55 protein-coding genes (2 of these 55 only partly in view) are annotated in these 55,898 nt (G+C 64.9%); 27 read left to right on the forward strand and 28 right to left on the reverse strand.

Annotation, left to right across the window (positions count from 1 at the left end; all coding sequences use genetic code 11):
- The 5 genes in view from phnK to JQ586_RS05660 are tightly spaced (at most 23 nt apart) and all read left to right on the forward strand, a layout consistent with a single transcriptional unit that may run on beyond the window.
- On the forward strand, positions 1-630 hold the 3' portion of the coding sequence (gene phnK, locus JQ586_RS05640) for a phosphonate C-P lyase system protein PhnK (RefSeq protein WP_212393491.1). It extends 168 nt beyond the left edge of the window; the window shows 630 of its 798 coding nt (coding positions 169-798); the start codon falls outside the window, past its left edge; its stop codon occupies positions 628-630.
- 8 nt (positions 631-638) lie between these two features.
- Entirely contained in the window at positions 639-1,337 is a 699-nt protein-coding gene (gene phnL, locus JQ586_RS05645) for a phosphonate C-P lyase system protein PhnL (protein ID WP_212393492.1), read from the forward strand.
- Between the two features lie 13 nt (positions 1,338-1,350).
- Entirely contained in the window at positions 1,351-2,505 is a 1,155-nt protein-coding gene (locus JQ586_RS05650; RefSeq protein WP_212393493.1) for an alpha-D-ribose 1-methylphosphonate 5-triphosphate diphosphatase, read from the forward strand.
- On the forward strand, positions 2,502-3,098 hold the full coding sequence (gene phnN / locus JQ586_RS05655; protein WP_212393494.1) for a phosphonate metabolism protein/1,5-bisphosphokinase (PRPP-forming) PhnN: 597 nt from the start codon (positions 2,502-2,504) through the stop codon (positions 3,096-3,098). Before JQ586_RS05650 ends, phnN begins: the two co-directional genes overlap by 4 nt.
- 23 nt (positions 3,099-3,121) lie before the next feature.
- Positions 3,122-3,733 carry a pyridoxamine 5'-phosphate oxidase family protein gene (locus JQ586_RS05660; protein ID WP_212393495.1) on the forward strand — a complete coding sequence of 204 codons (612 nt, stop codon included), beginning with the start codon at positions 3,122-3,124 and terminating at the stop codon, positions 3,731-3,733.
- A 13-nt stretch (positions 3,734-3,746) separates the two neighbouring features.
- Here the strand turns inward: JQ586_RS05660 and JQ586_RS05665 are convergent, their stop codons facing one another.
- Complete coding sequence (locus JQ586_RS05665; protein ID WP_212393496.1) at positions 3,747-4,349, reverse strand: TetR/AcrR family transcriptional regulator; 603 nt, start codon at positions 4,347-4,349, stop codon at positions 3,747-3,749.
- A 202-nt stretch (positions 4,350-4,551) separates the two neighbouring features.
- Here JQ586_RS05665 and JQ586_RS05670 point away from each other — a divergent pair, with 202 nt between their 5' ends.
- Complete coding sequence (locus tag JQ586_RS05670) at positions 4,552-5,796, forward strand: efflux RND transporter periplasmic adaptor subunit (RefSeq protein WP_212393497.1); 1,245 nt, start codon at positions 4,552-4,554, stop codon at positions 5,794-5,796.
- Between the two features lie 27 nt (positions 5,797-5,823).
- Positions 5,824-9,006, forward strand: a complete 3,183-nt coding sequence (locus tag JQ586_RS05675; protein WP_212393498.1) for an efflux RND transporter permease subunit — start codon at positions 5,824-5,826, stop codon at positions 9,004-9,006.
- 90 nt (positions 9,007-9,096) lie between these two features.
- On the opposite strand, the gene JQ586_RS05680 is transcribed toward JQ586_RS05675, so the two are convergent.
- The 4 genes from JQ586_RS05680 to JQ586_RS05695 all read right to left on the reverse strand — a co-directional run bounded on the left by JQ586_RS05680 (position 9,097) and on the right by JQ586_RS05695 (position 11,856).
- Positions 9,097-9,315: a hypothetical protein gene (locus tag JQ586_RS05680; RefSeq protein ID WP_212393499.1), complete on the reverse strand. Its 219-nt coding sequence runs from the start codon at positions 9,313-9,315 to the stop codon at positions 9,097-9,099.
- Between the two features lie 186 nt (positions 9,316-9,501).
- Entirely contained in the window at positions 9,502-10,302 is an 801-nt protein-coding gene (locus JQ586_RS05685; RefSeq protein WP_212393500.1) for an SDR family NAD(P)-dependent oxidoreductase, read from the reverse strand.
- Between the two features lies 1 nt (position 10,303).
- The gene (locus tag JQ586_RS05690; protein WP_212393501.1) at positions 10,304-10,858 is read right to left on the reverse strand and encodes a carboxymuconolactone decarboxylase family protein; all 555 of its coding nucleotides are present in this window, start codon (positions 10,856-10,858) and stop codon (positions 10,304-10,306) included.
- A gap of 47 nt (positions 10,859-10,905) precedes the next feature.
- Positions 10,906-11,856, reverse strand: a complete 951-nt coding sequence (locus JQ586_RS05695; protein WP_212393502.1) for a hypothetical protein — start codon at positions 11,854-11,856, stop codon at positions 10,906-10,908.
- 189 nt (positions 11,857-12,045) lie between these two features.
- Between JQ586_RS05695 and JQ586_RS05700 the strand changes: the two genes are divergently transcribed.
- The 3 genes from JQ586_RS05700 (at position 12,046) to JQ586_RS05710 (ending at position 17,849) form a co-directional block, all read left to right on the forward strand.
- Positions 12,046-15,516, forward strand: a complete 3,471-nt coding sequence (locus tag JQ586_RS05700; protein WP_212393503.1) for an indolepyruvate ferredoxin oxidoreductase family protein — start codon at positions 12,046-12,048, stop codon at positions 15,514-15,516.
- A gap of 149 nt (positions 15,517-15,665) precedes the next feature.
- Positions 15,666-16,112: a hypothetical protein gene (locus JQ586_RS05705; protein WP_212393505.1), complete on the forward strand. Its 447-nt coding sequence runs from the start codon at positions 15,666-15,668 to the stop codon at positions 16,110-16,112.
- A 156-nt stretch (positions 16,113-16,268) separates the two neighbouring features.
- The gene (locus JQ586_RS05710; RefSeq protein WP_212393506.1) at positions 16,269-17,849 is read left to right on the forward strand and encodes an alkaline phosphatase; all 1,581 of its coding nucleotides are present in this window, start codon (positions 16,269-16,271) and stop codon (positions 17,847-17,849) included.
- A gap of 81 nt (positions 17,850-17,930) precedes the next feature.
- Here JQ586_RS05710 and JQ586_RS05715 read toward each other — a convergent pair whose 3' ends face one another.
- From JQ586_RS05715 to JQ586_RS05725, 3 genes are all read right to left on the reverse strand, one after another.
- Positions 17,931-18,113, reverse strand: a complete 183-nt coding sequence (locus JQ586_RS05715) for a hypothetical protein (RefSeq protein ID WP_212393507.1) — start codon at positions 18,111-18,113, stop codon at positions 17,931-17,933.
- A gap of 136 nt (positions 18,114-18,249) precedes the next feature.
- Positions 18,250-19,485 (reverse strand): PLP-dependent aminotransferase family protein, encoded by a 1,236-nt coding sequence (locus JQ586_RS05720; protein ID WP_212393509.1) that lies wholly within the window; start codon positions 19,483-19,485, stop codon positions 18,250-18,252.
- A gap of 56 nt (positions 19,486-19,541) precedes the next feature.
- On the reverse strand, positions 19,542-20,084 hold the full coding sequence (locus JQ586_RS05725; protein WP_212393600.1) for a DUF3124 domain-containing protein: 543 nt from the start codon (positions 20,082-20,084) through the stop codon (positions 19,542-19,544).
- A gap of 58 nt (positions 20,085-20,142) precedes the next feature.
- Between JQ586_RS05725 and JQ586_RS05730 the strand changes: the two genes are divergently transcribed.
- The 4 genes from JQ586_RS05730 (at position 20,143) to JQ586_RS05745 (ending at position 25,509) form a co-directional block, all read left to right on the forward strand.
- Positions 20,143-21,882: a cation:proton antiporter gene (locus JQ586_RS05730; RefSeq protein WP_212393510.1), complete on the forward strand. Its 1,740-nt coding sequence runs from the start codon at positions 20,143-20,145 to the stop codon at positions 21,880-21,882.
- Between the two features lie 162 nt (positions 21,883-22,044).
- Positions 22,045-23,121 carry a 3,4-dihydroxy-2-butanone-4-phosphate synthase gene (gene ribB / locus JQ586_RS05735; protein WP_212393511.1) on the forward strand — a complete coding sequence of 359 codons (1,077 nt, stop codon included), beginning with the start codon at positions 22,045-22,047 and terminating at the stop codon, positions 23,119-23,121.
- A gap of 123 nt (positions 23,122-23,244) precedes the next feature.
- Positions 23,245-24,459, forward strand: a complete 1,215-nt coding sequence (locus JQ586_RS05740) for an acyl-CoA dehydrogenase (protein WP_212393512.1) — start codon at positions 23,245-23,247, stop codon at positions 24,457-24,459.
- A gap of 129 nt (positions 24,460-24,588) precedes the next feature.
- On the forward strand, positions 24,589-25,509 hold the full coding sequence (locus JQ586_RS05745) for an MBL fold metallo-hydrolase (RefSeq protein ID WP_212393514.1): 921 nt from the start codon (positions 24,589-24,591) through the stop codon (positions 25,507-25,509).
- Between the two features lie 173 nt (positions 25,510-25,682).
- Here the strand turns inward: JQ586_RS05745 and JQ586_RS05750 are convergent, their stop codons facing one another.
- Complete coding sequence (locus tag JQ586_RS05750; RefSeq protein WP_212393515.1) at positions 25,683-26,537, reverse strand: DUF1499 domain-containing protein; 855 nt, start codon at positions 26,535-26,537, stop codon at positions 25,683-25,685.
- Between the two features lie 165 nt (positions 26,538-26,702).
- A complete protein-coding gene (locus JQ586_RS05755) occupies positions 26,703-28,331 on the reverse strand; it encodes a fatty-acid--CoA ligase (protein WP_212393516.1) in 1,629 nt (542 codons plus the stop codon).
- Positions 28,332-28,409: 78 nt separating this feature from the next.
- Between JQ586_RS05755 and JQ586_RS05760 the strand changes: the two genes are divergently transcribed.
- Positions 28,410-29,486 carry an extensin family protein gene (locus JQ586_RS05760; protein WP_212393517.1) on the forward strand — a complete coding sequence of 359 codons (1,077 nt, stop codon included), beginning with the start codon at positions 28,410-28,412 and terminating at the stop codon, positions 29,484-29,486.
- Positions 29,487-29,564: 78 nt separating this feature from the next.
- Here JQ586_RS05760 and JQ586_RS05765 read toward each other — a convergent pair whose 3' ends face one another.
- Positions 29,565-30,263, reverse strand: coding sequence for a L,D-transpeptidase (locus JQ586_RS05765; protein ID WP_212393518.1), 699 nt, complete (start codon positions 30,261-30,263; stop codon positions 29,565-29,567).
- A gap of 330 nt (positions 30,264-30,593) precedes the next feature.
- On the opposite strand from JQ586_RS05765, the gene JQ586_RS05770 reads away from it, so the two are divergent.
- Together JQ586_RS05770 and JQ586_RS05775 are read left to right on the forward strand one after the other, a co-directional pair.
- A complete protein-coding gene (locus tag JQ586_RS05770; RefSeq protein ID WP_212393519.1) occupies positions 30,594-31,571 on the forward strand; it encodes a magnesium transporter CorA family protein in 978 nt (325 codons plus the stop codon).
- Between the two features lie 142 nt (positions 31,572-31,713).
- Positions 31,714-31,935: a hypothetical protein gene (locus JQ586_RS05775; protein ID WP_249147293.1), complete on the forward strand. Its 222-nt coding sequence runs from the start codon at positions 31,714-31,716 to the stop codon at positions 31,933-31,935.
- A gap of 149 nt (positions 31,936-32,084) precedes the next feature.
- Here JQ586_RS05775 and JQ586_RS05780 read toward each other — a convergent pair whose 3' ends face one another.
- Positions 32,085-32,837 carry an SDR family NAD(P)-dependent oxidoreductase gene (locus JQ586_RS05780; protein WP_212393520.1) on the reverse strand — a complete coding sequence of 251 codons (753 nt, stop codon included), beginning with the start codon at positions 32,835-32,837 and terminating at the stop codon, positions 32,085-32,087.
- A gap of 79 nt (positions 32,838-32,916) precedes the next feature.
- A complete protein-coding gene (pdxH, locus tag JQ586_RS05785) occupies positions 32,917-33,558 on the reverse strand; it encodes a pyridoxamine 5'-phosphate oxidase (RefSeq protein ID WP_212393521.1) in 642 nt (213 codons plus the stop codon).
- Positions 33,559-33,573: 15 nt separating this feature from the next.
- Between pdxH and JQ586_RS05790 the strand changes: the two genes are divergently transcribed.
- Together JQ586_RS05790 and JQ586_RS05795 are read left to right on the forward strand one after the other, a co-directional pair.
- Positions 33,574-34,074 carry an RT0821/Lpp0805 family surface protein gene (locus JQ586_RS05790; protein ID WP_249147294.1) on the forward strand — a complete coding sequence of 167 codons (501 nt, stop codon included), beginning with the start codon at positions 33,574-33,576 and terminating at the stop codon, positions 34,072-34,074.
- A gap of 133 nt (positions 34,075-34,207) precedes the next feature.
- Complete coding sequence (locus tag JQ586_RS05795) at positions 34,208-35,164, forward strand: DnaJ C-terminal domain-containing protein (RefSeq protein WP_212393523.1); 957 nt, start codon at positions 34,208-34,210, stop codon at positions 35,162-35,164.
- A 365-nt stretch (positions 35,165-35,529) separates the two neighbouring features.
- Here JQ586_RS05795 and JQ586_RS05800 read toward each other — a convergent pair whose 3' ends face one another.
- Entirely contained in the window at positions 35,530-36,294 is a 765-nt protein-coding gene (locus tag JQ586_RS05800; RefSeq protein ID WP_212393524.1) for an anti-sigma factor, read from the reverse strand.
- Between the two features lie 66 nt (positions 36,295-36,360).
- Complete coding sequence (locus JQ586_RS05805) at positions 36,361-36,849, reverse strand: sigma-70 family RNA polymerase sigma factor (protein ID WP_212393525.1); 489 nt, start codon at positions 36,847-36,849, stop codon at positions 36,361-36,363.
- A 215-nt stretch (positions 36,850-37,064) separates the two neighbouring features.
- On the opposite strand from JQ586_RS05805, the gene JQ586_RS05810 reads away from it, so the two are divergent.
- The 4 genes from JQ586_RS05810 to JQ586_RS05825 all read left to right on the forward strand — a co-directional run bounded on the left by JQ586_RS05810 (position 37,065) and on the right by JQ586_RS05825 (position 41,086).
- Entirely contained in the window at positions 37,065-37,664 is a 600-nt protein-coding gene (locus tag JQ586_RS05810; RefSeq protein WP_212393526.1) for a histidine phosphatase family protein, read from the forward strand.
- A gap of 198 nt (positions 37,665-37,862) precedes the next feature.
- On the forward strand, positions 37,863-38,951 hold the full coding sequence (aroC, locus tag JQ586_RS05815; protein WP_212393527.1) for a chorismate synthase: 1,089 nt from the start codon (positions 37,863-37,865) through the stop codon (positions 38,949-38,951).
- 50 nt (positions 38,952-39,001) lie between these two features.
- On the forward strand, positions 39,002-40,192 hold the full coding sequence (locus JQ586_RS05820) for an adenylate/guanylate cyclase domain-containing protein (RefSeq protein WP_212393528.1): 1,191 nt from the start codon (positions 39,002-39,004) through the stop codon (positions 40,190-40,192).
- A 15-nt stretch (positions 40,193-40,207) separates the two neighbouring features.
- The gene (locus tag JQ586_RS05825; protein WP_312016932.1) at positions 40,208-41,086 is read left to right on the forward strand and encodes a DMT family transporter; all 879 of its coding nucleotides are present in this window, start codon (positions 40,208-40,210) and stop codon (positions 41,084-41,086) included.
- 3 nt (positions 41,087-41,089) lie between these two features.
- Here JQ586_RS05825 and clpS read toward each other — a convergent pair whose 3' ends face one another.
- A complete protein-coding gene (gene clpS / locus JQ586_RS05830; protein ID WP_212393530.1) occupies positions 41,090-41,395 on the reverse strand; it encodes an ATP-dependent Clp protease adapter ClpS in 306 nt (101 codons plus the stop codon).
- A gap of 229 nt (positions 41,396-41,624) precedes the next feature.
- Between clpS and JQ586_RS05835 the strand changes: the two genes are divergently transcribed.
- Complete coding sequence (locus tag JQ586_RS05835) at positions 41,625-42,476, forward strand: DUF1194 domain-containing protein (RefSeq protein ID WP_212393531.1); 852 nt, start codon at positions 41,625-41,627, stop codon at positions 42,474-42,476.
- Positions 42,477-42,498: 22 nt separating this feature from the next.
- Here the strand turns inward: JQ586_RS05835 and JQ586_RS05840 are convergent, their stop codons facing one another.
- The 9 genes from JQ586_RS05840 to JQ586_RS05880 form a co-directional block, all read right to left on the reverse strand.
- The gene (locus JQ586_RS05840; protein ID WP_212393532.1) at positions 42,499-43,335 is read right to left on the reverse strand and encodes a nucleotidyltransferase domain-containing protein; all 837 of its coding nucleotides are present in this window, start codon (positions 43,333-43,335) and stop codon (positions 42,499-42,501) included.
- Between the two features lie 48 nt (positions 43,336-43,383).
- Positions 43,384-44,622 (reverse strand): methyltransferase, encoded by a 1,239-nt coding sequence (locus tag JQ586_RS05845; protein ID WP_212393533.1) that lies wholly within the window; start codon positions 44,620-44,622, stop codon positions 43,384-43,386.
- Entirely contained in the window at positions 44,615-45,370 is a 756-nt protein-coding gene (locus tag JQ586_RS05850) for a TlyA family RNA methyltransferase (RefSeq protein ID WP_212393534.1), read from the reverse strand. The genes JQ586_RS05845 and JQ586_RS05850 overlap by 8 nt, the downstream gene beginning before the upstream one ends.
- On the reverse strand, positions 45,367-45,936 hold the full coding sequence (locus tag JQ586_RS05855) for a nucleoside 2-deoxyribosyltransferase (RefSeq protein WP_212393535.1): 570 nt from the start codon (positions 45,934-45,936) through the stop codon (positions 45,367-45,369). The genes JQ586_RS05850 and JQ586_RS05855 overlap by 4 nt, the downstream gene beginning before the upstream one ends.
- Before the next feature lie 36 nt (positions 45,937-45,972).
- A complete protein-coding gene (dxs, locus tag JQ586_RS05860) occupies positions 45,973-47,901 on the reverse strand; it encodes a 1-deoxy-D-xylulose-5-phosphate synthase (protein WP_212393536.1) in 1,929 nt (642 codons plus the stop codon).
- 559 nt (positions 47,902-48,460) lie between these two features.
- Positions 48,461-48,712, reverse strand: coding sequence for an exodeoxyribonuclease VII small subunit (locus tag JQ586_RS05865; protein ID WP_212393537.1), 252 nt, complete (start codon positions 48,710-48,712; stop codon positions 48,461-48,463).
- Positions 48,713-48,865: 153 nt separating this feature from the next.
- Positions 48,866-49,792, reverse strand: coding sequence for a histone deacetylase family protein (locus tag JQ586_RS05870; RefSeq protein WP_212393538.1), 927 nt, complete (start codon positions 49,790-49,792; stop codon positions 48,866-48,868).
- A gap of 223 nt (positions 49,793-50,015) precedes the next feature.
- Positions 50,016-51,686 carry a bifunctional UDP-sugar hydrolase/5'-nucleotidase gene (locus JQ586_RS05875; RefSeq protein WP_212393539.1) on the reverse strand — a complete coding sequence of 557 codons (1,671 nt, stop codon included), beginning with the start codon at positions 51,684-51,686 and terminating at the stop codon, positions 50,016-50,018.
- Positions 51,687-51,798: 112 nt separating this feature from the next.
- Complete coding sequence (locus JQ586_RS05880) at positions 51,799-52,191, reverse strand: GFA family protein (RefSeq protein ID WP_212393540.1); 393 nt, start codon at positions 52,189-52,191, stop codon at positions 51,799-51,801.
- A gap of 195 nt (positions 52,192-52,386) precedes the next feature.
- Here JQ586_RS05880 and JQ586_RS05885 point away from each other — a divergent pair, with 195 nt between their 5' ends.
- Positions 52,387-52,524, forward strand: coding sequence for a hypothetical protein (locus JQ586_RS05885; protein WP_212393541.1), 138 nt, complete (start codon positions 52,387-52,389; stop codon positions 52,522-52,524).
- A gap of 32 nt (positions 52,525-52,556) precedes the next feature.
- Here JQ586_RS05885 and JQ586_RS05890 read toward each other — a convergent pair whose 3' ends face one another.
- The 3 genes from JQ586_RS05890 to JQ586_RS05895 all read right to left on the reverse strand — a co-directional run bounded on the left by JQ586_RS05890 (position 52,557) and on the right by JQ586_RS05895 (position 53,904).
- Positions 52,557-53,120: a DinB family protein gene (locus tag JQ586_RS05890; RefSeq protein ID WP_212393542.1), complete on the reverse strand. Its 564-nt coding sequence runs from the start codon at positions 53,118-53,120 to the stop codon at positions 52,557-52,559.
- 352 nt (positions 53,121-53,472) lie between these two features.
- Positions 53,473-53,595 (reverse strand): hypothetical protein, encoded by a 123-nt coding sequence (locus JQ586_RS41060; protein ID WP_283815414.1) that lies wholly within the window; start codon positions 53,593-53,595, stop codon positions 53,473-53,475.
- 51 nt (positions 53,596-53,646) lie between these two features.
- Positions 53,647-53,904, reverse strand: a complete 258-nt coding sequence (locus JQ586_RS05895; protein ID WP_212393601.1) for a DUF3551 domain-containing protein — start codon at positions 53,902-53,904, stop codon at positions 53,647-53,649.
- A gap of 859 nt (positions 53,905-54,763) precedes the next feature.
- Here JQ586_RS05895 and JQ586_RS05900 point away from each other — a divergent pair.
- Positions 54,764-55,129: a hypothetical protein gene (locus JQ586_RS05900; protein ID WP_212393543.1), complete on the forward strand. Its 366-nt coding sequence runs from the start codon at positions 54,764-54,766 to the stop codon at positions 55,127-55,129.
- A gap of 60 nt (positions 55,130-55,189) precedes the next feature.
- Positions 55,190-55,898: the 5' portion of a glycoside hydrolase family 18 protein gene (locus JQ586_RS05905; RefSeq protein WP_212393544.1), read on the forward strand. It continues 191 nt past the right edge of the window; the window shows 709 of its 900 coding nt (coding positions 1-709); its start codon is at positions 55,190-55,192; its stop codon lies off the right edge, out of view.

Below are 55,898 nucleotides of genomic sequence, written 5' to 3' on the forward strand. Positions count from 1 at the left end.
CAGCTGCTGTCGGCCCAGCTGGCGCCGAGCGCGGGGCGGGTGTCATACCGGATGCGCGACGGCGTGCTGCGCGATCTCGCAGAGCTTGGCGAGGCCGAGCGACGCTTCCTGTTCCGTACCGACTGGGGCTTCGTGCACCAGGATCCTGCGCAGGGGTTGCGCATGGCGGTCTCGGCCGGCGCCAATGTCGGCGAGCGGCTGATGGCGGTCGGCTGGAATCACTACGGCCGGATCCGCGACACCGCATCGAACTGGCTCGAACGGGTCGAGATCGACGTCGGCCGGATCGACGATGCGCCGAAAACCTATTCGGGCGGCATGCGGCAGCGGCTGCAGATCGCGCGCAACCTCGTCACCGAGCCGCGGCTGGTGTTCATGGACGAGCCGACCGGCGGCCTCGACGTTTCGGTGCAGGCGCGCCTGCTTGATCTGATGCGCAACCTCGTCAGCGAGCTCGGGCTCGCAGCTATCGTCGTCACTCACGATCTCGCCGTCGCACGGCTCCTGTCCCATCGCGTGATGGTGATGAAGGGCGGCCGCGTCATCGAGACCGGTCTCACCGACCAGGTGCTCGACGATCCGCGCGAGCCCTATACGCAACTGCTCGTCTCCTCGATCCTTCCGCCATGAGGCCAGTGATGACCGCGATGATCGATATCGCCAATGCCGAGAAGACCTTCACCATGCACCTGCAGGGCGGCGTCGAGCTGCCCGTGGTGCGTGGCGTCACGTTTCACGTCAATCCCGGTGAATGCGTCGTGCTGTCGGGTCCCTCGGGCGCCGGCAAATCGTCCATTCTCAAGATGATGTTCGGCAACTATCGCTGCGACGGCGGCCGGATCGGCATCCGTCACCAGGGCACCGTGATCGATCTTGCGACCGCCGAGCCGCGTCAGGTGCTGAGCGTGCGCCGCTCGACGATCGGCTATGTCAGCCAGTTCCTGCGCGCCGTCCCCCGTGTCGCGACGATCGATGTCGTTGCCGAGCCCCTGATTGCCAACGGTGTGGCGCGGGAGGAAGCACGTGACCGCGCCGGCCGCCTGCTGCGCCGACTCAACATCCCCGAGCGGCTGTGGAAGCTGCCGCCGTCGACTTTCTCCGGCGGCGAGCAGCAGCGCGTCAACATCGCGCACGGCTTCATTTCGGACCTGCCGATCCTGCTGCTGGACGAGCCGACCGCCTCGCTCGATGCCGCCAACCGTGCCGTGGTGGTCGAGCTGATCGCCGAGAAGAAGACCAGGGGCGTCGCGATGGTCGCGATCGTCCATGACGACGAGATCCGTCATCTGATCGCCGACCGCATCGTCGATGTGACCTCGTTCGCCGCTGCCGCCTGAAGGATCGTTTGAAATGACTGCCAAGCAAGACACCATCATCGGCAACGCCCGCCTCGTTCTCGCCGATCGCGTGATCGAGCAGGGCTGGCTGGCCATGTCCGATGGCAGGATCGCCGAATTCGGTGAGGGCAGGGCGCCGGGAGCAGCCGACGACGCCGGCGGCGACCTCCTGATGCCCGGGCTGATCGAGCTGCACACCGACCATCTCGAGATGCACTACGTGCCGCGGCCCAAGGTGTTCTGGAATCCGGTCGCCGCCGTGATCTCGTATGACGGTCAGCTTGCCACGTCGGGCATCACCACCGTGCTGGATTCGCTGCGCGTCTGGCGTGAGGACGGCGCCGAGGAGGTCGATGGACGTGCCGGCCTCCTGGCGGAGGCGATCACGGCCGCGCGCGAGGAGAACCTGCTGCGTGCCGACCACTTCCTGCATCTGCGCTGCGAGATACCGATGCCGGACGTGGTGGCGGAGGCCAAGGAGCTGATTGATCGTCCCGACGTGAGGCTGATGTCGCTGATGGACCACACGCCCGGCCAGCGCCAGTTTCGCGACGAGGTCAAGCTGCGCGACTATTACCGCGGCAAGGGCGGCGGCATGACCGACGCCCAGCTCGACGAGCTGTTCGCAAGACGCTTCGCCTATCAGCAGCAATATGCCGAAGCCAACATGCGCGCGATCGTCGCGCTGGCGCATCAGTACGGGATTCCGCTCGCCAGCCACGACGATACCACGGAAGAGAACGTGACCGATGCGATCAAGGACAAGGTCGCGGTCGCGGAATTTCCGACTACGCTGGAGGCCGCGCGCGGGCTGCACGCGGCCGGCATCGACGTCCTGATGGGCGCGCCCAACGTGGTGCGCGGCGGCTCGCATTCCGGCAATATCGCGGCCGTCGACCTTGCCCGCGAGGGCATGCTCGACATCCTGTCGTCGGACTACATCCCCTCGAGCCTGTTGATGGCGGCGCTGCAATTGCCGCAGCATGTGCCGGCGATCGATCTCGCCTCCGCCATCCGCACAGTCACCAAGACGCCGGCAGAAGCCGTCGGGCTGTCGGATCGCGGCGAGATCGCGGTCGGCAAGCGCGCCGACCTGATCCGCGTGCACGTCGCGCGTAACCTTCCGGTGGTGCGCAGCGTCTGGCGCGAAGGAGGAAGGGTCGCATGAGTGATGCTCCCGTGGTCACCAACCGGCGTATCGCCGCAATCGGCCCGGGACGGCTGGTGCTGGTGGTCGGCCCCAGCGGCGCCGGCAAGGATACGCTGCTGGGATTGGCGAGGGCGGCCTGTGCCGATGACCGCAACATCGTGTTTCCGCGCCGCCTGATCACCCGCGAGGCATCGGTATCGGAAGACAATGAGGAGGTCGGCCTCGAGGCCTTCGAGCGCGCGCTCGCCGACGGCGACTATGCCATGCATTGGGAAGCGCACGGGCATCGCTACGCGCTGTCGCAGGCCATCGACGACGAGATCCGCGCCGGCCGCACCGTGATCGCCAATGTCTCGCGCACGGTGATAGCGGCCGCGCGCCGCTACTACGTCAATGTCGTCGTCGTCTCGATCACCGCCCCGCCGGACGTGCTTGCGGCGCGGCTTGCGATGCGCGCGCGCGCCAGCGACGGCCGGATCGAGCGGCGGCTGTCTCGTATCGTCGACGAGACCACCGCGACGCCGGATTTCACCATCGTCAATTCCGGCACCGTCGATTATCACGCGCGGCAACTCGTCCGTATCATCAGGGGCGAGCGCTGGGACGGTTAGTTAACCCAAAGGACAAGGACTGGATGTCGGTGATCTCGACGATTGAGCAGCTCGAGGCGATCTACGGTTTTCCGAACGACGCTTCCACCATGAAAGTCGCCGATCGCGTCACGCCGTCCTACCGGGTGCTGATCGAGAAATCGCCGTTCGTGTCGCTCGCGACCTCCGGTCCCGAGGGGCTCGACTGCTCGCCACGCGGCGATCTGCCCGGCTTCGTCCGCATCCATGACGACAAGACGCTGATGATGCCGGATCGCCGCGGCAACAACCGCTGCGACTCGCTTCGTAACATCGTGCGCGATCCCCGCGTTGCGCTGCTGTTCCTGATTCCGGGCTCCGGCAGCACGCTGCGCGTCAACGGCCGCGCCTATTTGTCGGCCGATCCGGCATTACTCGAATCCTTCAGGATGGAAGGCAAGGCGCCGCGCACGGTGATCGTGATGACCGTCGAGGAGATGTATTTCCAGTGCGCCCGCGCGATCGTGCGCTCCGATCTCTGGAATCCGGCCAAGCACGTCGATCCTGCGACCTTGCCGACGCCGGGCCGGATCCTCGCCGAGATGAGCGCCAACACGGTCGGCGGCGAGACATACGATCGTGAATGGCCCGAGCGTGCCCGGCAAACGATGTGGTGACATCGCCGCGGTCTTATCCGGCCTTCGACTGCTCCTCGAACGCCTTCAATGACACGGCCGCGACCTCGCGCAGCGCATCGCGGTCGGCGCCGGAGGAGGCCATCACGCCCATGCCTGCGATGACGGCGGACAGGTAGCGCGCCAGCGCGGCGGGATCGGCGAGTTCGCCGAGATCGCGCTCTTTCCTGGCGCGGATGAAGCGGTGGCGCAGCTGCTCTTCGGTGTGGGCCCGGCGCGCCGCCAGTTCGAACGGCACGTTCGCCGAGCCGGTGCCGCAGGCGAGGCCGCCCTGGACGAGCAGGCAGCCGGGCGGGTTGGCGGGATCGGTCTGGGCGTCGGCCGTGCCCGTCAGCAGGCGCTCGGCCACCTCGCGGGCGGTCGGTGCGCCGAGCACCTCTTCCATCCAGGCGTCGCGTCTCTCGGTGTAGCGGTCGAGCGCTGCTTTCAGCAGGCCCTCCTTGCTGCCGAAGGCGGCATAGAGACTCGGCGGATTGATGCACATCGCGTCCGTGAGCTGCGCGATGGTCGCGCCCTCATATCCGTGCCGCCAGAACACTTCCATGGCGCGGTCCAGTGCCGCGTCGGCGTCGAAAGCGCGGGGGCGTCCCATGCCCATCTGCGTACCTCCTTCAAAGCGGGTGCCGTTTCTGTGACGGGCTGGCCTCACTCTATCCTGTTGGCGGGTCTTAATTTTCCCTCTGACTTCCAATCTTCGCCGCAATGCGCTAAGAAATTTATAGTGCATGATACATAAGTATCTTGCGGACCGGCGTCCACCTCCACATCTGTAGTGAACACTACACATCTGGAGCGCGCGAATGCCGTCGTCAACCCAAAATCCCCGTTCCGGCCGGTTCCGACGCATCGTCGGCGGACTTGCGATCCTCGGCGCCCTTGCGGTGGCCGGCTCACTCTCGACCGGCCGCTATTTTTATGCCGCCCAGGCGACCGGCAGCGCCACCCCGCCCGAACAGGCCGTGCCGGTGACCGTCGCCGTCGTCCAGCCGCGCCCGACCACGCTGTTCGACGATTTCTCCGGCCGGCTCGAGGCTGTCGACCGGGTCCAGGTCCGGCCCCGGGTGGCGGGCGCGATCCTGGCGACCAACTTCACCGAGGGCGCGCTGGTCAAGGCCGGCGACGTCCTGTTCAAGATCGATCCCGCGCCCTATGCCGCCGAGGTCGACAAGGCCCAGGCGCAGCTCGAGGCCGCGAAAGCCCGCGTCGTCTTCACCACCAGCGAGGTCGAGCGCGGCGCGCAGCTGGTCGGCAACAACGTCGTGACCAGGCGGGATTTCGATCAGCGCGACAACGCCAATCGCGAGGCTATCGCCAACGTCAAGGCGGCCGAGGCGACGCTGCAGACCGCAAGGCTCAACCTCGACTACACCGAGGTCCGCGCGCCGGTCGACGGCCGGGTTGGCCGGATCGAGGTCACGGTCGGCAACCTCGTTGCCGCCGGGACTGCTTCGCCGGTGCTGACCTCGCTGGTCTCGGTCAATCCGATCTATGCGAGCTTCGATGCGGATGAGGAGGTGGTGCTGCGCGCGCTCAACTCGATCGCGGACGCCTCCGGCAAGCGCGGCAATCTCGACCAGATCCCCGTCGAGATGACGACCTCGGGCGGCCTCGGCGCCAAGGGCCACATCCAGCTGATCGACAACCAGGTCAACGGCCAGAGCGGCACCATCCGCGTCCGCGCGGTGTTCCGCAACGAAGACGGCCGGCTGATCCCCGGGCAGTTCGCGCGCGTGCGCATGGGCCAGCCGAGGCAGCAGACGCTGGTCCTGATCGACGAGCGCGCCATCGGCACCGACCAGGACAAGAAGTTCGTGATGCTGGTCGGCGATGACGGCCGCGCGGTCTATCGCCCGATCACGCTCGGCGTTTCGGTCGACGGACTGCGGATCGTGACCGCTGGCCTGAAGTCCGGTGACCGCATCGTCGTCAACGGCCTGCAGCGCGTCCGTCCCGGTGCGCTTCTCAAGATGGAAGTCGCCGAAATGGGTGCGCGCGGCCAGCAGCAGGCATCAAACGAAACCAGCAAGCAGGTCGCGCAGCGCTAGGCATCGCTTGCGCGCGGGGGCGAACCCATGAATCTCTCCAAATTCTTCATCGACCGGCCGATCTTCGCCGGAGTGCTCTCAATCCTGATCTTCCTGGCCGGGCTGATCTCGCTGTTCGCGATGCCGATCTCGGAATATCCCGATGTGGTGCCGCCGTCGGTCGTGGTGCGTGCCACCTATCCCGGCGCCAATCCGAAGGTGATCGCCGAGACGGTTGCGACCCCGATCGAGGAGCAGATCAACGGCGTCGAGGACATGCTCTACATGAGCAGCCAGGCGACCACCGACGGCGCGATGACGCTGACGGTGACCTTCCGGCTCGGCACCGATCCCGACAAGGCGACGCAGCTGGTGCAGAACCGCGTGCAGCAGGCCGAACCGCGGCTGCCGGCCGTGGTGCGCCAGCTCGGCATCATCACCAAGAAGAGCTCGCCCGACCTCACCATGGTCGTGCATCTGCTGTCGCCGAATAACCGCTACGACATGACGTATCTGCGCAACTATGCGGTGCTCAACGTCAAGGACCGGCTGGCGCGGATCGACGGCGTCGGGGACGTGCAGCTTTACGGTGCCGGCGACTATTCGATGCGGATCTGGGTCGATCCGCAGAAGGCTGCCGAGCACTCACTGACCGCGAACGACATCGTGAAGGCGATCCAGGCCCAGAACGTCGAGGCCGCCGCGGGCGTGGTCGGCGCATCGCCGAGCGTCAAGGGCATCGACCTGCAACTCTCGGTCAACGCCGAGGGCCGGCTGTCGAGCGAGGAACAATTCGGCGACATCGTGGTGAAGACCGGCTCGGCGGGCGAGGTGGTGCGGCTGCGCGACGTCGCGCGGATCGAGCTCGGCGCCTCCGAATACGGGCTGCGCTCGCTGCTCGACAACAAGCAGGCGGTGGCGATCCCGATCTTCCAGGCCCCGGGCTCCAACGCGCTGCAGATCTCCGATCATGTCCGCGCCACCATGGCCGAAATCAAGAAGAACATGCCGGAGGGCGTGTCCTACCAGATCGTCTACGACCCCACGCAGTTCGTCCGCTCCTCGATCGAGGCGGTGGTGCACACGCTGCTGGAAGCCATCGTGCTGGTCGTGCTGGTGGTGATCCTGTTCCTGCAGACCTGGCGCGCCTCGATCATCCCGCTGCTGGCGGTGCCGGTCTCGATCGTCGGCACCTTCGCGGTGATGCATGTGTTCGGCTTCTCGATCAATGCGCTCAGCCTGTTCGGCCTGGTGCTGGCGATCGGCATCGTGGTCGACGACGCCATCGTTGTGGTCGAGAACGTCGAGCGCAACATCGAGGCCGGCCTGTCGCCGCGCGAGGCGACCTACCAGGCGATGCGGGAAGTGTCCGGGCCGATCATTGCGATCGCGCTGGTGCTGATCGCGGTGTTCGTGCCGCTGGCTTTCATCTCCGGACTCACCGGGCAGTTCTACAAGCAGTTCGCGCTGACGATCGCGATCTCGACCGTGATCTCCGCCGTCAACTCGCTGACGCTGTCCCCGGCGCTGTCGGCGCTGCTGCTGAAGGGCCACCACGAGCCGAAGGACCGGCTGACGCGCATCCTCGAAACCGGGCTCGGCTGGTTCTTCCGCGGCTTCAACAAGGTGTTCACCCGCTCCTCCGAAAACTATGGCCGCAGCGTCGGCAAGGTGATCACCGGCAAGGCTGCCGTGCTGGGTCTCTATGTGCTCTTGATCGGCGTCACCGGCGTGCTGTTCCGGCAGGTGCCCAGCGGCTTCGTGCCGGGCCAGGACAAGCAGTACCTGGTCGGTTTCGCGCGACTGCCCGACGGAGCCACGCTCGACCGCACCGAGGAAGTGATCCGCAAGATGAGCGACATCGCGCTGACGCAGCCGGGTGTCGAGAGCTCGGTCGCATTCCCGGGCCTGTCGATCTCCGGCTTCACCAACTCCTCCAACGCCGGCATCGTGTTCTCGACGCTGAAGCCGTTCGACGAGCGCAAGGATCCCTCGCTGAGCGGTCCGGCGATCGCGGCCGCGCTCAACAAGAAATATGCCGGCATCCAGGACGCCTTCATCGCCATGTTCCCGCCGCCGCCGGTCAACGGCCTCGGCACCATCGGCGGCTTCAAGCTGCAGATCGAGGACCGTGCAGGCCTCGGCTATGACACGCTGAACGACGCGACCAAGGCGTTCATGGCCGCGATCCAGAAGGCGCCGGAGATCGCCGGTGCGTTCTCGAGCTTCCAGGTCAACGTGCCGCAATTGTTTGCCGACATCGACCGCACCAAGGCGCTGCAGCTCGGCGTGCCCGTGACCGAAGTCTTCAACACGCTGCAGATCTATCTCGGCTCCTACTACGTGAACGACTTCAACAAGTTTGGCCGCACCTACTCGGTCTATGTGCAGGCCGACGCGCCGTTCCGCGCCCGTGCCGACGACATCAGGCAGTTGAAGGTGCGTTCGTCGTCCGGCGACATGGTGCCGCTGTCGGCACTCCTGAAAGTCCGCCAGAGCGCGGGGCCCGAGCGTGCGATCCGCTACAACGGCTTCCTGTCATCCGACATCAATGCCGCTGCGGCACCCGGCTATTCCTCCGGTCAGGCACAGGAGGCGGCGACCCGGATCGCAGCCGAGGTGCTGCCGCCCGGCTTCGCCTTCGAATGGACCGACCTGACCTATCAGGAGTTCATCGCCGGTAATTCCGGAATCTGGGTGTTCCCGCTGGCGATCCTGCTGGTGTTCCTGGTGCTGGCTGCGCTCTATGAGAGCCTGGCGCTGCCGCTCTCGATCATCATGATCGTGCCGATGGGTCTGTTGGCGGCGATGTTCGGCGTCTGGCTGTCGAAGGGCGACAACAACGTGTTTACGCAGATCGGTTTGATCGTGCTGGTGGGATTGTCGGCGAAGAACGCGATCCTGATCGTCGAATTCGCGCGCGAGCTGGAATTTGCCGGCCGCTCGCCGATCCGCGCCGCGATCGAGGCAAGCCGGTTGCGGCTGCGGCCGATCCTGATGACGTCGATGGCGTTCATCATGGGCGTGCTGCCACTGGTGCTGTCGACCGGTGCGGGCTCGGAGATGCGGCGCGCGATGGGTGTTGCAGTGTTTTCCGGCATGATCGGCGTCACAGTCTTCGGCCTGTTCCTGACGCCGGTATTCTATGTGTTGCTCCGCAGCCTCACCGGCATGAAGCCGCTGACGCAGCACGGCGAAGCCACGATCCCCCAGAAAGCGCACGCGGCGTGATGCCGCATGTTGCCGAAGACGCGTCAGAAGAACGAAAGCTCCGGTTCTGGTTCCAGAACCGGAGCTTTCGTTCAAGACATCCTGGAAAGGTCAGGCTGCGATATCGAGCAGCAACTGGGACGAGCCGCGGACCAGCGCCTTGCGGCCAGCGGGCGTCAACGCGAACGCATCACCACGCAACGCAACATAACCGAGCGTAATCAGGCTTTCGACTGCGAACCGGCTGAGTCTCGAGGGATTTGCTGCGGGAGCCCGCAACGCTTTCAGGGCTTCCCACTGATCTGGTCTGAGTTCGAGGTCTTCGTTCATGGTCAACTCCGGCATCCACGGCCTGCCAGATACAGAGCGCAGATGAAAATCGTGCGACCATAACGAGTCCGGATTTCGATTTAAGTGGACCTCGTGTCACATCACCGTGTCATTGGAATACTTCAACTTTCTCGAATCATGCGGCGGGCCGAGGCGTGATCTCGTCACAGAAGTTAATCGCCTTAGTTAACCACGCCGCACGCTCGAACCGCCGTCCACCGGCAACGTGACACCGGTTATGAAATCGGCTTCGTCGGATGCGAGGAACAGCGCCGCATTTGCGACATCCCAGCCGGTGCCCATCTTGTGGCGCAGCGGCACCCTGCTGTCGCGTTCCGCCTCGACCTCGGCACGGCTCTTCTTGAACTCGCGGGCGCGGGTATCGACCGCCATCGGCGTGTTCATCAGGCCCGGCAGGATCACGTTGGCGCGGATGCCATATTGCGCGTTCTGGTAGGCGAGCTGCTCGGTGAAGGCGATCATCGCGGATTTCGTCGCCTTGTAGGCGACATAGGGGTAGGTCGTGATCGCGGCCATCGACGAGATGTTGATGATCGAGCCGCGCTGCTGCTGCCGCATGACCGGGATCACATGCTTGGCGGCAAGGATGCAGCTCTTCAGGTTGATCGCGACGCAGCGGTCGAACGCCTCTTCGGTGATGTCGAGCAGTTCGGCGTCGCCGCCTGACAGGCTGACGCCGACATTGTTGTGCAGGATATCGACGCTGCCCCAGCGTGCATGCGCGTCCGCGACCATCGCCTTGATGTCGGAGTTCCTGGTGACGTCTGCCTTGAAGGCGAGCGCGATGCCGCCTTTGGCCGCGATCAGGTCGACGGTCTCCTGCGCCGATTCCAGATTGTGATCGACGCAGAGGACTTTCGCGCCTTCGCGCGCGAAGGTCAGCGCGGTGGCGCGGCCGTTGCCGATGCCCTCGCCGGGGCTCTGTCCGGCGCCGACCACGATGGCAACGCGATCTCTGAGGCGCATCTCATGTCACTCCCGGTAACGGGTACTGTTGCAGTACCTCTTTGTAGTAGGGTTCGTTGTCGATCTTCATGGTGGCGAGCACGCGGACCACGGCGCAGTAGAACGCGATCGTGAGCACGAGGTCGGTCATGTGTTCGTCGGAGAGCTCTTTTCTGATTTCGGCGAAGGTCGCATCCGACATTGCAAGTTCGCGGACCATCTCGCGGGCGCCCTTGAGGATCGCTCGCGCAAGCGGCTCCAGCTTCGACGGCTTGCCCTCGGTCTCCGCCATCAGGCCCTGGATGTCCGCGTCGGTGACGCCGAACTCCTTGCCGATCTTCACATGATGGGTGAACTCGTATTCCGACTTCTCCAGCCAGCCAACCTGCAGGATGGCAAGCTCGCGCAGCCGCGGATCGAGCTTGCTCTTGAAGCGGATATAGCCGCCGACGCCGTTGAAGGCTCGCGCCATGTCCGGCGAGTTCACCAACAGCTTGTGCAGATTGGTATTGCGCTTGAGCATGTCGCGATATTCAGGGGCGACCTGGTCGGCCTCCAGATAGGGCAGGCGAGCCATTTTTTGTCCTTGGTTGTTGTCCTTGCCTGGCGCGGAAGGCTCCTGGCTTAACCGTAGAGCGCTTTGTGCTCGCTCTGGTAGTTGGCGTAGGAGTCCTTCATGCTGGCGCCGTTGAGCAGCATGGTCGCAACCAGCGTGTTGTCGGCATCGAACACGCTGGTGCGCACCCACATGCTCTCGGTGCGCTTGCTCCCCGAAAGCGCGACCACCTCGCGCTCGGCCCAGTAGGTTTCGCCCGGGAACATCGGCCCGCGCAGCAGGCGGATCTCCTGATCCGCGAACAGCCCGACTGCGGGGCCGCGGACCGGCAGTCGGTCCTCGCGGGCGCGGTACTGCAACAGCACGCTCAGCATCTCCATCGGGATGATCGCGCGCCCCCACGGATTGTGTTCCAGGAAGTAGTAATCCGACGGCTCGGTGATCACTTTCAGCTTGTCCGCCAGCGAGAACGGATAGAGGTCGCCCATGTTCTGGTCGAAATCCATCTTGATCGCCTGCCGCGGCGTTCTCATGCCGACCTTGACATCGGCGAGGATCACGGGATCGGCCAGCGGCTTCAGTTCACCGAGCCTCTGGCTGAGCGCGGTTTCCTTGCCGTCGCCGTCGATCGACGCGGTGCCGCGCAGGATCTCCGTGCCATCGCGCCTGATCATTCCGATCGCGCAAACCGTCTGGCCGGGTTTCGGCTTCTCGATCTGGGCCTGCACCTCTTCGCCCTCGAAGACGGGGTTGCGGTAATGCGCCGACAGGCATCCGGTGATGAACCAGGCGCGGCCCCAGATGCGTTCGCACAGGGGCGCAAACTGGCTGAAATGGGTCGGCCCCTCGATCGTGCCGCCCCGGAAGCCGAGCTTTTGCGCGGTTGCGTCGTCGTGGATCGACGCGTGCGAGTCGTAGGTCTGGGCCTGAAGCATCTGCTTCGGGCTCCGCCATGGCCCGACCAGCAGATTGCCATGTTCCAGAATTTCCGTCCTGAAGGCGGCTTCGACTGTGATCATCCCTAGGGCTCCCTTTGAGCGCCAGCGTTTCAAAGAAGGCCCGGTTCGGCAAGGGCTCGCGGACGCAACATCGAGATATGTGCTGCGGCCATGGAACACGGCTGTCCATGCATAGCAAAATCAGTGCATGCTCGCTGCCAACGAGACCGGTTCGTACCGGCCGCTTCAATGGGACGGGGAGCCTGACGAATGGCCTTGCTGGAAGTTGGACTGGACGACAAGTACCGGTTGGACACGAAACGAATCTTCCTTTCCGGAACTCAGGCGCTGGTCCGATTGCCCATGCTGCAGCGCGAACGCGATCGCGCGCACGGGCTGAACACCGCAGGCTTCATCTCCGGCTACCGCGGCTCGCCGCTCGGCATGTATGACCATGCGCTGTGGCGCGCGAAATCGTTCCTGAAGGAGCATGACATCGCCTTCGTGCCGGGTCTCAACGAAGACCTTGCGGCAACGGCAGTGTGGGGCAGCCAGCAGGTCGGCATGTTTCCGGGCGCCAAGGTCGATGGCGTGTTCGGCATCTGGTACGGCAAGGGGCCCGGCGTCGACCGCTCGCTGGACGCGCTCAAGCACGCCAATTCGGCCGGCACATCGCCCAACGGCGGCGTGATCGCGCTCGCCGGCGATGACCATGGCTGTCAGTCCTCGACCCTGGCGCACCAGAGCGAGCAGGTGTTCGCCTCGGCCCTGATGCCGGTGGTCAATCCGGCGACGCTGCAGGATTATCTCGATCTCGGCATCCTCGGCTTCGCGCTGTCGCGTTATTCAGGCTGCTGGGTCGGCTTCAAGGCGATCTCCGAGACGGTGGAGAGCTCGGCCTCGATCGTCAGCGATCCTGATCGCATCAAGATCGTCACACCCGATGATTTCGAGATGCCGCCCGGCGGGCTCTCGATCCGCTGGCCAGATCCGTCGCTCGAGGCCGAGCGTCGCCTGCACGGGCCAAAGATGGAGGCGGTCGCCGCCTTCACCCGCACCAACCGGTTCGACCGCATCGTGCTGGATTCGAAGCCGGCGCGGCTCGGCATCATGGCGACCGGCAAGGCCTATCTCGATCTGCGCCAGGCGCTCGCCGATCTCGGCATCACCGATGCCGATGCGCAGGCGCTCGGCCTGCGCATCTACAAGGTGGCACTGACCTGGCCGCTCGAGGCGCGCGGCGCGCGCGCCTTCGCCGAGGGCCTTCAGGACGTGCTGGTGGTCGAGGAGAAGCGCGGCTTCATCGAGGACCAGCTCATCCGCATTCTCTACAACATGGATGCATCGAAGCGTCCGTCGGTGGTCGGCAAGCGCGACGAGAGCGGCGCGATCCTGCTGCCGAGCGAGGGCGAACTGACGCCGACGATGGTCGCGGCCGCCGTGGTCGCGCGCCTGCGCAAGCTCGGCCACCGCAGCCCGATGCTGGAGCAGCGCCTTGCCAAGCTGGAGGCGTTCGATCGGCCGGCCGAAGGCACCGGCACGGTCAAGCTGGCGCGCACGCCCTATTTCTGCTCGGGCTGCCCGCACAACACCTCGACGCGGATTCCCGAGGGCAGCCGCGCCATGGCCGGCATCGGCTGCCACGGCATGGCGCTCTCGATCCCCGCCCGGCGTACCGCGACGATCTCGCATATGGGCGCGGAGGGAGTGAACTGGATCGGGCAGGCGCCGTTCACCAGCGAGCAGCACGTGTTCCAGAATCTCGGCGACGGCACCTACACCCATTCGGGCCTGCTGGCGTTGCGTGCCGCGGGAGCGGCCGGCGTCAACATCACCTACAAGATCCTCTACAACGACGCGGTCGCGATGACCGGCGGCCAGCCTGCCGAGGGCAGCTTCACCGTGTCGCAGATCGCCCATCAGGTGGCGGCCGAGGGGACCAAGCGGCTCGCCATCGTATCCGACGATCCGGACAAATATCCCGCGAACTATTTCCCTGCCGGCGCCACCATCCACCATCGCCGCGAGCTCGATGCCGTGCAGCGCGAGCTGCGCGATGTCAAAGGGTTGACGGTCCTGATCTACGACCAGACCTGCGCGGCCGAGAAGCGACGGCGCCGCAAGCGCGGGCTCTATCCCGATCCGCCGAAGCGCATCTTCATCAACGAGCGCGTCTGCGAGGGCTGCGGCGACTGCTCGGCCGCGTCGAACTGCGTCTCGGTGCAGCCGCTCGAGACCGAGCTCGGCCGCAAGCGCCGCATCGACCAGTCGAACTGCAACAAGGATTTCTCCTGCATCGAGGGGTTCTGCCCGAGCTTCGTCACCGTGCATGATCCCAAGCTGCGCAGGGCCGACCGGACCGCGGTCGATCCGAAGGCGCTGTTTGCCGACCTGCCGATCCCGCCTGCCACCGCGCTCGCCGGCCCCTACAACATCCTGATCACCGGCATCGGCGGCACCGGAGTCATCACCATCGGCGCGCTGCTCGGCATGGCCGCGCACGTCCAGGGCATGGCCTGCTCGACGCTCGACTTCACCGGCCTGTCGCAGAAGAACGGCGCCGTCATGAGCCATGTCCGCCTCGCGCCGGCGACCGACATGCTGACCACCGTGCGCATCGCACCCGGCAATGCCAACCTGATCCTGGGCTGTGATCTCGTCGTCGCCACCAGCGTGCCGGCGCTGAGCCGTGCCGAACGTGGCGTCACGCGCGCCGTCGTCAATGCCGATCTGTTGCCGACCGCGAGCTTCGTGATGGATCCCGACCTCGACTTCGAGGCAGGGGCGATGCGCGATGCCCTGAACGGCGCGGTGACGCCTGGTGATCTCGATATCCTCGATGCCACCGGGCTTGCGACTGCGCTGTTGGGCGACAGCATCGCCACCAACGCCTTCATGCTCGGCTTCGCGTTCCAGCGCGGCGCGATCCCGCTGTCGCTCGACGCCATCATCAAGGCGATCGAGCTCAATGGCGCGGCGATCGAGATGAACACGATGGCGTTCTCCTGGGGTCGCCTCGCCGCGCATGATTTGCAGCGCGTGGTCACCGCGGCGCGGTTCAAGGGCGCCGGTCACGCTCCGGCCAAGCGCACGCTCGACGAGACGATCGCCTTCCGGGCCAAATTCCTCACTGATTATCAGGACGAGGCCTACGCCCGGCGCTATCTCGCCGACGTCGCACGGGTGCGCGCGGCCGAGAGTGCCGCGGCACCGGGCTCGCAGGCGCTGACCGAGGCCTTTGCCAAGGGGCTGTTCAAGCTGATGGCCTACAAGGACGAGTACGAGGTCGCGCGGCTCTATTCCGACGGCGAATTCGCGAAAGCGCTGAAGGAGCAATTCGAGGGCGAGCCCGGCCTGAAGGTGCTGCTGGCGCCGCCGCTTCTGGCGCGCCGCGATCCCGTCACCGGGCATCTGCAGAAGCGCGAGTTCGGCCCGTGGGTGTTCAAGGCGTTCGGGGTGCTGGCGCGGCTCAAGGGCCTGCGCGGCACCGCGCTCGACATCTTCGGCTACACGGCGGAACGGAAGATGGAGCGCGCGCTCCCGGTCGAATATGCGGCGATGATCCAGCGTCATCTCGATGGCAAGACGATCGACCTGACGCGGCTCGTGGCGCTGGCGAAGTCGGCCGATCTGGTGCGCGGCTACGGCCACATCAAGGAAGCCAATGTCGCCCGTTACCGCGCCGAGTGTGCGCGGCTGGAAAGCGCGATCGGCCAGCAAGTGGCACAAGCCGCCGAATAGGGCGCCGAACGGAACGCTCGGCCGGCCGCGGAACTTTCCGCTGCCGTCCTGGTTGACCGGTAACCCTGCCGCCCGCAACGGCTGGATTCGCGCGGCCGGACCCCTAAATATCAGATGTTTCCGTTCGAGTGATTTCAGGAGGCCGTTTGATGGTCCTGAAAAACGCTTTCGTTGCAGCCGTTTGTACCGCGTTCCTGGCGATGGGCAGCGTGGCGTCGGCTGACGAGTATCGGCCGGGCGAGTTCTTCGGCCTCGATCTGTCCAAGGCCGTGTTGTCACCGAAGCGGCTCGGCCCACCCACGCAATTCCAGCCGGTCCCGGTCGAGGCGAATTCCGATCACGGCACCGACACCCAGGCCAAGGTCGATGAGCCGAAGATCGAGCCGCAGCGGACCGTGCGGACGACGCGCGCGACGGCGCCGGCCGAGGGGCCGGGTATTGAACGGTCGCGTGCCGAGCGGTCGCGCAAGATCGCTCACGTTCCCGCCCGCGCCAGGCTCGCACGGCGTCACAGCAACCCGCTGGATGCGCAAGCGCGCGACACGCGGATCCAGACCTGGCCCTGCCGATCCGGCGGCATCTGCAAATGGCGGTGAGGTCCATCCGGCCCAACCCGCCTGGAGCGACGCTTCTCGCATGACGCGCGAGTCATCTCACCGTCGCAAAACCGTCTGCTGAGAGTCAAGAAAACGTAAGCCTGGAGTCAAGCAGCGCAGGCACAACCGTCGTCGCGATTCGACGAAGGTTGTGCGATGGCGATTGTGTCCCCCGCAAAGCGAGGCCTGACCCGGCGCCAGCTCCTGGTGCGCTCGGCATCGACGGTCGCGCTGGCGGGGCTCGGCTCGATTGCGAGGCCTTATCTCGGCCGTGCCGCGGATCGTCCGCAGATCGCGGGCGGCATCCAGTCCGGCGACGTCGCGAGCGACTCGGCGGTGATCTGGGCCCGTGCCGACCGCGCGGCACGCATGCAGGTGGAATGTTCCGCGGTCGAGAGCTTTGCGACGATCCTGCGTACGGCGTCGACCGAGGCGCTGCCTGATCGCGACTTCACGGCAAAGCTGCTGCTCGACGGCCTGCCGCCGGGTCAGGACATCTTCTACCGCGTCCGCTTCGATGATCGCGACGGCGTCAGAGGCGAAGACCGCATCGGTCATTTCCGTACCGCGCCGGCAGACCGCCGCTCGGTCTCGTTTGTCTGGTCCGGCGATGTTGCCGGGCAGGGCTGGGGTATCGATCGCGCGCGCGGCGGCATGCGCAGCTATCGCACCATGCTCAACGAGCGGCCCGACTTCTTCATCCATTCCGGCGACCACATCTATGCCGATTGCACGGTGCCGCCGGAGCAGGAGCTTCCGAACGGTGAGGTCTGGCGCAACATCACGACCGAGGAGAAATCCGCCGTCGCGCACAGCCTCGACGAGTTCCGCGGCAACTACAAATACAACTGGCTCGACGACAATTTTCGCGCGTTCCACGCCGAAGTGCCGATGTTCGCGCAGTGGGACGATCACGAGGTGGCCGACGACTGGTCGCCGATCGGCACCGCTGACGCAACCGGCTATGATCCCGACGGCACGTCGCGGCTGGTGGCGCGGGCGCGCCGCGCGTTCCACGAATTCATGCCGATGCGGCTGATGCCGGAGCGCGACGGGCGGGTCTATCGCAAGATCGGTTACGGCCCGCTGCTCGACGTCTTCATCATCGACATGCGCTCGTACCGCGATTCGACCTGGAACAAGCAGGGCGATCCGGACCAGGCCTTCATCCTCGGCCCGGGCCAGCTCGCCTGGCTGAAGCGGGAGCTGGTGGCATCGGATGCGACCTGGAAAGTGATTGCGGCGGATCTGCCGATCGGCCTGGTCAGCCTCGATGCGATTGCGCTCGGCGACGGGCCGCCTGCGCGGCGCGAGCACGAGATCGCGGACCTGTTGTGCTTCATGAAGCGTGCGGGCATCCGCAACACGGTGTGGCTCACCGCCGACATGCACTACACCGCGGCGCATCACTACGATCCGAACCGCGCGGTGTTCCAGGAGTTCGAGCCGTTCTGGGAATTCGTCTCCGGCCCCCTGCATGCCGGCACCTGGTCGCCTGGCGAACTCGACAACACGTTCGGGCCGAAGGCGATGTATCAGAAGGGCTGCAGCGCCGGGCAGGGCGACAACCTCGCGCCATGCTTCGGCCTGCAATTTTTCGGCCGCGTCGATATCGACGGCAAGACGGGTGTGATGACGGTGACGCTGAAAGACGTCGACAACCACGATCTCTGGTCGGTCGACATCGAACCGCGGCCGGACGCGCGGCCCGGCCAGATCATGGCTCAGCATATCTAGGTCATTGCGGACCCCAACGCAGATCAAGAAAATGGCTCCGCAAGGAGCCATTTTCGATTGGGTCAGGCTTATGTGTCGGACCTAGTCGTGATGCCTCCGGATCACCACCCGGTCGTGGTGATGATGGTCCCAGCCATGGTGCCAGCCGTGATCCCAGTGATGATGGTCACCGTGCCTGACCACGACGGTCTCGGCACTTGCGATCGACGGTACTGCGACTGCAAGCGTACCAATCGCTGCAAGAACCAATCCAAGCTTCTTCATTTCATCCTCCTCATTGAGCGAGAATGAAACCGTGCAGCGATCGAAACGTTCCTGGGGAAACCCGAGAGTTTTCTGAACGGTTGTTCAGCAAGCCAGACTCGGCGTCACTCTCTTCCTTCGTCATTGCGAGCGATTGCTAGCTCTTCTCCACGTTGCTGCTGCGCGCGGGCACGCCGAACTCCTTGCGGCAGACCTCGGCGAGCACTGCGACGCCCTCGCGGATCTGCTGGTGCGAGGGGCTGGCGAAACACAGTCGCAGCCGGCTGGCGGAATGGGCCTTGCTGGTCGACCATTCCGGTCCCGGATTGATCGAGACGCCGGCGGCGAGCGCTGCCTGATAGAGTTTCAGCGTATCGACATTGTCGGGCAGCTTGACCCAGAGGAAGATGCCGCCCTTCGGCGCCTCGAACTCGGCCGCGGTGCCGAACTGCTCGTTCAGTGCCTCCATCAGCGTGTCGAGTTTTGCGCGCAGACCGCGCGTCAGCCGCGGCACATGGGTGGCGAAGTGCGGCGCGCAATATTCTGATAACACCATCTGCTCCAGTGCGCCGGAGCCGGCGTCGGTCTTCAGCGCCAGCATCCGCGACATCATCTCCCAGGGCGCGACGATGAAGCCGACGCGGAGCGCAGGGGCGATCGACTTCGAGAACGAGCCGATATGGATCACGCCGCCATGCTTGCTCATGGCGTAGATCGCGGGTGGCCGCTCACCGTTCCAGATCAGGTCGGCATAGCAATCGTCCTCGAAGATCGGCACGCCGTACTCCTGCGACAGCCGGAGCATCTCGGCGCGGCGGCTCTCGGGCAGGATCGAGCCGGTCGGATTTTGCACCGTCGGGATGGTGTAGATGTACTTCGGCGTGATGCCGCGTTCCTTGTGGTCGGCCAGCGCTGCGGCCAGCGCGTCCATCCGCATGCCCTCGCCATCGAGCGGAATGCCGACCGCGTTGACGCCCAGCCGGGTCAGCCGGTTCAGCGCACCCTGATAGGTCTCCTGCTCGATCAGCACGGTGTCGCCCTGGGCGAGCAGCGTGTGGTTGACGAGATCGAGTGCCTGGAGCGAGCCGGAGACGATCATGACCTCGTCGGGCGTGCAGGCGATGCCGGCGTCGCGCTTGAGCTTCCCGGTCAGGAATTGCCGCAGCGGCATGTAGCCCTGCGGCCCGTGGGCGAGATTGTAGGTCGCAAGATATCTGCCTTCGCGCTTCAGCACGGTGTTGACCGCCTCGAGCAGTCCGTCGACCGGAACCTGCTCGGGATCATTATTGCCGCCGACGAAGCTGTACTTTGCGAGCCCGGTCCACCGCGCCGCCGGCGCCGGCAGTCCGGCCGGAAGCAGGGGACCAAAATCGAACTGGGCTGAGGTGGACATGGATGTTTCGCTCCGTTTTTTTCATTGAGAAGGCCGTCGTGCGGCCTTCCCTGGTGTCAGTTCTTGCCGAGCAGCTTCACCGGCCGGCCCTGGCTGATGAAAGCATAGTGTCCGGCGCCGACGCCGCCGACCATCAGCGCCTCCACCACCGGTTCGGCGATCTCGCCGCTGGCCGCCCAATCGACCACGAAATTGGCGCCGGTGCCGCCGCGGGTATCCGTGGTGGCGATGGAGACCTCGACGGTCGAGAACGGTTTTAGCGCGACCGGCGATTTGAGGTAGCTCTCCACCATCTTGCCTGATGTGTCGAAATAGGCGATCCGCTTCAGGATCAGTGGCCTCGTCTCCGAGGCGTTGTGAACGCTCAGCGTGACCGAGAAGTCGGCCCGGAGCTTGCCCTGGCTCATCGACACGCTGGAATAGACCGGCACGTAGAACGCGCCGGAGACGGCGATCGGCTCTGACGGCACCGCGGTGAGCGAATTCGCAAAATTGTGCTCAATATCGCCCGCTGCTTGCGCTGCCGCCTCTCCCATGCGCACGGTGAGCAGACAGGCAAGAATCGCCAGAAAAATGCAGCCTGCGCGAATGTGACACATTGCTCGTTTGATCCTCACGCGCGGTCCTCCAGGTTGCAGCAAAAGGCAGTCTTGACGCATGCACGAACTCATTCGCGATATCACCCTCTGCATCCTGTTTGCCTGGGGGCTCGGCCTGTTGGCCCATTTCTCCCGGCAGCCGCTCATCCTGGCGTACCTTATCGCCGGCTTTTTCATTGGTCCATTCGGCACGGGCTGGGTCAAGTCCCAGGAGTCGATCAGCGTCATCTCCGAGCTCGGCCTGATCTTCATGCTGTTCATGATCGGGTTGGAGATCGATCTGAAAAAGATCGTCCGCGCCGGCAAGGTGATCCTGTTCGCGGCGGGCGGCCAGCTGCTGGGTGGCTGCCTGCTCGGCATCCTGTTCTTTGCCGGAATCGGGCTGGCGATCGGCGACGGCAAGTTCGATGCGCTTTATCTGTGCGTCGCCTGCGCGCTGTCCTCGACCGTCATCATCGTCAAGGTGCTCTACGAGAAGCGCGAGCTCGACACGCTGCCCGGGCGGATCACGCTCGGCGTGCTGGTCCTGCAGGATATCTTCGCGATCCTGTTTCTTGCGGTGCAGCCGAGCCTCGACAATTTGCAGATTGGTGTGGTGCTGCTGTCGGTGGCTCGCGTCGCGGTGCTTGTTGTGACCGCGCTGGCGTTGAGCCGTTACGTGCTGCCGCGGCTGTTTCACCAGATCGCGCGGCGCCCGGAGCTGGTGCTGCTCGGCGCACTCGCCTGGTGCTTTCTGATCGGCGAGATCGCCGAACGGCTGCATCTGTCGCGGGAGATGGGTTCGCTGGTCGCCGGCGTCTCGCTGTCGACCTTTCCCTATGCGCTCGATGTCACCGCGAAAGTCACGACGCTGCGGGATTTTTTCATCACCCTGTTCTTCGTCGCGCTCGGCATGACGATCCCGATTCCGGGCCTCTCGGTGATCGGACTGGCGTTCGTGATCGCGGCATTCACCGTGGCCAGTCGCTTGCTGACGACGTTCACGCCGCTCTACCTGATGAAGCAGGGCCTGCGCGCCAGCCTGCTGCCGGCGATCAACCTGGCGCAGATCTCCGAATTCTCGCTGGTGGTGATCCAGACCGGGGTTGCAGCCAACCATATCGCGACCGAGACGGCGAGCGCCGCCTCCTTTGCCTTCGTGGTGCTGGCGGTGCTCTCGACCTTTGCGATGGGACGCAGCGACCGGATCGTTCGCGGTCTGATCGGTCCGCTGAAGCGGATCGGTCTCCGCGATCTCGACCACGCCCGCGAAGGCGAGGGGACGGATGAGGGCGGGCACGAGGGCGGCCATGGCGAGATCAGGCGCATCGTCCTTCTCGGCTTTTTCCGCTCGGCGAGCGCGCTGCTCAACCAGATCGAGCGGCAGAACCAGTCGCTGCTCGAGCAGATCAGCGTGATCGATTTCAATCCGGTGGTGTTCCGCACCCTGTCCGACCGTGGCCTGCACGTGATCTACGGCGACGTCAGCAATGTCGACACCCTGGTCCATGCCGGTATCGGCAAGGCCGAGATCATCATCCTGAGCGTGCCGGATTTCCTGCTTGTCGGCGTCAGCAACGAGAAACTGGTGCGCCACGTCCGGACCCTGAACCCGACCGCGAGGATCGTGGCCACCGCGGACCTTCTGGCCGACGTCGACGACCTTTATGCCGCCGGTGCCAACTATGTGACGGTGACCCGGATCAGCGACGCCGGCGAGCTCTACGCGGTGATCGAGGCCGCCGACGCCGGCCTGCTCGACGACAAGCGCGCTGCGATGGACGCCCAGCTCAGCGAGCGACGCGAGGTGCTGCCGTAAGGCGGGATATCGGTTGCCTTGCGAGAGCTCGCCTCGCCCAGGCAAGAGGTGAATGCCCCGCCTGGTATGCCTGCCGGACGCATGGCGGGTTGCATAATGATACTGGCGCGCGGTTCGGAACCCGGCTAATCCACTGCCTGCAAAATATGAGATGTCAGGACAATGGCCGATTCAATCCAGGAAGTGCTGCAGGCGTTTGCGAGGGGCGAACTCGTCGTCGTCACCGATGATGACGACCGGGAAGGCGAGGGCGATCTGATCGTCGCGGCGTCGCTTTGCACGGCGGAGAAGATGGCCTTCATCATCCGCCACACCTCGGGCATCGTCTGCGCACCGATCACCACCGAGGACGCGCGCCGGCTGCGGCTCGATCCGATGGTGGCGCACAACGAGTCCAACCACACCACGGCCTTCACGGTCTCGATCGACTACAAGCCCGACGGCGGCACCGGCATTTCGGCCGAGGAACGCGCCTCCTGCTGCCGCGCGCTCGCCAATCCCAACGCCGGCGCCAACGACTTTGCGCGCCCTGGCCACATCTTTCCGCTGATCGCGCGCGACGGCGGTGTGCTGCTGCGCTCCGGCCATACCGAGGCCGCGGTCGATCTTTGCCGGCTCTCCGGCCTGCCGCCGGTCGGCGTCATCAGCGAGCTGATGAACGACGACGGCACCGTGACGAAGGGCGAGCAGGTCGCGAAATTCGCCGCTGCCCACAATCTCAAGCACGTCACGATCGCTGACATGATCGCCTATCGCCAGGCGCGCGAGAAGCTGATCGAGCGCGTTGCGACGTTCACGACCGAAAGCCCGATCGGTCCGCTGCAAGGCTATGCCTACCGCTCGCCGTTCGACGAGATCATGCACGCCGCCTTCGTCTACAACGGCGTCGGTGACGGCAAGGACGTGCTGACCCGGCTGCACAAGCCCAACATCGTGCTGGACCTGTTCACCGGCCAGGCTCGAATGGAAGCGGTGTTGCGCCATTTCAAGACGGCCGGCCGCGGCGTGCTGGTCTATCTGCGCGATGGCGCCGCCGGCGTTCCGGTCGAACCGGTCGGTGAGACGAAGAGCGCGGAGGCCGACCGCAACAGGCAGTGGCGCGAGGTCGGCGTCGGTGCGCAGATCCTGCGCGATCTCGGCATCAGCTCGATCCGGCATCTCACCTCGTCGGTGCACGACTACAAGGGACTGTCCGGTTTCGGCATCGAGATCGTGTCGAACGAGAAGCTCGAGAATTGAACCATTCCGGGTTCGCGCATCGCGTGCCCCTAAATGACGGTGAGCGGATCACCAATTGCGCTTCGCATCATAGCGCTTTAATTTATCCGGCAAATTCCGAACCCAGACGCGAAAGGATGTTTCATGAGCGTGAGCCCCAAGGCCAAGGACAAGCCGGCAGCGGCCAGCTTTCAATGGGATGATCCGTTCCTGCTCGACGACCAGCTTACCGAGGACGAGCGTCTGATCCGCGACACCGCGCGGGCCTATGCGCAGGACAAGCTGTTGCCGCGGGTCACCAAGGCGTATCTGGAAGAGAAGACCGACCGCGAGATCTTCAACGAGATGGGCGAGCTCGGCCTGATCGGCGTCACCCTCCCGGAGGAGTATGGCTGCGCCAACGCCAGCTATGTCGCCTATGGCCTCGTGGCGCGCGAGATCGAGCGCGTCGACAGCGGCTATCGCTCGATGAACTCGGTGCAGACCTCGCTGGTGATGTATCCGATCTACGCCTATGGCGACGAGACCCAGCGCAAGAAGTACCTGCCCAAGCTCGCGACCGGCGAATGGGTCGGCTGCTTCGGCCTGACCGAGCCGGATGCCGGTTCCGATCCCGGCGGCATGAAGACCCGTGCCGAGAAGGTGGCCGACGGCTACAGGCTCAACGGTGCCAAGATGTGGATCTCGAACGCGCCGATCGCCGACGTCTTCGTGGTCTGGGCCAAGTCGGCTGCGCATGACAACCAGATCCGCGGCTTCGTCCTGGAGAAGGGCATGAAGGGCCTGTCGGCGCCGAAGGTCGGTGGAAAGCTGTCGCTGCGGGCCTCGATCACGGGCGAGATCGTGCTCGACAATGTGGTGGTGCCGGAAAGCGCGCTGCTCCCCAACGTCGCCGGCCTGAAGGGCCCGTTCGGCTGCCTCAACCGCGCCCGCTACGGTATCTCCTGGGGCGCAATGGGCGCCGCGGAGGACTGCATGCACCGCGCGCGGCAATACACGCTCGATCGCAAGCAGTTCAACCGGCCGCTCGCCGCAACTCAGCTGGTGCAGAAGAAGCTTGCCGACATGGAGACCGAGATCGCGCTCGGCCTGCAGGCCTCATTGCGCGTCGGCCGCCTGATGGATGAAGGCAAGATGGCGCCGGAGATGATCTCGATCGTCAAGCGCAACAATTGCGGCAAGGCGCTCGACATCGCCCGCATGGCGCGCGACATGCACGGCGGCAACGGCATCCAGATCGAGTATCATGTGATGCGCCACGCCGCGAACCTGGAAACCGTGAACACCTATGAAGGCACGCACGACGTCCACGCCCTGATCCTCGGCCGAGCGATCACCGGCATCCAGGCGTTTTCGTAAGCGACCTCGCGACGATTGGGTGGGATGGGCAGAGCGAAGCGAAACCCATCTTACCGCCCGCCATGCGGCTCGCATGACGGGTTTCGCTGCGCTCTACCCATCCTGCAAGATCGTATCCCGGGCACTCCCATGACCGACAACGACGACATCCCGTTCAACCGTGACTTCCCGCTCAAGCCCGGCGTGGTCGAGGAGGTACGGCCCGGCGTGCGCCGCGTCCTCTGCAACAATCCGAGCCCGTTCACCTTCACCGGCACGGTCAGCTACATCGTCGGTCACGGCAAGGTCGCGATCATCGATCCCGGCCCGGATAACGAGGCGCATGCGAAGGCGCTGCTCGATGCGGTCAGGGGCGAGACGGTGACGCACATCCTGGTCACCCACACCCATCGCGACCATTCGCCGAACACGCCGCGCATCAAGGCCGCGACCGGCGCGCCCGTCTATGCCGAAGGGCCGCACCGCGCCTCGCGTCCGCGCTTCGAGAGCGAGAAGCACAACCCGGAATCCGGTGCCGACCGCGACTTCCGCCCCGACGTGCAGGTGAAGCACGGCGACGTCATCGAGGGCGAAGGCTTTGCCCTGGAGGCGGTCGCCACGCCCGGCCACACCGCCAACCATCTGGCGTTTGCGTGGGCCGAGCGCAGCATCAACTTCGTCGGCGATCACGTGATGGGCTGGTCGACCTCGATCGTGGCCCCGCCCGACGGCTCGATGATCGATTACATGGCCTCGCTGGAGCGTCTGGAGCAGCGGCCGGAGCAACTCTATCTCTCGGGCCATGGCCCGGAGATCCCGGAGGGGCCGCGCTTCGTGCGCTTCCTGGCGCGTCACCGCCGCGCCCGCGAGAGTTCGATCCTGCATCGCCTCGGCAAGGGCGAGACCGACATCCCGACCATGGTGCGCGCGATCTATATCGGACTCGATCCGCGACTCGCCAACGCTGCCGGCTACTCGGTGCTGGCGCATCTGGAGGATCTGGTCGGACGCGGAATGGTGGTGACCGATGGCGATCCGGTGATCGGCGGGAGGTACCGGCTGGCTTCCTAACCTCGCCCCGTCCTTCTCGGGGAGAGGTCGAAATTCGAGCGTAGCTCGAATTTCGGGTGAGGGGCATGCCACAAGCTCAATTTCACCGTTGTGCGCGCGGATGGAAGCCCCTCACCCCGACCCTCTCCCCGCAAAAGCGGGGCGAGGGAGAGCACCAGTGACGCGGCGAGACGTCACTTTTTCACCGTCTTCGCCGGCGGCGCCTTCGGCGCGACGGGCGCCTTCTTCGCCGGCTTGGAATTGTCGTTCTCGACCGCGGTGTTGATGTCTTCGATCAGCCTGGCCACGCGCGCGGCGTTGCTGCCGAGATCGGCGTCGAAATAGCGCGAGGCGGAGCGGATATCGACGCGGGAGTCCTCGCCGTCGGCGGTGACCCGGATCGAGACGTCCTCGCGGAACCCCATGATCGGCGTGCGCGCCACGGCTTCGATCCGGCCGATGTTGCGCGGCGGCTGCGGCGCACGCTCGTCGATCACGAGCCATTTGCGGCGGTTGACCAGCCGCAGCGTCAGATCGAAGGCGCGGGTGACCGGGGCCTCGAGCTCGACCGTCTCGATGTCGGGATAGGCGATGCGCTGCTGTTCGGCCGAATAGAGGCCGGCATAGACCGCCGGATTGGTGCCTTCCCCGGTGCGCAGCCGCGCCAGCGCCTCGAACTTCGGCGGGTCGATCGGGTCGGTGGTGATGTCGTAGATTCGCGGCAGCTTGCGGTACTGATAGGTGAGATAGGCCGGGTAGGCGAGCACGGCGGCGTCGATCAGGAACGCAAGCAGGACCCGACCCATGCCGCGGGTACCGTTCTGCCAGATCGCGGCAAAGGCGGCGAGACCGACCAGGATCGAAAGGCCGGTGCAGCCCAGCGCGCCAAAGAAGGTCGCCAGGGCCGGCTTCACCTCGAGGAAGCCGAAGCGGACGATGAGGATCGAGACCACGACCGCGACGATGGAGAAGACGGCAAGGTTGCGCGACCAGGTGGCGAGACCCGACACGGGCTCCTGCTGGTAGGGAGCGGAAAACCTGCGGGCCATTCTCTCGATATCTGCCTGATAGCGCTCTGCCCGGGGCCATTGGCGCCGGGCTCCAAGGGCGGTGTGAGACCACGGACCTGCGGCGAATTCAAGGGAATTGGGCGTTGAACCGTCCTGGTTGACTGTCATGCCCGGGACAAGCCCGGGCATGGCGCCACCCCTGGTTTATGCAGCGCCGGTCGGCAGCGTGTAGTCCTTGAACTGGTCGCGCAGTGCCGTCTTCAGGATCTTGCCGGTCGCGGTGTGCGGAATGCCCTCGACGAAGGCGACGTCGTCGGGCATCCACCATTTGGCGATCTTGCCGTCCATGTACTTCAGGATGTCTTCGCGCGTCGCGCTCTGGCCCTGCTTGAGTTGCACGATCAAGAGCGGCCGTTCGTCCCATTTCGGATGATGGACGCCGATCACGGCGGCCTCCGCGACTGCGGGGTGGCCGACCGCGAGGTTTTCCAGGTCGATCGACGAGATCCACTCGCCGCCGGACTTGATCACGTCCTTGGAGCGGTCGGTGATCCGCATGTAGCCGTGCTCGTCCATCGTGGAGACGTCGCCGGTGTCGAAATAACCTTCCTCGTCGAGGATGTTGGCGTCGACCCGGAAATAAGCTTTCGCGATCGCGGGGCCGGACACTTTCAGGCGTCCGAAGGTCTTGCCGTCCCACGGCAGTTCCTTGCCGGCGTCGTCGGTGATCTTCATCTGCACGCCGAACGGCGGATAGCCCTGGGTCTGCAGGATGTCGAGCCGCTCCTCGCCGGCGCGTTCGTTGAACGGTGGCTTCAGCGTCGCCAGCGTGCCGAGCGGGCTCATCTCGGTCATGCCCCAGGCGTGGCGCACCTGGCTGCCCATGTCGAGGAAGGTCTTGATCATCGAGCGCGGCATCGCCGATCCGCCGCACACCACCATCTGCAGGTCCGGCAGCTTGAGATTGTTGGCGGCCATGTATTGCAGCAGCATCAGCCACACCGTCGGGACACCCGCAGTGTGGGTGACTTTCTCGGTCGAGAGCAATTCATAGACCGAGGCGCCGTCGAGCTTCGGGCCCGGCATCACGAGCTTGGTGCCCATCGAGGGCGCCGAGAAGGCGATGCCCCAGCTGTTGGCATGGAACAGGGGGACGACGGGAAGCATTGTGTCCGTAGCGGAGGTGCCGAGCGCGTCCTTCGAGTTGGCCATCAGCGCATGCAAGACGTTGGAGCGGTGGGAATAGAGAACGCCCTTGGGATCGCCGGTCGTGCCGGACGTGTAACACATCGCCGCCGCAGTGTTCTCGTCGAAGGTCTTCCACTGGAACTTGCCGTCGGAGGCCGCGATCCAGTCCTCATAGGCGATCGCGTTCTTCAGCGTGGTCTCCGGCATGTGGGCCTTGTCGGTCAGCACCACGTAGCGCTCGACGCTCGGCAGTTGACCGGCGATCTTCTCCAGTACCGGAACGAAGGTGAGGTCGGTGACGACGATCCGGTCCTGGGCGTGGTTGACGATCCAGGCGATCTGTTCCGGGAACAGGCGCGGATTGACGGTATGGCAGATCGCGCCGATCCCCATGATGCCGTACCAGACCTCGAGATGGCGCCAGGTGTTCCACGCGATCGTGGCGACGCGGTCACCGAGCTTGATGCCGTCGCGTTCCAGGCTCTGCGAAACTTTCAGCGCGCGGGCGTGGATTTCGGCGTAATTGGTCCGATGGATCGGGCCTTCGACCGACCGCGTCACGACCTCTTGCGTGCCGTGATATTTCGCGGCGTGCTCGATAATCTTGTGACACAGCAAGGGCCAGTCTTGCATCAAGCCAAGCATACGCAAATCCCTCCTCAAATCCTCGCGCATGATCCCCCGGGCATCTTGGGCGGCCGTTGGTGAGATCACGGAACTGACATGAACTGTAGCGCGGAGAAAGCAAGCCGAAAATGGTCTGATGGCGCGTTTCGTCGCGCCCGCCCGGCAATGGTTACCGTTGCCGTGGCCGCGCTGTGGCTTGGCATGCAAGTCGGATCTGCGGAAGCCGCGCGCCGGCATGCGGTCTTTCCGTGGGACGACCTGTTCGGCGTCCGTCCGCACAGGCCGCATGCCACCGTCCGCCGCGCGGCCGTGCCGCTGCCGAAGCCGCGCCCGGCCGAGGCTCCGGCCGCCGCCGACGCCAAGCAGCCTGCGTCCGAGACGCCAGCTGCGGCCGGCTCGACCAGGCCGGCTGAGGCAGCCAAGCCTGCCGAGGCCAAGCCTGCCGAGGCCAAGCCTGCTGAGACCAAGCCCGCTGAGACCAGGCCGGCCACCACGGCGGCGCCTCAGCTTTCGGCCTGCCGGCAGGCGCTGACCGAGGCGATCGCGATCGCGCCGAGCATTCCGGACATCCACGGCGCCGGCGGCTGCGGCGGCGAGGATCTGGTGCGGCTGGAAGCGATCGTGCTGCCGGACCAGCACAAGGTCACGGTGACGCCGGCGGCGATCCTCCGCTGCAAGATGGCGGCGGCAATCGCCGACTGGGTCCGATCCGACATCGCGCCGCTCGCGCAGGAGTCCGGAAGTGCGATCACCGGTCTCGACAATTTCGATTCGTTCGAGTGCCGCGGCCGCAACCGCGTCGCCGGCGCGCCGCTCTCCGAGCACGGCCGCGCCAACGCGCTCGACGTGCGCGCGTTCAGGCTTGCCAGCGGCAAGTCGATCTCGTTGACCGATCGCAACGTGCCGCGCGCCTTGCGCGAAACCGTGCTGCATTCGGCCTGTGCACGGTTCTCGACAGTGCTCGGCCCAGGCTCGGACTGGTACCACGAGGACCACATCCATCTCGACCTGATGGAGCGGCACAACAACTATCGGATCTGCCAGTGGAACGTGTACGACCCGCTGCCCCAGGTCGCGCCGCTGTTGCCCGCCGAGCGCCCGGAGGAGGCGCCGCCGCGCGAGGTGGCGAAGAAGGACGACGAGGCGAAAGGCAAGAAGGAGAATGGCGAGTAGACGGCAGGGTCACTCTTCGTCACTCGACACCACAAGCAAAAAGCGCCGGCAAAGCCGGCGCCCTCTTTGCGATGCGGATCAGTAGGTCGTGGTTGCGATGCCGGTGTTGTTGCCGCCGCCGCCCTGCAGCGCCATTTGCGAATTGTACGGCGAGTCGCCGTGCTTCGGCTCCAGCACCACCACGATGGTGCCAACCTTGACGCGGTTGTAGAGGTCGATGGCATCCACGTTGGTCATGCGGATGCAGCCGGAGGAGATCGACGCGCCGATATATTCCGGCTGATTGGTGCCGTGGATGCGGAACAGCGTGTCCTTGCCGCCCGCGTACAGGTACATCGCGCGCGACCCCATCGGATTGTCCGGGCCCGGCGCCACGTAGGAGGGAACGCCGAGGCGGGAGATTTCGCCGGGGGTCGGGTGCCATGCCGGCCATTCGGTCATGCTGCCGATCTTGGCGATACCGGACCAGGCCATGGCCTCCTCGCCGACGGTGATGCCGTAACGGATCGCCTTGCCGTCGTTCAGCACGTAGTAAAGGTAGTGATTGTCGGAATCGACCACGATCGAGCCCGGGGCTTCCTTGCGGTGATATTCGACGATGGCGCGGCGGAAGGGCTCGGCAACCGGTGTCTGGGTGAAGCTGGCCTTGGCCAGGAGTTCCTTGTCGTGGGGCTTGAAGTTCGAAGTGTTGGTTGCCTCGTAGGTCGTGGCCTGCATGCAGCCCGACAGCAACAGGCCACCGGCCAGGAATCCCAAGGTAACTTTGAGCGACGACATGATTTACATTCCAATCGAAAATCTGTGTCTCAAAGCGCCAAGATTGCGCCCCAAAACGCCACGATTCCATTGCGTGGCATTATCGCCGAAACCCACGGTTAATCCCAGCGCTTAGATGACTCTGCCGCGTTGCGGGACGCCATCTGTGGCTTTTTTGCCGCAAGATTTCTGGTGTCGGGCCAAATTCTGTGCAAACAGGCAACGGTCGACGAAGCGGAGCGCCGCCTGGCCGCCACAAAGATGGACGTCCAGTTAATTCACCGGTCATGAAGCGCCAGCCAGAATCGCGCTAAGTCCGCCGCGTTGCACGCCCGTGTCCTGGAGTTCTCTATGCTGTCGGTGTTCGTCCCCTCCGATACCTCGCTCAAGAAGTCCACCGCGACCGACCTGACATCGCTGCCGGATGCGGCGGTCTGGATCGATCTTGTGAACCCGACCTTGGAGGAGGACCGGGCGGTCGAGAAGCTGGCCGGGATCGCGGTTCCGACCCGCGAGGACATGCAGGAGATCGAGATCTCCAGCCGCCTCTACCTGGAGAACAGCGCGCGCTACATGACGGCGACGCTGATGTGCCAGTCCGACACCGACATGCCGCGCACCACGGCCGTCACCTTCATCGTGACCGGCCACCGCCTGGTGACGGTGCGCTACGACCTGCCGAAGCCGTTCGCGCTGGTCGAGAACAAGCTGGCGCGCGCCTGCGCCCCCGGCATCACCGGCGAGATGGTGCTGATGGAACTGCTCGACGCGGTGATCGACCGCTGCGCCGACATCCTGGAGCGCTGCGGCGCCGATATCGATCAGGTCTCCCACGACATCTTCGAGCCGGAGAGCGAGCGCCACGGCAACGCCAAGCGGTATTCGCAGATCCTGATCACGATCGGCCGCAAGGGCGACCTGACCTCGAAAGTCCGCGAGAGCCTGGTCTCGATCGGCCGCGTCGTCACCTTCATGTCCGCGGTGGTGGAAGGCGTCAAATGGTCGAAGGACATGCGCGAGCAGCTCAAGACCATGCAGCGCGACGTGGCCTCGCTGACCGACCACGCCTCCTATCTCTCCAACAAGATCACCTTCGTGCTCGATGCCATGCTCGGCGTCGTCAATCTCGAGCAGAACAACATCATCAAGCTGTTCTCGGTGATGGCGGTCGTGTTGATGCCGCCGACGCTGATCGCCTCGATTTACGGCATGAATTTCAAGATCATGCCGGAGCTCGAATGGACGCACGGCTATCCCCTGGCGCTGGTCGCGATGCTCGCAGCCGCGATCGTGCCGTACTGGATCTTCAAGTGGAAGAAGTGGCTGTGAGGCGCCCGTTTCTCCAGCGCCTGCGTCGCATTTTGGGATTGAGGCAGCCGCCTTATTTCCTCCCCTAAAATTTGAGCGTTGCGCTGAACGTTTGGGCGAAACTTGTCTGCGATAACGCGCGTCTCGAAGCCGGAGGACAGCAATGGTTGAGAAACCCATAACGCCACGGCGTAACGTCATCGACTTTGCGCGCTATCAACAGAACCGCGCAGCAGGCAAGGTGCTGGCACTCTCGCCGAAGCTTTGCCGATACTGTGGCGCTGCGTTGATGGATGGCGAGGACGAGGACGAATGCTCCAGCGCGCTCAATACGCTCGCGCTGCAGCCGCTTGAGACGAAGCCGCGCCGGTTCTACGCGGACTAGAAGCCAGCGCTTCAGGAGGCAGAAGCCTCCGAGGCAGAAGCCTCCTTGCGTCGTTGCACCTGCAATCGAAGCAATCCCACAAGTTGAGGCCGCGGCGGCGGCCGGGATCGCCTCGCTCTCCTTCCCCGCAGCGACCGTTCGTCCCGCTCTCAGACGTGCTGACCACCGTTGATGTGGATTTCCGCACCGTTCACGTAAGAGCTGGTCTCCGTACAGAGAACGTAAATGATCTTGGCGACTTCGTCCGGCGTGCCGAGGCGGTGCATCGGGATCTGCTGGTCGACGATCTTCTCGGTGCCCGGCGACAGGATCGAGGTGTCGATCTCGCCCGGCGCGATCGCGTTGACGCGGACGCCGACCCGGCCGAAGTCGGAGGCCATTTCGCGGGTCAGGGCCGCCAGTGCCGCCTTCGAGGTCGCATAGGCCGCGCCCGCGAACGGGTGGACGCGGGAACCCGCGATCGAGGTGACGTTCACCACCGCGCCCTTGGCGTGCTTCAGTTCCTCGAGCAGCCCGCGCGCGATCATGATCGGGGCGAAGAAGTTGACGTGGAAGACGTGGGTCCAGGTCTCGATGTCGGTGTCCATGGTGCCGAGCCGCCCGCCGCCGGTCGCCTTCGGCGAGATCGCGGCGTTGTTGACGAGGGCGTGCAGTTCGTCGTTTTCCAGGCGTCGGCGGATTTCGGAGATCGCACGCACGGTGTCGTCATGGCTGCCGAGGTCGACCTCGATGTGATCCTCGGGTCCGGCGCCCCAGGGGCAGACTTCCGGGAAGGCATGCCTCGAGAGGGTGATGACCCGCCAGCCGGCGGACGAGAAGCGGATGGCGGTGGCATGGCCGATGCCCCGGCTGGCGCCGGTCAGGAGCAGCGTGCGGCGCGGCGCGTTGGATGGGCGTGGCATGTCGATCTTTCAGCGTTGCAGGGCGTCCAGAGCATGATCCGGAAGAGTGGAGGCCGGTTTTCGCTCAAACAAGTTGGCGTCAGGGATAGAGCCGCACCTTGGACCACGCGTGGCCTTCGATCTCGCGGCGGAATTCGATGCGGTCGTGCAGGCGGAACGGGCGGTCGTGCCAGAACTCGAAGCGCTGCGGCGTGATCCGCCAGCCGCTCCAGCCCGGCGGCCGCGGCACCTCGCCGATGACGTATTTGGCGCCGATCCTGGCGATCGCCTGCTCGAAGGCGAAGCGGCTCTCCAGCTGCTGCGACTGCTTGCTGGCCCATGCGCCGATCTGCGCCTGCTTCGGCCGCGTTGCGAAATAGGCGTCGGCCTCGGCATCGCTCACCGGCGTGACCTGGCCTCGGATGCGCACCTGCCTGCGCAGCGATTTCCAGTGGAACAGCAAGGCCGCCTTGGGATTCGCGGCGAGCTCGCGGCCCTTGGCGCTGGCGATGTGGCTGTAGAACACGAAGCCGTCGGCATCAAAACCCTTCATCAGCACCATGCGCACGTCGGGCAGGCCGTCGGCATCGACGGTTGCGAGCGCCATCGCATTCGGGTCGTTCGGCTCTGACTTGGCCGCCTCCGCAAACCATTCTGCGAACAGCGCAAACGGCTCCTCCGCCCCGGTAAAATCACCCGATGTTAACGGTGTCGGGTGTTTGATGGAGGTCGTGTCGGTCATGTCAGGGGTCCCGATTTGCGTCTGCCCGCGTCACAGAACGCGTTATCAGCCCTATATAGGACATGGGCGCGCGTTGGCCTATCGGCGATCCGCCCTGCGGGCGCGGTGGTGACATTGATTCTAATCGGCGTCGGCGCCAGCGGATGCAGCCTGTCGCGCACCGACGCCATGGCCAAACTGGACGACAACGACATGACGGGCTCGATCAGCCCTGTCTCGGCTCACGCACGGGCGCCGACCGAGAGCGATCTTGCCTTCGCCCGCAACGCGGTCTCCGACGTGCTGACCAAGGGCGACAAGGATGCCAGCCAGCCCTGGGAGAATCCCGAGACCGGCGCGCGCGGCTCGGTGACGCCGCTGGCCCAGGCCTATTCGGGCGAGGACGGCCGGACCTGCCGGGACTTCCTCGCCAGCTATGTCAATGGATCGACGGAGAGCTGGTTGCAGGGCGCCGCCTGCAAGGCTGGACAGGGACGGTGGGAAATCCATACCCTCAAGCCTTGGAGAAAGTCCTGAGGGCCACCCGCTTTTCGGGCGGGTTAGGCGCCAGGCTAGTTGCATAAATGCCACTGAACCCCCAGATGAAGGTAAAGTGGGCCCGATTGGGTTCCGGATTCAGGCTGATTTTCCCGTGAAGGAGACGTGACGGATGCGCGACCCCTATGAGGTCTTGGGGGTGCAGCGGAGCGCCAGCGCCGCGACGATCAAGAGCGCCTATCGCAAGCTCGCCAAGAAGCATCATCCAGACAACAACAAGAACGATCCGAGGGCGGCGTCCCGCTTTGCGGAGATCAACACCGCCAACGAGATCATCGGCGACGAGGACAAGCGCAAGCAGTTCGATCGCGGTGAGATCGATGCGGAGGGCAAGCCGCGCTTCCAGGGGTTCCCTGGCGGCGGTGCGGGCGGCCGTGCCGGTCCCGGCGGCTTCGAGTACAGCTTCCGCACCGGACCCGGCGGTGCCGGCATGGGCGGCGGCAGCTTCGAGGACATCCTCAACAGCATGTTCGGCAACGCCACCCGGGGCGGCGCCCGCGCCGGGCGATCAGGCCCGTTCGAATTTGATGGCGGCGGCGTCGGGGTCGACCTCGATCTCTCGGTGGCGATGACGGTCACGCTGGAAGAATCGGTCAAGGGCGGCGAGAAGCGCGTCCGGCTGCCGACCGGCCGCGAACTCAATGTCAGGATTCCCGCCGGCGTCATGAGCGGCCAGCAGATCCGGCTGAAGGGGCAGGGCGAGAGCGCGCCCGGCCATCCGCCCGGCGATCTCCTGATCACCGTGAGCATCGCGGCGCATCCGTTCTTCAAGGTCGACGGCAACGACCTCAGGGTCGATCTGCCTGTGACGCTGTACGAGGCGGTGCTGGGCGGCAAGGTCCGGGTGCCGACGCTCGGCAGCGCGGTCGAACTGTCGATCCCGAAAAATACCTCCAGCGGCCGCACCTTCCGCCTCAAGGGCAAGGGACTGCCGAAGGCGGGGGTCCCGGGCGATCTCTACGTCACCATCCGTATCATCCTTCCCGACGGGAACGATGCCGATCTCGAGGCATTGATGCAGACGTGGCGCGATCGACATCCCTACAATCCGCGCAGCGATCTCGGCTAATCACCGGGTTACGCGCAGAAGATGCGAAACTGACCTGCCCCGCAGTCTTGCGGGGTAGACAACAGCCCTCGTGAACGCGTCAAAAGAAGGCAGACCGCCGGGTCCGCATCTGCAGCTGGCAGGCCGGGACGGCGGAAAAAGGAGTGCGGCCTCGAGAGGGGGACCAGCGCGGTACCAAACCCCAATCGAGGCCGCGTGCGCCGATCGGCGGATCGGGCGCTGATCATCTTCGCGTGAACATCCGGTGCGATATTGAGACGCGCCAATGACGCGATTCGAAATTTTCAATGTCGGAATTGGGACGCCGGGTGAGGCTGGATTCACTCAACGCCGTTGCGGCCGAACTTCCCGTAAAATTACGGGGGTCATCCGCCGCTCTTTTCCATCTGGTCGTAGACCGCCTGCGCGACCTGCGTCAGGCGTCCACGGTCGCTGCCGCCTGAGACCACATAGGCGACGCCGCGATCGGCCCAGTACAGCGCGCCGTCGCCGCCCTGGGCGGAGTAGCGCATCTGGGTCGCCTCGGTTTCAGCCTTCGCGGTGTAGACCGTGAAGCGCTCGCCGGACGCGCTCTCATACATCAGGAACGACGCCGGCCCGCTCGGGCCCGGCAGCAGCCGGCCGCCGACCAGCTTCAGCCCGGCAAGGTCGGGCGCGCGGACGTCCCAGCCGCAGCGCTTGGTCAGCCATTGCTGCAAATGGGCCCGTTCGCTGCCGGGAACCTCGACGGGATGGCGGACCTCGACCACGTAGAGGCGGTGCGCATCCAGGGCATCGAGCGTGAAGCTCTGGAAGGCCGACGGCGCAGCCGTGGCGCCGCGCGCGATCCAGCCGACACCGCCGCCGGCGACGAAGGCGAGCAGCGTGGCCGCCACGGCGGCATAGATCCAGCGCCGCGGCTGGCGCTCCAGCCGCTCGAGCTCGAGCCGCTTCGGCACCGCCTCGTCGAGCACGGAATCATAGCGCGCATGCAGCGCCTCCGCCATCGTGCGCCACGATTGCACCCGTGCCGCGTCGTCGGGATGCGTCGCCAGCCACGCCTCGACGTCACTGCTGCGTTCGGCCGGCAGCTCGTTATCGACATAGGCATGAAGCTCGTCTTCGGTGACGGGAATCTTTGGAGTGGTCATATCGGTCGTCTCTGTCAAATCTCGTTTTGATAATGTTGGGCACGCCGCCCGCCGCCTATGCACTCGTCATTTCACCCGCCTCAGCGCAGGACGCTCGCCGTCGAGCGCCGCCTTCACATGGGCGCGAGCGCGGGCGAGGCGGGACATCACGGTGCCGATCGGCACGCCCTGGATGTCGGCGACCTCGCGGTAGCTCATGCCCTCCAGCATCACCAGCAGCAGCACCGAGCGCTGCTCCTCGACCAGCGTCGACAGCGCGCGTGCGATGTCGCGCCCTTCCGCCTCGGTGCCGCTGGCATCGGCATTGTTGTCGAGCAGCGGCATGAACTGCGGCCGCCGCGCCAACGAGCGCCGGCGGTTCTTGTTCAGATTGGTCAGGATCGTATAGAGCCAGCTCCTGAGGTCGCCGCCGAGGAACAGCCGTTCCGAGCGCAGCGCGCGCACCAGCGTATCCTGCACCAGATCGTCGGCGATATCGGCGTCACGCGCGAGCGCACGCGCATAGCGGCGCAGCGCCGGAATCATGGCCTCGACACTTTGACGAAACGCGCTCATCCCTGCCAGTCTTCAAATGGTCGCGGCGGCAACCGCCTTGTCCAGCATAACACCCGAATCGCGTGACTATTCCTGCGGCATCGGGCTGCGCAGGCCGCATTGACCGGCGACTGATTTGGGCTGTACGCGGCAACTCGATTCCGGCTACCACGTGCTCCGCATGAGGTAGCCTGAAACACGCGGCATCTCGCTCAGCACGGACCAGTCATCAGAGAATGCCGGTGCCCACAATCTACTATATCCGCCACGGCGAGACGTCGTGGAACGCCGAAGCCAGGCTGCAAGGCGTACAGGACATCGCGCTGAACGAGCGGGGCCGCGCGCAGGCGGCGCATGCCGGCCGGATCCTCGCCGGTCTCCTGGTGCGCGACGGCCGTGAGGCGGCCGCGCTGCCGTTTGTCGCAAGCCCGCTCACCCGCGCCCGCGCGACCATGGAGCTGGTGCGCGCCGAGCTTGGCCTTGCGCCCGGCAACTATGCGCGCGACGACCGGCTGCGCGAGATCGGCTACGGCGCCTGGGAGGGCTCGACGCTGGACGAGGCGCAGGCCGCTGATCCCACGATCTATGCGCGGCGCCAGGCCGAAAAATGGACGGTGGCGGCGCCCGGCGGCGAGAGCTATGTCGATGTGCAGAGGCGGATGACCGACTGGTACCATTCGGTGACCTCGGACACCGTCGTGGTCGCCCATGGCGGCACGGCACGGGCGCTGATGGTGGCGCTCGGTTTCGAGACCCCGGCGAGCGCTGCGGACCTCTATATCGAGCAGGGCGCCGTGTATGTGTTCCGGGATGGGGAGTTGCGGAAGTATAGTTAACTTCCTCCGTCATCCCGGGGCGGTCCGCAGGACCGAACCTCAGGGACGCAACCCCGCTCCGGGGAATCTCGAGGTCCCGGTTTCGATGCCTTGCATCGGCGCGGAATGACGAAGCGGCTGTTTGACCGCCGGGCTCCCGCGCGTTACGTGCTATGTTGACATTCAGCATGGACGTTAACTTCCAGCAGGCAGCATCTCGTGTCCTTCAACACCTTCGGCCACATGTTCCGCGTCACGACCTTCGGCGAAAGCCACGGGGTTGCGATCGGCTGCGTGGTCGATGGCTGCCCGCCGCTGATTCCGCTCAACGTGGAGGAGATCCAGCACGATCTCGATCGCCGCCGTCCCGGCCAGTCGCGTTTCACCACCCAGCGCCAGGAGCCGGATGCGGTGAAGATCCTGTCCGGCGTGATGGCGCATCCGGAGACCGGCGTGCAGGTGACGACGGGCACGCCGATCGCGCTGCTGATCGAGAACACCGACCAGCGCTCCAAGGACTATTCCGAGATCAAGGACAAGTTTCGTCCGGGCCATGCCGACTTCACCTATGAGGCGAAGTACGGCCTGCGCGACTATCGCGGCGGCGGCCGCTCCTCGGCGCGCGAGACTGCGACCCGCGTCGCGGCCGGCGCGATCGCGCGAAAGATCCTGCCCGGCGTGAAGGTGCGCGGCGCGCTGGTGCAGATGGGCCCGCACAGGATCGACCGCGAGAAGTGGGACTGGGAGGAGATCGCGAACAACCCGTTCTTCTGCCCCGACAAGGACAAGGCGGCGTTCTTCGAAAGCTATCTCGACGGCATCAGGAAGAGCGGCTCCTCGATCGGCGCGGTCATCGAGGTCACGGCCGAGGGCGTCCCCCCCGGGCTCGGCGCACCGATCTATGCCAAGCTCGACAGCGATCTGGCGTCCGCGATGATGAGCATCAATGCGGTGAAGGGCGTCGAGATCGGTGCAGGATTCGGCGCCGCCGAACTCTCGGGCGAGGAGAACGCCGACGAGATGCGGACCGGCAATGACGGAGCGCGCTTCCTCTCCAACCATGCCGGCGGAATCCTCGGCGGCATCTCGACCGGCCAGCCGGTCGTGGTGCGCTTCGCGGTCAAGCCGACGTCCTCGATCCTGACCCCGCGCAAGACCGTCGATCGCAAGGGCGCCGACACCGACATCCTGACCAAGGGCCGACATGACCCATGCGTCGGCATCCGCGCGGTTCCGGTCGGCGAGGCGATGATGGCCTGCGTGCTGGCCGATCATTTTCTGCGCGATCGCGGGCAGATCGGTCGCTGATCGCCTATATAGTGGCAGCTGCCAGATCGGACGCTCGCCAGGGGACTGCCATGAACGCGTCGGAGCTACAGGACATCATCGCCTGGATGATCGACGGCGCGCGCTCGGCGCCGACGCCCCCGCAGATGATGGCGGAGTGCAGCGAACGTCTGGTCCGTGCCGGCCTTCCGATATGGCGTGTCGGCGTCTTCGTCCGAACGCTGCATCCCGAGATCTACGGCCGCAGTTTCTTCTGGACGCATGGTGGCAGGGTCGAGACCGGCACCGTCGATCACAAGATCCTGGATTCGCCGGAGTTTGCCGTCAGCCCGCTCGCGCCCGTGTTCCGGCAGGGCGTCGAGGTGAGGGCGCGGTTCGATGATCCGGCGAGCGCGCGCTTTCCGATCGTCGAGGATTTGCGCGCGGAAGGCGCCACCGACTATGTCGCCGTGCCACTGATCAATACCGACGGCTTCGTCAATGCGTCGACCTGGACCACCAGGCAGCCGGGCGGCTTCACCGAGGAGCAATTGAGCGCGATCCGGTCGATCGCCGTTCCATTGGCGCGCTATATCGAGATCGTCACCCTGCGCCGCACCGCATCGCTCCTGCTCGACACCTATGTCGGCAACCGCGCCGGCGAGAAGATTCTCGGCGGCCAGATCAGGCGCGGCCATGCCGATACGATGGATGCGGCGATCTGGCTGTCCGACCTGCGTGGCTTCACCGCATTGTCGGATCGCTTGCCGGCCGAGACGGTGGTCGAGATCCTCAACCTTTACTTCGACTGCCAGGTGTCCGCGATCCGCGCCAATGGCGGCGAGGTGCTGAAGTTCATGGGGGACGGCCTGCTTGCGGTGTTTCCGGTCGACGACTATGTCGGCGACGAGGCAGAGGTGTGCTCCCGCGTGCTGGAGGCGGCGCGCGAATCCCGCGCCGGCGTCAAGGCGCTGCAATTTCCCAATGGCGATGATGTCGAGCGCTTCCGCTTCGGCGTCGCGCTGCATCTCGGGCGCGTGCTCTACGGCAATATCGGCGGCGGCGACCGGCTGGACTTCACCTGCATCGGTCCTGCGGTCAATCTCGCCGCCCGGCTGGAGAAGATCGCGAGCCGGCTCGGCCGCACCGTCGTCGCGTCGGAACGCTTCGCCGGCATCTGCGATGGTGGCTGGAGCGATCTCGGCGAATTTCCGGTCGCCGGCTTCTCCAGGGCAGCGCGGGTCTATGGCTTGCATGACGAGATATCAGCCGCGGCGAACTGACCAGAGGCAGTGCAAGTGCCAGACATCGCCGCCCAGCGCCGCACTGGTATTGCGCTGATCGTCGCGGCGGCGGTGGCATGGAGCACGGCGCCGTTCTTTACCCGCCTGCTTCACTTCGACTCCTGGACCATCCTGTTCTGGCGCGGCCTGTTCGGCGGCGGTGCGATCGCGCTGTTCCTGACCGCGACCCAGGGCGGTCGCGGCTTGCGCGATCTCATCGCGATGCGCCCGAGCGGCTGGCTGGTGGCGGTGTTGTCCACGATCGGGATGGTGACGTTCATTCCGGCGTTGCAGCTCACCAGCGTCGCCAATGTCGCTATCATCGTCGCGGTGCAGCCATTCGCCGCGGCTGCGATCGCCTGGATCTGGCTGCGCGAGAAGGCGTTGCCGAGAACGCTGGCGGCGAGCGTCGTCGCATTCGCCGGCGTTGTCGTCACCGTCAGCGGTGCCGTCGCCGACACCGATTATCGGGGCATCGGTCTCGCCTGCGTGATGATGCTGGCGCTGTCGGTGATGACGGTCGCGATCCGCAGGCACAGGGCTAGTTCGATGGTCGCGGCCGCTTCGTTGTCGAATTTCCTCGGCAGCCTGGTCAGCCTTCCCTTCGCGGATGGCATCGGTTCGGTGACGACAGCCGACATCGGCGTGCTCGCGATGTTCGGGTTTTGCCAGGTTGGACTGGGCCTCACACTGTTCACGCTGGGCTCGCGGCTGTTGCCGTCAGGCCAGGCGTCCCTGATCGCCACGCTCGAGACGCCGTTGATGCCGTTCTGGGTGTGGCTGGCGTTTGCCGAGGTGCCGTCGCTGCGCGCGCTGATCGGCGGCGCGCTGGTGATGGGCGCCGTGGTCGCCGACATCGCGGCAGAGCGGCGCGCGCATCCGGCGGAACGGTAAGCGCTATTCTTCCGGCTCGGTGGTGAACAGCAGCGGATAGCCCTTGGCGCGGCCGGCATCGGTCGCGCGCGTCGCCTTCGTCTCGGCGATGTCCCGGGTGAAGACGGCGACCACGCAGACGCCACGCTGATGCGCGGTCAGCATCACCTTGTAGGCCTGGTCGTCGGTCATGCGGAATTCGCCCTTGAGCACGGTGACGACGAACTCGCGCGGCGTATAGTCGTCGTTGATCAGGATCACCTTGTGCAGGCGCGGTCGCTCGACCTTGGTCTTGACCCGCGTTTTCGGCTTGACGACGGTATCGGGCATCGTCCCGCTGCTCCTTCACGGTTGTGTCTGAAGATTACCGCGTTCCGGCCATCGTTGGAACCGGCTGATTTGCACGGGCTCGTTGCGGTGGCGGCGCAGCGCGCAACGCGAGTGTCGCCCGGAACGGGGCGAGCCGCGCTTAAACTGAATGTGAAGAGCAGATGCTGTTCGCACTTTTCGCCGCCCAATTTGCGTGTCACCATGACATTCACACGACGGGAGGGCCGCGATGCGCTGGTATGTCTCGATCGGAGCGGTGCTTGTCGCGGGCATGCTGGCCGGCGGCGATGTGGCGGCTTTGGCCGCGCCGGCTTCGGGGCAGCAGTCCGGTGGAGAGATGGCCGAAAAGGAGTCCACCCCGAGCGTCGATGTCGAATTGATCATCGCAGTCGACGTCTCCTATTCGATGGACATGGACGAACTCGCGGTGCAGCGCGAGGGCTATGCCCAGGCGATCGTCTCCAAGGAGTTCCTGCAGGCGCTGAAGGCCGGGCCGAACGGCAAGATCTCGGTGACCTATTTCGAATGGGCGGCATCCTCCGACCAGAAGATGATCATTCCCTGGCGGGTGATCGACGGACCGGAATCCGCTGATGCCGTCTCCGCCGAGATCATGAAGACGCCCGTGCGCCGCGCCTCGCGCACCTCGATCTCGGGCGCGATTTACTATGCCATTCCCCTGTTCGACGAGAACCCGCATCGCGGCCTGCGGCGGGTGATCGATATTTCCGGCGACGGCCCAAACAACAACGGAACACCGATCACGCCGGCGCGCGATGCGGCGCTGGAGAAGGGCATCGTCATCAACGGCCTGCCGATCATGGTCAAGGAGCCGTCCTACTCGACGATGGATATCGAAAATCTCGACTGGTACTACGAGGACTGCGTGATTGGCGGTCCCGGCTCCTTCGTGGTGGCGATCAAGGACCGCGAGAAGTTCAAGGAAGCGATCCGCACCAAGCTCCTGCTCGAGGTCGCCGGCCGCACGCCGGAGCACCCCGTGATACGCGTCGCCGACAAGGAACCGCGCGTCAGCTGCACGATCGGCGAGAAGATCTGGCAGGACCGCTGGGGGCGGTGAGCGCACGTAGGGTGGGTTACGCTCAGCTACCCGCCCAAGAAATTCCGCGAAGGTCCAGTTCGAGCGTGCGGAGCAATTGCAAGGCGCCCGCGTGCCGATCGGATCCGATCAGTCGCCAGATATCCGCAACGCGCCCGGTCAGATCGTGAACCGTCGCCGGCAACACCGCGGCCGCAGCGAGCGCGCCCTTCTCGTTGATGAGATACTGCCCGTTAAGCGCAAACAGCACCTGGCCCACGCAGGCCAGTGCGCGATAGGCGCAGCCTGCGATATGCGTGGCATCGCCACGCTGCAGCGCGAGCTCCGCATTCTCGATGCCGAACAGGATTTCCCACTGGAAGCGCCGGATGATGGCCTCGCGCAGCGCGCGTGGATAGGGCACGGTTGTGGCCTTCAACGCCGCGATGGCTCCGTCGGGATCATGCAGCGGCTGACAGAGCGCGACCTCGCCCACCCAGATTGCCGAGCAGAACCCGTGCGGATGGCCCGGCTGATAGTGCATGGTGATCTCGCCCTTGCGGCACGCCTCGATCGTCGCAGCGACCTTGTCGATGCTCCGGTAGAGCAGGTCGACCTTGCGGCTGTCGATCCCGAGCCACGCACCGCCGACGATCCACGGTCCCCACTCGCCGACAGGTGTCACGTGGACGGCGCCGGGTTCGTCAACGAGGCCAGTGACCGCCTTGCGCAACCGATCGGTGTCGAGAGCGGCCGCCTCCGCGTAATAGAGGCCGATGTCGTAATCGGAGGCGGCGTGCGCCGTTCCGCGCGCCCGCGAGCCGCCGAGCACGATGGCGGCGACGCCGGGGATGTCGGCGAGCACGGGAATGATGCGCGCAAGCAGCGGATCTTCGGACATGGCGCGACTATAGCGAGGCAACCACGCTGCGATAGCCGTCCTGTCGCGTCAGCGCGCGAACCGTGCCACCAGCTCGACATGTGGGGTGTGGCGGAACTGGTCGACCGGGGTGACGCCCTCGATCTTGTAGCCGCCGTCGATCAGGATCCTTGCATCGCGCGCGAAGGTCGCGACGTTGCAGGAGACCGCGACGACCACAGGCACCTTGCTGGCGGCGAGCTGCGTCGCGACCGCCTGCGCGCCCTGGCGTGGCGGGTCGAACACCACGGCGTCGAAGTCGCGCAACTCCTGCGGCACCAGCGGGCGGCGGAACAGGTCGCGCGCCTCGGCCTTGACCGGCTTCAGCCCTTTCGTCGCCGTCACCGCCTTCTGCAGCGAGGCCGCCGCAGCCGCGTCGCTGTCGAATGCGGCGACGCGCGCACGCGCGGCAAGGCGCAGCGCGAACGGGCCGACGCCGCAGAACAGGTCGGCGATGTGCCTTGCGCGCCTGGTGTGCTCCTGCACCAGCGTGGCCAGCGCCTCTTCGCCGGCCGCCGTCGCCTGCAGGAACGAGCCGGGCGGCAGCGCGACCTGGGCGCTGCCCATCGTCACGACGGGCGTGTTGCGCATCAGCACCAGCTCGCCATGGCGGGTCAGCCGCGCCAGCCGTTGCTTTTCAGCGACCTGCGACAGCACGCCGATCGTCGCCGTCGCGACGGGGCCGGAACCGCGCACGTCGATATCGAGGCCGTTGGCGGTGGCGGTGATCTGGATGTCGAGCGGCTTGTCGGCCGGCTTCAACACCTCGGCGATCGCGCGTGCGGCGTCGAGCGCGCCGCGCAAGGCCGGATCGAGGATCGGGCAATCCGCGATCGCGACGATGGCGTGGCTGCCGGCGCCGGCAAAGCCGGTGCGCAATTCGCCGTCGGCGCCGCGGCGGGCGTGGACGGTGACGCGGCGGCGGCCGGCGCCATGGGCGTCGACGATGTCGGCGACCGCGCTCTCGATGCCGGCCTGCGCCAGCGTGTCGACCACGATCCGCCGCTTCCAGGCGCGATAGGCATCCATCCGCCAGTGCTGGATCGCGCAGCCGCCGCATCGTCCGAAATATTCGCAGAACGGCGCGATCCGCTCCGGGCTCGGCTCGGTGATGCGCAGAAGATGCGGCCGTTCCGGATCGCCGGTCGCCCGATCGACCTCGATCCTCTCGGCGGGCAGCGTGTACGGCACATAGGCCGCGCGACCGCCTTCGAGCGCGACGCCGTCGCCGCGGTGGCCGACATGGTCGATGGTGAGCAACTCAGCCACGGCGCGCGCCGAGGAAGAACTCGATATTGCCGTCGCCGCCTGATATCGAGGACGGGAACACCTGGATGCCGGTGCAGCCGAGCGAGGCGGCAAACGCCGCGATGTCGTCGCAGATTTCCTGATGCACCATCGCGTTGCGGATGATGCCGCGCTTGGAGTGCTTCCGCTGGGCCTCGAATTGCGGCTTGATCAGCGCGAGCAGATGCATCGGAGCGGCCGCGAGCGACAGCGCCACCGGCAGCACCAGCTTCAGCGAGATGAAGCTGACGTCGATCACGACGACGTCGGGCCGCGCCGGCAGGCGCTTGCCCTCGAAGCTCCTGATGTCGGTCTCCTCCATCGAGACGATCTTCGGGTGCCCCTGCAGCGAGGGATGCAGCTGGCCGCGGCCGACATCGATCGAGAACACCATGCTCGCGCCATTGGCGAGCAGCACCTCGGTGAAGCCGCCGGTCGAGGCGCCGACGTCGAGGCAGACATGGTCCTCGATCTCGATCGGATAGTGCTCCAGCGCGCCGGCGAGCTTGACGCCGCCGCGCGAGACGTAGGGATGCGCGGGCTCCGCCGACAGCGCGGCATCCGGCGCGACGATCTCGGAGGCCCTGGCGACCTGCCTGCCGTCGGCAATCACGAGGCCGGCGTCGATCGCCGCGCGCGCCCGAGCCCGGCTCTCGAACAGGCCGCGTTCGACCAGCAGCACGTCGATGCGCTTGCCGGCCTGCCCCTCGCTGTTGTCGGCGCCGCTCAATTGAACCCCAGAGGATTGCGCGCGCGTTCGGCAGCCAGGCGGACGCAGATCTCGAAGCAGGCGAGATCGTGCCAGACGTCCTCGGGCGCGGCGCGCGGCGTCACCAGCGGCGCGCCGTGCAGCTCGAGCGCGTGGATCAGCATCAGATTGTCGGGCAAGCCAAACTCTTCCACCGTCAGCCCCTCGGCGTCGACCAGGCGGCCGCCAGGTGCCGCCGCCACCGGATGGAGCCGCGCCACGCGATCGGCGTAGGACGCGGGGTCGTTGCAATAGGCGAGGCACAGCTTGCCGCGTCCCGCCATGAAGCCGAGCTCATAGACGGTGCCTGCGTCGGCACTGGGGCCGCGAAACGGCGTCAAATTGGCGATGATGGCGTCGGCGGACTCCATCATCGCCTCGTTGCCCCTGAAGATCGTGCGCGAGACGCCGGCATCGGCGGGATCGATCGCATTGTCGAGCGGATAGCGCCCGGTCAGCCCATGCGCCGCGCAGATCTCCGCCTTGCGGCGGCCGATCTCCACGGCATCCGGCAGGAACACGTCCGGACCTGCCAGATAGATGATCATGGACTTTGCCGGCGCAGTTGCGCGCCGCCCGGGCAGTTAGGCGAGCTTGACGGTCTCGGTCTTGTAGTCCTTGCCGAGGGTCTCGAACACCTTGGCAACGATGCTCTTGGCGTCGAGCCCGGCGCGGCCATACATCGCCGCCGGCGTGTCGTGATCGAGGAACACGTCGGGCAGGACCATCGAGCGGAACTTCAGCATTCCGCTGTCGAGCATGCCGTTGTCGGTCAGGAACTGCACCACATGCGAGCCGAAGCCGCCGACCGAGCCTTCCTCGATCGTGATCAGGATCTCGTGCTCGCGTGCGAGCTTCAGCACCAGGTCCTCGTCGAGCGGCTTCATGAAGCGCGCATCGGCGATGGTGGCCGAGAGGCCGTGCGCGGCGAGCTCGTCGGCCGCCTTCTCGCACTCGGCGAGGCGGGTGCCGAAGGAGAGCAGGGCAACCTTCTTGCCCTCGCGGATGACGCGGCCCTTGCCGATTTCCAGGGGGATCCCGACTTCCGGCATATCGATGCCGCGGCCTTCGCCGCGCGGATAGCGCAGCGCGCTCGGGCGGTCGTTGATCGCGACCTGGGTCGCCACCATGTGAACCATGTCCGCCTCGTCGGCGGCGGCCATGATCACGAAGTTCGGCAGGCAGCCCAGATAGGCATTGTCGAACGAGCCGGCATGGGTCGCGCCGTCGGCGCCGACCAGGCCGGCGCGGTCGATCGCAAAGCGAACCGGCAGGCTCTGGATCGCGACGTCATGCACCACCTGGTCATAGCCGCGCTGCAGGAAGGTCGAGTAGATCGCGCAGAACGGCTTGTAGCCTTCGGTGGCGAGGCCGGCGGCGAAAGTCACCGCGTGCTGCTCGGCGATGCCGACGTCGAAGGTGCGCTGCGGGAATGCCTTGTTGAAGATGTCGACGCCGGTGCCCGACGGCATCGCCGCGGTGATGGCGACGATCTTCTCGTCTTTCTGGGCTTCCTTGACGAGGCTCTGGCCGAACACGTTCTGGTAGGCCGGCGCATTCGGCTTTGCCTTGGCCTGGGTGCCGGTGGCGACGTCGAACTTGACGACCGCATGGTACTTGTCGGCGGAGGCTTCCGCCGGGCCGTAGCCCTTGCCTTTCTGGGTCACGACGTGGACCAGGATCGGCCCGGTGTCCATGTCGCGGACGTTCTTCAGGACCGGCAGAAGGTGATCGAGGTTATGGCCGTCGATCGGCCCGACGTAATAGAAGCCGAGTTCCTCGAACAGCGTGCCGCCGTCCATCATGAAGCCGCGGGAATATTCCTCGACACGGTTGGCGCGGTTGGCGAGCACCTTGGGCAGGCGCTTGTTGATCTGCTTGGCCGCCTCGCGCAGCGTGCGGTAGGTTTTGCCTGAGTAGAGCCGCGACAGATAGGCGCTCATGGCGCCGACCGGCGGCGCGATCGACATGTCGTTGTCGTTGAGGATCACGATCAGGCGCGAATTCATGGCGCCGGCATTGTTCATGGCCTCATAGGCCATTCCGGCCGACATCGCGCCGTCGCCGATCACCGCAATGACGTTGTTCTTGCCGCCGGCGAGGTCGCGTGCCACCGCCATGCCGAGGCCGGCGGAGATCGAGGTCGAGGAGTGGGCGGCACCGAACGGATCGTAATCGCTCTCGGTGCGCTTGGTGAAGCCGGAGAGGCCGCCGCCGGTGCGCAGCGTGCGAATGCGGTCGCGGCGTCCGGTCAGGATCTTGTGCGGATAGGCCTGGTGGCCGACGTCCCAGATCAGGCGGTCGCGCGGGGTGTCGAAGATGTAGTGGATGGCGGTGGTCAGTTCGACCACGCCGAGCCCGGCGCCGAAATGCCCGCCGGTCACCGACACGGCATCGATGGTTTCCTGGCGCAGTTCGTCGGCAACCTGGCGCACCTGCTCGACCTTGAGCTTGCGCAGGTCTTCCGGCGTGCGGATGGTGTCGAGAAGCGGCGTCTTACTAAATGTGGTCACGGCGAATTTCCAATTTTGCCAAGTCGGAACCAACGGCCCGACGCGAGAAGGGTTGCTGCGCGCTCTCCGCGCAAAGAAGCCAGACACTGGGTGCCGTCCCGGCAGGCCGGTGCCTGTTGTAAGCCTAGATGCACTCCGGATTGGACCGCCGTGAAACCCCTCACGTTGGTCGCTTTTCACCCGTCCCGGTTCAGTTTGTCGAACCATTCGAGAGGCTTGCCGCCCGAACAATCTGGCTGCCTGCCACCCTCAAATGCCCATAGAGATGCAAGCATTACACCAAAGCGACAGCCAAAGCCAACCCGCTCGCCGCGCCGGGTTCCCATGCTCCAGGTCAAAAAATCCAGATATTTCAATGGTTGCGGTAAGGGGCGGGTTCCATCTCGCCCAATTTAGCGGCAGCCGGCTGGGCAGCATGCGTCAATTCGGCCCGTAAAGTTACGGGCCGACAAACACCTGCGGGTGCGACCGCAACCTTCCGGGCTGGCGCCTTCCTGGAAACGCGCAGCAACAATAGCCGGCCGGCGGGAAATCCGGCCGCCGCCCCGATCGCTCCCGACTATTGCACGTCGAGCGGTTCGGTACCGGTCGCCTGGCCCGTGGCGTCGGTGGTGATCTTGTCGACGCGGGCTTCGGCCTGCCGCAGCAGTTCCTCGCAGCGCCGCTTCAACGCCTCGCCGCGCTCATAGATCGCAACCGATTCCTCAAGCGGGACCTTGCCATCCTCGAGCCGCTTCACGATCGATTCGAGTTCCTCGATCGCGCGTTCGAAGGACAGCTTCTTGACGTCGGCTTGGGTGTTTTCGACCATTGCATGTTCCCGGCTGCGCAGGCTTGTTTGAGCATGATCTCCGCGCAAACGCTACGCGTTTGTCGCGATGGAAAACCGGTTCCCACGTTTCGGAATCATGCTCGCCAGATCGCAGAATCAATCGAAGTTTTGCGGACGTATTGTGGCGGGGATTCAGGCCCCCATCAATGCGGTGACGTGCGAAGCCACCGACTCTTTCAGGCCCTCGAGGTCGTAGCCGCCCTCCAGCACCGAGACCACGCGGCCGCCGGCGCATCGGTCGGCGACGTCGATCAGCTTGCGCGTCACCCAGCCGAAATCCTCGCCCCTCAGGTTGATCGAGGCCAGCGGATCGCGGTGGTGGGCGTCGAAGCCGGCCGAGATGATGACGAGCTCGGGCGAGAACTTTTCGAGCCGCGGTAGGATCAGGTTCTCGAAGGCCGAGCGGAATTTGGCGCTGCCGTCCTCGGGCGCCAACGGCGCGTTGACGACGGTGTCATGCTCGCCGCGCTCGCCCATCGCGCCGGTGCCGGGAAACAGCGGCATCTGGTGCGTCGAGCAGTACATCACGGTCGGATCGGCCCAGAAGATGTCCTGGGTGCCGTTGCCGTGATGGACGTCGAAATCGACCACGGCAGCGCGCGCAATGCCGTATTTGCGCTGCGCGTGCCGGGCGGCGATTGCGGCATTGTCGAAGAAGCAGAAACCCATCGGCGTCGATTTCTCGGCGTGATGGCCGGGCGGGCGCACCGCGACGAAGGCGTTGTGGTGGGTGCCCGCCATGACCTGATCGGTTGCGGCGATCGCGCCGCCGACGCCGCGCATCACCGCTTCCCAGGTGCCCGGGGACATCGCGGTGTCGCCGTCGATGTAGATCATGCCCGACGACGGCGCGACGTGGCGGAGCTCGCTGACATAATGCTCGCCATGGCACAGCAGCACGGACTCGAGATCACCCTCCGGCGCAGACTCCCGCACCAGGGCCTTGAAGCGGTCCTCGCCGAGCACCTGGTCGACGGCGCGCAGCCGGTCAGGACGTTCGGGATGTCCTGGTGGGGTCAAGTGGTTGAGGCAGGCGGAATGCGTCAGAAGCAGTGTCATGCAAATTCCCGGCGCAACCAATGCGCATAGGTCGTCCAATCTAGGCCGATACCGGGCTTGCGGAAAGGCCCGCGTTCGGCTTGCAGCATCGCAGGCCCTTGACCGTCATGCCCCGCGAAAGCGGGGCATCCGGTACTCAGGGACGCCGGTGATTGAGCCGCCCGGCCGCGGCGTACCGGATACCCCGCATGCGCGGGGTATGACACCTCGAAAGCTCGCAGGCTCAATTGATCCGCTCGATGCGCCTGCCTGCCGTCGGGCCGACCGGGCTGTTGGCCTTGAAATAGGCATACAGCGCGTCGACGTCGTAGATGCCGAATTGCTGAGCGGTGCCGGCCTTGAACACCGCGAAGCCGTCGCCGCCTTCGGCGAGGTAGTTGTTCACGGTCACGCGATAGCTCGCTTGGGGGTCGATCGGCCGGCCGCCGAGCGACATCCGCTCGGCGACGATGTGCGCGCCGTCCGGCCTGCTCGCGTCCCAAACATAGGCAAAGCCCTTCGAGACCTGCAGCGGGCGTGGCCGCTTCGGGTCGGCCCATTGCTGCTCGAGCGCATCCTTGAGCTGCCGGCCGGTCAGCGTCATGGTCACCAGCTGGTTGCGGAACGGCTGGCTCGCGAAGATGTCGGCATAGGACACCGCGCCGTCGTCGCGCTTGACGAGATCGGTGCGCACGCCGCCTGGATTGGTGAAGGCGATCACCGCGCCGCCAGTGGCCTCCGAATTGGTCGCGGCAAGCTGTGCGTCGGCCACGATGTCGCCGAGCGGGCTTTCGCCTGATTCATTGGGCGTGCGCGACAGCGTTTCCGTAACCGTGCCCGCCGCGCGGTTGGCGATCGGCGCGGCCAGCCGGTCATAGGCTTCCAGCAGCGCACTCTGCTCGGGATCGCGCTTGAACGTGCCGATGCGAACGATGGTGTTGTCGGCCTTCGCGGTGATCACGTCATGGGTGTTCGGATCGAGCTCGAGATCGATGGCCGTGACCAGCGTGCCGTATTTGTCGCCCGAGGTGACGAGCCGTCCGTCGATCCGGCAGACATAGGCCTGATGGGTGTGGCCGGAGATCACGACATCCACGGCCTTGTCGAGCTTCTTGACGATATCGACGATCGGCCCGGAAATGCCCGGGCATTCATTGTAGTCGCCGGTCGGAAATCCGCCTTCGTGGATCAGCACCACGATCGCCTCGACACCCTTCGCCTTCAACTCGGGGATCAGCGCGTTGACCGTCTCGGCCTCGTCGCGGAACTCGAGGCTTGCGACGCCGACCGGCGAAACCAGGTTCGGGGTGTTCTTCAGCGTCAGCCCGATGAACGCGACCGGGATGCCGTCGAACTGCTTGATTTCATAGGACGGAAACACCGTCTTGCCGGTGGTCTTGTCGATGGTGCTGGCGGCGAGGTACCTGAATTTGGCACCCGTGAAGGGATGCGGCCCCTGGCACTTGTCGACCGGGTGGCAACCGCCATTCTGCATCCGCAGCAGTTCGTCCTTGCCCTCGTCGAATTCGTGATTGCCGACCGAGGAGATCGCAAGTCCCATCATCGAGAGCGACTCGATGGTCGGTTCGTCATGGAACATCGCCGACAAAAAAGGGCTGGCGCCGATCAGATCGCCTGCGGCGACGAAGATGTTGTTCTTGTGGCCTTCGCGCAATTGCTTGACCGCAGTTGCCATCCGCTCGGCACCGCCGGCGCCCACCGTGATCTTCCTGGTCGCATCATTGGGATCGGCGATGCGGATGCCGCCCGGCGGCGGTCGCAGATAGCCATGGAAATCGTTGATCGCGAGAATGCGCAGGTCCACCGGCGCCGTCGACTGCGCCAGGCAGGGGCCTGCCGAGAGGAACGCGAGCGGCCAGAGAGCGATGGCGAGGAGCAAACGGGAGCGTTTCATGACCTGTCCATGGAGCACGGGATCATGCGGTATCGCCACTACATTTTTGCGACGTGGCCGTTCAATCCTTCGTGCGCCCGATAGCCGGTTCGTCAGGGTTTCGAGGTCGGTGTTACAGGCCTTCCGGAAACTCCGGCGTCTTGTCTTTCGGGTCATACCAGGTCGCGGCAATGGACCGCCAGATATGCGCCCGCGCCGGTCCCGTGACCGGACTATCGAGGCATCCCATTCGCAACAGGACGTTTGGCTGTGCGTCCCGCTCTGCCGTGATGTGCGATCCGCACCTCGTGCAGAAGCGCCGTTGCTTGCCCGGCGAGGACTCGAACGCGCCGAGCAGCTCTTCGCCGCGGACCCAGCGAAACGCCATGCGGGGCACCGGCATCACGGTCGAGAAGGCCGAACCGTGCGTCTTCCGGCAGGTCCGGCAATGACAATGGACGAACGCACCCGGCTCGGCATCGACTTCATAGGCGACGGCCCCGCACAGGCAACTCCCGGTCAACATCGCCATTCCTCCTGTGCAACTGGTGGTCGCCATCCCGCCGGGACGATCCGTCAAAGCAGTATATCCCGGTGGATAAAGCTCATTTCTGTACGATTCCGTGATGTCTCGTGGTCGTCCGCTGCCTTGATTTGGGCACCTATAGGCAGGAAACTCCTGACACGGCTGGGATGCCAGGGCGGCCACCGCAGGGGAGGCTTGCAGGTGCAGGATCGTGTCTCCGAGTCGTTTCGCGATATCGACTTGCGCAACCTCGTTCGGGTCATTTCGGCCTGCACCTTGGGTCTCTGGGCATTTGCGGCGGGGCTTTTGATCGGCACCTTCCTGTTTCAGTGATCGGATCGCCGGCGCGGGACGCCCTCGCGCCATCACCCGCCCCAGATCGTGGCCTCGCTCCAGCCGAGCTCGGCGAATTCGGCGGCCCGCAGCGGCGCTTCGCCGGCGGCAAAGAACTCGTCGAGCTGCGGCGGCTTGACGGCCGTCCCCGCGAGCATCGCGTGCGCCTGACCGCGATGGTGGACCTGGTGCTGGAACAGATGCATCAGGAGGCGGTCGCGTCGCTCGGTCTGCACCGTCGTGTCGCGATTGATCCGCACCATGCTGCCGAGCAGATCGGGCGTCAGCGCATCGCAGACCGCGATCAGGCGCCGGTCGACCGCCCGCTGGGCCGGCCTCAGTTCCGCGACGGAGGGGCAGGGCACCTCGTCGGCCCATGCCCTTGGCCCGAGCCATCCGCCTTCGAGCGCGTCGACGTAGAACAGGTCGATGACGTAGATGTGGTTCAAGGTCTGCTGCAGGCTTGGGAAGAAGCCGGTTCGCTCGGCGGCAAAATCGACCTCGCTGAGACCAGCGCACGCCGCGAGCAGACGGTGATTGGCCCACGCATTGTTGTGGGCAAAGGCGCGATAGGTCTGGACCAGGTCAGCCGGCATGTCTGTCCTCATTGCTGGGCGATGCCTCAAGCGCGATGAGATAAGGCTGAATCTTCATCGCGCTCCAGCTCTTTGTTTGAGCATGATCTCCGCGCAAACGCGTTCCGCGTTGGTCGCGAGGGAAAACCGCGACACACTTTCCGGATCATGCTCCAGGCGTACTCGGGCGCGTACTCATAAACGCCAGCCGTCCAATGTCCGTTTCCGCAGAAGAAGCGAACATGCGAAGCCTGTTGAACTCCGTCGAGAATGACCCATAGCGGGCGTGCCTACCAATTCGGTGAGACCGCCTCAGTGGGATGCTGACGTTCGGGCGGGGCCTAGAATGACTAGCGCCAGAAGCGCAAACGGCTCAAAGATCAAGGTCGTCCAAAGCCACGGGTATGTAGATCGACCACGGTCGCGCCATGCCATAGGCAGCAGGCATACAGGCCGTCCAGAAGAGCTGGAAATCAGCCACGTCGGCAAGCTCCATTCATCGTTCGACAGTCGCATCGTCGCTGCGGCTAGAGTGTTTCGCGGCCGCTCAATATCGGGGGCGATTGTCGCCGCGCGCACGGAGCGAGAAAGCGTAGGTGGGATTGATCCCGCAAGACGCATCGGTACCGCTCGCGGTGACCATGCACTCGGCGTAGCTGGAGAATTGGCAATTGCCCGGATAGCCCCATATGCGCCCCTGCAGGCAGTAGCTGTTGGGTACCCTCTCATACGCGAGGGGAGATCCGTAGAAGCCCGGACCATGTGGCTGGGCCCGAGCTTGGCCGCCTGCCAAGGCAATACCCATCGTCAAAATCATCATAGGCGCCAAGGTGCGCATGCAGTGTCTCCGACGTCGGCACAATCAATAATCCCAATGCGCTTGAACAACAGGCAATGTTTGATCCAGATCAATGTTGTCGTATCCCGCGATCGCCAGCCGAGCACGCAAGCCTTGTGGCCCTAAGCGGACGGGCCGAAGCGAAGGTCCGCTTTTGGTCGATAATGTTGAGAAAGTCGAAAATAATACTGGTTCAAATATCTCTTTGAAATCAGCTCGGATCGAATCCCGACAAGCAAAGCCTTCACGGTAGACTTAGGAAGATCGCACAGCGATCCTGCGTGGATTGACGTAGCCCCCGCATCTGATGGCAACGACTGCACCGGATGCCCTTAGAAAATAGACATCCGCGCCACATGGGACTTTTTCAACAATATCGGCCCGCAGCGGAAAGTCTCTTCAGCCATTAGCGTGTCGGTTATTGGGTGTAGAGCGGACTTGGCGCAGATTATTCGCTTTCGGCAGCTTTTGACACAACTCGGACCATCCACGATGTCGGTCCTACCGCCGCTGTCAGGGAAAGACCGGACATCGAACCGAGCTCCGAAGCGCGACGTGAACACGGATAAGCCCGACGTGGAACACGAGCGATGTCCACTAACGCGCCGCTGTTGGAGGCCAAGGGCATGTTCTGATCAGTTCGAGCATACATAACTTCACTCTTACAATATGAAATGGCTCACTCTCGGCAGAGGTGTGCATGCGTTAAGATGCAACCACGAAAAGCCGGCCAGGCTTTACCGCGATCAATGCGGTAACTCTCTAGTGGCAATTGTTTGATCCGGTCAGTTACTGCGTAGCTCCACCAATCCAAGGAGAAAGCATCATGTTTAAGGGCAGAGCCGAGTTAGTCGATCCTGAGAAGAACACTCCGGTTGCCACATTCACCGAGACTTGCCAGAGCGATGGCACGGCGAAGATGAAGGTCGTCCTCAAGCAACCGATAACCATCTCGGGAACCGGGTCGTTGGCTATCTTCAGCACGCTCAAGGACCAAGCGGTGATCGCCGTGACCGCCAACGGCGGAGCCTCGACCGTGATCCACGAATTTGAGGGCACGAGTTCGCTCGGCTGCCTCGCCGACAAGTCAGATATCACCCTGACCAGAAGTCCCGGTGGTGATCTCGGAACACTCCTTATCGTGGTCGGAAAGGGAACGATCCACGGAGAACGGCATGAGTACACGCCATAGGCTGTCGGACTCGCTATGATTCAGATGCTGGAGACTGGACAAACCTGAAGTGAGGTAGCCATGAACGATGCACCGCCTCCTTACCCTCCGCCACGTAACGTTATCTATTTCTTCCATGACGCGAACCCAATACCCTTGGCAGGGATCGCTGACTTACCTTACACGGATGTCATTCTTGGATTTCTCATTCCAGAAAATCCCGGTGTTACTGGGTTGATGGGAGACGGTCCCGCTTTCACCGACACACTCCAACTGCAAAACGACATACAGTTACTTCGGTCGGCTGGTAAGAATGTCCTGATCTCAGTCGGGGGCGAGGTAAGATCTGATTCTGCATCGAAAGGCTGGACCTCGGCGAAATACAAAATATGCAGCGGCGAAGTGCCAAGACTAGTGGACCAAATAGTCTCCTGGGTGGAATCGACCGGCGCGAATGGGGTCGACATTGATTTCGAGGACAGCCATGCCTTTACCGGCAAAGCCGGCTATGACGGCATTGCATTTTTGTCTGAGCTAACGAGTGGGCTTCACCAAGCTTTACCATCGGGGAGCATTATAACCCACGCTCCACAAACGCCTTATTGGGATGAAAACTCCTTGTACAAGGCTGCGTACCTAAACCTGCATTCGCAAGTTGGTAGTTCGATTGCGTGGTACAACAACCAATTCTACAACAATCCGCGCTACGACCAAGACGCGGCTACCAAGGTAGCTTCGTATCTTATGGTTGCTGAGGAAATCGGGTCAACGAAGCTATTGATGGGGGTTT

Origin of the sequence: Bradyrhizobium jicamae (assembly GCF_018130215.1) — a bacterium.
Classification (GTDB): domain Bacteria; phylum Pseudomonadota; class Alphaproteobacteria; order Rhizobiales; family Xanthobacteraceae; genus Bradyrhizobium; species Bradyrhizobium jicamae_A.

What these genes read in the sequence shown, in the direction of transcription:
- JQ586_RS05665 (WP_212393496.1), bottom strand. Translation starts at nt 4,349, where the DNA reads ATGGGCATGGGACGCCCCCGCGCTTTCGACGCCGACGCGGCACTGGAC.
- JQ586_RS05755 (WP_212393516.1), bottom strand. Translation starts at nt 28,331, where the DNA reads ATGCTTGGCTTGATGCAAGACTGGCCCTTGCTGTGTCACAAGATTATC.
- JQ586_RS05835 (WP_212393531.1), top strand. Translation starts at nt 41,625, where the DNA reads ATGCGCTGGTATGTCTCGATCGGAGCGGTGCTTGTCGCGGGCATGCTG.
- JQ586_RS05660 (WP_212393495.1), top strand. Translation starts at nt 3,122, where the DNA reads ATGTCGGTGATCTCGACGATTGAGCAGCTCGAGGCGATCTACGGTTTT.
- JQ586_RS05795 (WP_212393523.1), top strand. Translation starts at nt 34,208, where the DNA reads ATGCGCGACCCCTATGAGGTCTTGGGGGTGCAGCGGAGCGCCAGCGCC.
- JQ586_RS05705 (WP_212393505.1), top strand. Translation starts at nt 15,666, where the DNA reads ATGGTCCTGAAAAACGCTTTCGTTGCAGCCGTTTGTACCGCGTTCCTG.
- JQ586_RS05900 (WP_212393543.1), top strand. Translation starts at nt 54,764, where the DNA reads ATGTTTAAGGGCAGAGCCGAGTTAGTCGATCCTGAGAAGAACACTCCG.
- JQ586_RS05870 (WP_212393538.1), bottom strand. Translation starts at nt 49,792, where the DNA reads ATGACACTGCTTCTGACGCATTCCGCCTGCCTCAACCACTTGACCCCA.
- JQ586_RS05715 (WP_212393507.1), bottom strand. Translation starts at nt 18,113, where the DNA reads ATGAAGAAGCTTGGATTGGTTCTTGCAGCGATTGGTACGCTTGCAGTC.
- JQ586_RS41060 (WP_283815414.1), bottom strand. Translation starts at nt 53,595, where the DNA reads ATGGAGCTTGCCGACGTGGCTGATTTCCAGCTCTTCTGGACGGCCTGT.
- JQ586_RS05810 (WP_212393526.1), top strand. Translation starts at nt 37,065, where the DNA reads ATGCCGGTGCCCACAATCTACTATATCCGCCACGGCGAGACGTCGTGG.
- JQ586_RS05880 (WP_212393540.1), bottom strand. Translation starts at nt 52,191, where the DNA reads ATGTTGACCGGGAGTTGCCTGTGCGGGGCCGTCGCCTATGAAGTCGAT.
- JQ586_RS05760 (WP_212393517.1), top strand. Translation starts at nt 28,410, where the DNA reads ATGAACTGTAGCGCGGAGAAAGCAAGCCGAAAATGGTCTGATGGCGCG.
- clpS (WP_212393530.1), bottom strand. Translation starts at nt 41,395, where the DNA reads ATGCCCGATACCGTCGTCAAGCCGAAAACGCGGGTCAAGACCAAGGTC.
- JQ586_RS05780 (WP_212393520.1), bottom strand. Translation starts at nt 32,837, where the DNA reads ATGCCACGCCCATCCAACGCGCCGCGCCGCACGCTGCTCCTGACCGGC.
- phnN (WP_212393494.1), top strand. Translation starts at nt 2,502, where the DNA reads ATGAGTGATGCTCCCGTGGTCACCAACCGGCGTATCGCCGCAATCGGC.
- JQ586_RS05840 (WP_212393532.1), bottom strand. Translation starts at nt 43,335, where the DNA reads ATGTCCGAAGATCCGCTGCTTGCGCGCATCATTCCCGTGCTCGCCGAC.
- JQ586_RS05700 (WP_212393503.1), top strand. Translation starts at nt 12,046, where the DNA reads ATGGCCTTGCTGGAAGTTGGACTGGACGACAAGTACCGGTTGGACACG.
- JQ586_RS05730 (WP_212393510.1), top strand. Translation starts at nt 20,143, where the DNA reads ATGCACGAACTCATTCGCGATATCACCCTCTGCATCCTGTTTGCCTGG.
- JQ586_RS05685 (WP_212393500.1), bottom strand. Translation starts at nt 10,302, where the DNA reads ATGCGCCTCAGAGATCGCGTTGCCATCGTGGTCGGCGCCGGACAGAGC.
- JQ586_RS05765 (WP_212393518.1), bottom strand. Translation starts at nt 30,263, where the DNA reads ATGTCGTCGCTCAAAGTTACCTTGGGATTCCTGGCCGGTGGCCTGTTG.
- JQ586_RS05855 (WP_212393535.1), bottom strand. Translation starts at nt 45,936, where the DNA reads ATGATCATCTATCTGGCAGGTCCGGACGTGTTCCTGCCGGATGCCGTG.
- JQ586_RS05895 (WP_212393601.1), bottom strand. Translation starts at nt 53,904, where the DNA reads ATGGGTATTGCCTTGGCAGGCGGCCAAGCTCGGGCCCAGCCACATGGT.
- JQ586_RS05800 (WP_212393524.1), bottom strand. Translation starts at nt 36,294, where the DNA reads ATGACCACTCCAAAGATTCCCGTCACCGAAGACGAGCTTCATGCCTAT.
- JQ586_RS05740 (WP_212393512.1), top strand. Translation starts at nt 23,245, where the DNA reads ATGAGCGTGAGCCCCAAGGCCAAGGACAAGCCGGCAGCGGCCAGCTTT.
- JQ586_RS05890 (WP_212393542.1), bottom strand. Translation starts at nt 53,120, where the DNA reads ATGCCGGCTGACCTGGTCCAGACCTATCGCGCCTTTGCCCACAACAAT.
- JQ586_RS05865 (WP_212393537.1), bottom strand. Translation starts at nt 48,712, where the DNA reads ATGGTCGAAAACACCCAAGCCGACGTCAAGAAGCTGTCCTTCGAACGC.
- JQ586_RS05650 (WP_212393493.1), top strand. Translation starts at nt 1,351, where the DNA reads ATGACTGCCAAGCAAGACACCATCATCGGCAACGCCCGCCTCGTTCTC.
- JQ586_RS05720 (WP_212393509.1), bottom strand. Translation starts at nt 19,485, where the DNA reads ATGTCCACCTCAGCCCAGTTCGATTTTGGTCCCCTGCTTCCGGCCGGA.
- JQ586_RS05745 (WP_212393514.1), top strand. Translation starts at nt 24,589, where the DNA reads ATGACCGACAACGACGACATCCCGTTCAACCGTGACTTCCCGCTCAAG.
- JQ586_RS05690 (WP_212393501.1), bottom strand. Translation starts at nt 10,858, where the DNA reads ATGGCTCGCCTGCCCTATCTGGAGGCCGACCAGGTCGCCCCTGAATAT.
- JQ586_RS05710 (WP_212393506.1), top strand. Translation starts at nt 16,269, where the DNA reads ATGGCGATTGTGTCCCCCGCAAAGCGAGGCCTGACCCGGCGCCAGCTC.
- JQ586_RS05695 (WP_212393502.1), bottom strand. Translation starts at nt 11,856, where the DNA reads ATGATCACAGTCGAAGCCGCCTTCAGGACGGAAATTCTGGAACATGGC.
- JQ586_RS05805 (WP_212393525.1), bottom strand. Translation starts at nt 36,849, where the DNA reads ATGAGCGCGTTTCGTCAAAGTGTCGAGGCCATGATTCCGGCGCTGCGC.
- ribB (WP_212393511.1), top strand. Translation starts at nt 22,045, where the DNA reads ATGGCCGATTCAATCCAGGAAGTGCTGCAGGCGTTTGCGAGGGGCGAA.
- JQ586_RS05875 (WP_212393539.1), bottom strand. Translation starts at nt 51,686, where the DNA reads ATGAAACGCTCCCGTTTGCTCCTCGCCATCGCTCTCTGGCCGCTCGCG.
- JQ586_RS05820 (WP_212393528.1), top strand. Translation starts at nt 39,002, where the DNA reads ATGAACGCGTCGGAGCTACAGGACATCATCGCCTGGATGATCGACGGC.
- JQ586_RS05670 (WP_212393497.1), top strand. Translation starts at nt 4,552, where the DNA reads ATGCCGTCGTCAACCCAAAATCCCCGTTCCGGCCGGTTCCGACGCATC.
- JQ586_RS05775 (WP_249147293.1), top strand. Translation starts at nt 31,714, where the DNA reads ATGGTTGAGAAACCCATAACGCCACGGCGTAACGTCATCGACTTTGCG.
- JQ586_RS05675 (WP_212393498.1), top strand. Translation starts at nt 5,824, where the DNA reads ATGAATCTCTCCAAATTCTTCATCGACCGGCCGATCTTCGCCGGAGTG.
- JQ586_RS05770 (WP_212393519.1), top strand. Translation starts at nt 30,594, where the DNA reads ATGCTGTCGGTGTTCGTCCCCTCCGATACCTCGCTCAAGAAGTCCACC.
- phnL (WP_212393492.1), top strand. Translation starts at nt 639, where the DNA reads ATGACCGCGATGATCGATATCGCCAATGCCGAGAAGACCTTCACCATG.
- JQ586_RS05725 (WP_212393600.1), bottom strand. Translation starts at nt 20,084, where the DNA reads ATGTGTCACATTCGCGCAGGCTGCATTTTTCTGGCGATTCTTGCCTGT.
- pdxH (WP_212393521.1), bottom strand. Translation starts at nt 33,558, where the DNA reads ATGACCGACACGACCTCCATCAAACACCCGACACCGTTAACATCGGGT.
- JQ586_RS05680 (WP_212393499.1), bottom strand. Translation starts at nt 9,315, where the DNA reads ATGAACGAAGACCTCGAACTCAGACCAGATCAGTGGGAAGCCCTGAAA.
- JQ586_RS05750 (WP_212393515.1), bottom strand. Translation starts at nt 26,537, where the DNA reads ATGGCCCGCAGGTTTTCCGCTCCCTACCAGCAGGAGCCCGTGTCGGGT.